The organism is Limnobacter sp. UBA7229 (assembly GCF_002473065.1).
GTDB classification, from domain to species: Bacteria; Pseudomonadota; Gammaproteobacteria; order Burkholderiales; family Burkholderiaceae_B; genus Limnobacter; species Limnobacter profundi.
In genome coordinates, this window is record NZ_DKTN01000020.1 from 57524 (window position 1) to 115194 (window position 57671).

The following is a 57671-nucleotide window of genomic DNA, read 5'->3' on the forward strand; positions in this document are numbered from 1 at the left end:
TTGCTCGGTACCTGCGTTTTTCACATGGTGTTTCAGGACTTTTCACGAACCCGCACGAAAAAAGGCTTGGACAGGCAAACAAAAATTGATCAAGACATCATGAAGTTCGCTTTTCGGGGGCGCCGGGTATTAAAAGACTTTCGACATGATCTACGTCAGCCCCTGAGCACTTTAGGTATTTTGGCCAGTGTGGGCAAAGCCATTTCAAAAGACCCGGAAGTCACAGCCAGATACCAACACATTCAAACAGCTCAGAAAGCATTAAAAAACATGCTGGAGGACTTCTTTGATCAATTGGCAAGTGCGATCAAATATCCGCAAGATGACAACTATGCCCCCATGATGCCAACCGCAGTTCACGACATTCTTGGCCCATTGATTGAAGAATACAGAATGCTGGCCGATGTGAAGGAACTTCAGATTCGTTATGTGCCCAGCGAAATCAAGGTCATGAGCAACAAGGAGGCCTTGGCCAAGATAATCCGCAACGGACTTGACAATGCGATCAAGTACACCAACAAAGGTGGAGTAGTGGTTGGTCTGCGCAGACGCAAGGGGCGGGTATGCATTCAAATTGCAGACACCGGATCTGGCGTTGAGAACAACAAAGTCGCTGCACACAACAAAGGCTGGGGGCACGGTTCCAGCATAGTCCGGGATTTGAGCGAACAGATACTCGCCAAAACCGAATGTCGAAACCGATACTACAACGGCAAATTGGCAGGCTCTGTCTTCGAAGTCATATTGCCGGAAGAAGCCGAAATCAGTCATCGCAGCAAGCGGCCAGCCTACAACCCTCAACTTGCATTTGAAGCGCAAGTCATGGCAATGAGCCACGATCATTTACTGGAAATTCAGCGTCGACTTCCGGTTCAGGGATTTGACAAAGTCGAGTTTAGTCTGAACGGCGCATATCGCGCCTACCTCAATGCTTTGCGCAAAGGCATGTCACCTGTTTACATTCTTTATGCCGGCGACTCAGCCCAAAAAACGCACGCAATTGAGCAATTGAAACTGTTGGGTTCTCTGCTTGATTTTGAACCCTGCTGCATTTTGATCTACAACGCAAGCCTGGAAAACAACCCGCAAGTCGAATTTGGTCGTGAAATGATTCGAATTCCCTTGATTCCTGGCCAAGCCGAGATCAGCCTCGGTGTGATTTCTGAATTATTTCCGGCCCGGGAAAAGGCCTCGGCCCTGTTCAATGTGCCGACCGAAAGTTCTCAAAACGAAGGCAAAACCTTGGGCAGCAAATCGTTACTGACCCACTAAACTGAGAAAACGAGTGGGGCTACCGAGCGCAGTGCAAGGCCCCCAGAATGGTAGACCGACTTGCACCAGTCACCGATGGGCAATTGCAAGGCGCAGCCTGCACATACTGCGCACCAAGCCAGGCAAAAGCAGCAGCCTCGACTGCCTGCGCAGGCAAACCGAGGTTTTCAATTGGCAAGAAATCCGCTGGTGCGCATTCGCAGCGCAACTGGTGAATGAAGGTGCTGTTTTTTGCACCGCCGCCGCACACGTACACCTGCTCAACCAACACGGGCAAACACGACTTCACTGCCCTTACTGCCAAGGCCAGCAGGGTTGCCATGATGTCTTCAGAAGAAAGATCGGTGGCGTCTGCAAGGCAAGTCTCAAACCATTGCGCGCTGAAATCATCACGGCCTGTGCTCTTGGGCCAAGGTTGGTGAAAGAAAGGATGCGTCCAAAAACGCTCCAGCAAGGCATAGTCCGGGCTGCCCATGGCAGCAATTTCACCATCACTGTCCATCGGCAAGCTGAAAGCGCGCTGAGCCCAAAGGTCCATTAAACAGTTGGCTGGTCCGCAGTCCCCACCGGTCAACGCCTGCCCTTGGCCATTCAATACAGTCAGGTTCGAAAAACCACCCAGATTCACCACGGCGGTTTGGTCATAAATGCCCTTGCCGTTTAACCACGCAAGGTGAAAAGCCGGAACGAGCGGGGCTCCCTGGCCACCTAGTGCAACATCTTTGGAACGCAAGTCATTCACCACATCAATCCCGGTTCTACAGGCCAGCAAGGCCCCGTCCAGCATTTGATAGGTGTACCCAAGATCGGGCCTGTGCCGGAGGGTTTGACCATGTGCACCCAACACGCGCACGTCACCAGGCTCTAGTCCCAGAAAGGACAACAGTTCATTGACTGTGCCGGCATACAGCTCGGTGAGATCTTTACGGGCTTGCAAGAAAATCGCGATTGGATCGGAACTGGAAGGAAAACGAGGCGGGATTTCTTGCAGCAGCAGGAGTGTTTCCCTCAAAGCCGGCGGAAACTCGGCGCTAAGCACGCCAAGGAACCGCATGTCCTGAGTTTTGGAATCAATTTGAACCGCAGCTACATCGACACCATCCGTGCTGGTGCCAGACATGGCGCCCAAGGCGATCATGGCTTACTGGGCACGTGCCAAACGTTGGGCAGTGGCCAGCTCCATGCGGCGGTCAAGCGCCAGCTGCACCCGCTTGAATTCACTGAATGCATTTCGATCCAGTGGTTCAGCCTGAGCCACAGTGATGCTCAGGGGGTTTTTGGGAACCCGGTTGACCCGGAATTCATAATGCAGGTGTGGTCCGGTTGCCCAGCCAGTAGCACCCACATACCCGATCACATCGCCCTGCTCTACTTTTTGGCCAACCTTAACGCCTTTGCCAAAACGTGAAAGGTGAGCGTAAGCCGTGCTATAACCGCTGTGATGCTGGATTTCTACAAAATTGCCATACCCGTTTTGCCAGCCCGAAAACTTCACGGTGCCACTGGCTGTAGCCATGATTGGAGTACCGGTGGGCGCCGCGTAATCGACTCCGTTGTGAGCTTTCCAGCGTTGCTGAATGGGGTGGAAACGACGCGGAGTAAAACCGGAGGAAATGCGGGAGAATGCGAGCGGCGAACGCAGGAAAGACTTTTTCAGACTGCGACCTTCCTCGTTGTAATAACCAGCATTGCGATTACCACTGGGTGCGAACCAATATGCTTTGTACGGCTTGTTGTTATTCACAAACTCTACTGCCAACACCCGACCAGAGCGCGCAGAACGCCCCTCAAGTGTCAGGTCTTCATAAACCACCTTGAACTCGTCACCTTTTTGCAGTTCACGGTGAAAATCAATGTCTGAACCAAAAATTTCAGTCAGTTGAATGGCCACTGAATCAGGCATTCCGGCCTTGTCAGCAGCAGCAAACAGAGACGACTCAATTCGCCCTGAGCGAAACACAATCTGCTTTTCAAAGTTGACAGATTCCAGCTTCGCGACAAATTGACCATTGCGTTTTTGAATCAGGATCGACTCTTGACTGTCCTCATCAATGCCGCTTTTGTAGCGCAGCCATTGGAGGTCACCATCTGCAGTTTGCTGAACAGTGAGCACGCGACCAGCACGCAAATTTACCAAATTACGTGCTGTTTTGTCTTGCCCGAGGAAAGTGGCCAAGCCTGCGGTATTCACGCCCATGCGCTCGAGTAAACCCACCAGGGTATCGCCACGGCGAATTCTTTCTTCGGCAACCAATGGATCGAAGGTGTAGACACCCTGATCAGCCAGATTTAGTTCAACAGCCTCTACAACCACATCGGGGTTGCCAAGAGCTGAATCAACCGGGGAATTTTGAACAGAGCCCGCGATTGCAACCACTGCACCAAGAACAGGGAATGAAAAAAACCCTACAATGACCCACTTTCTGTGATTGTGGGATTGGGGAAGCGCGGAGTCGGCATGTTGCCACCCCGACTGAATAAAGCGCTTGGTAAGAGAAAAGCCCTGTCCCCACGCGGCGATTGCTCGCTCTAATAAATTCTGAAGCATCATGTTTTAGTTTTAGAGGTGTGAAATTTCACGTGCCGATCGCCCACAATCAGCTTTATTTTCAAAAATACAACACTGAAGTTTGCCAGAGTGTAACAAAGGATTGCCAAATGAACCAGTCACCTGATAGAAGGCCCCCCAAAATTACGGAAATTACTGAGAATTTATCTGATTCCGTCCTGCACGCCCTTGAAGTGACCAAGCGTGGCTGTGAAGAACTGTTGATTGAATCGGAATGGATTCAAAAATTAGTCCACAGCGAGAAAACAGGCAAACCCCTGCGCATCAAATTGGGTTTGGACCCCACGGCACCCGACATTCATTTGGGTCACACAGTGGTGCTCAACAAGCTTCGTCAATTGCAAGATCTGGGCCATCAAGTCATCTTTTTGATTGGCGATTTCACGTCCATGATCGGCGATCCTTCGGGTCGCAACAGCACCCGCCCACCGTTAACCAAGGAACAGGTTCAGGAAAACGCAAAAACCTATCATGAGCAGGCTGTTAAAATCCTGGATCCGCAACGTACTGCAATCGAGTTCAACAGCAAATGGCTGATGCCCCTGGGTGCAGACGGCATGATCCGCCTGGCCAGCAGCTATACAGTGGCCCGCATGCTCGAGCGCGACGATTTCACCAAACGATATCAATCTGGCACGCCGATCGCCGTACATGAGTTTTTGTACCCACTGTTGCAGGGCTACGATTCGGTGGCATTGGAAAGCGATTTGGAGCTGGGTGGCACCGACCAGAAATTCAACTTGCTGATGGGTCGCGAGCTGCAAAAACAAAACGGCCAAAGTGCGCAGTGCATCTTGACCATGCCGCTGTTGGTAGGCACCGATGGCGTGGACAAAATGTCGAAGTCCAAGAACAACTACATCGGCGTAACCGAGACACCTTCCAATATGTTTGGCAAGGTGATGTCAATTTCAGATGAACTGATGTGGAACTGGTATACCCTGCTCAGCTTCAAATCACTGGCTGATATTGAAACCCTGAAACAGGCTTGCGCCAATGGCGAGAACCCGCGCAACACCAAGGTTGCACTGGCCCAAGAGTTGGTTGCGCGCTTCCACAGCACTCAGGCCGCCGTCGACGCACTGACCGAATTCGAAGCACGTTTCAAGCAGGGTGTACTGCCCGAGGACATGCCTGAAGTGAGCCTTAACTTGCCGGAGGGCGATTCGGACGCTGGTTTGGCCTGGATTCTGAAAGCTGCAAACCTCTGCGAAAGCAGCAGCGACGCCAACCGCAACATTCAGCAAGGCGGCGTAAAAATTGATGGCGAAAAAGTATCCGATAAGGCCTCACGCTTGGGCAAAGGCAGTTATGTGATTCAGGTGGGCAAACGCCGCTTCGCCAAGGTGCACCTGAATTGAACAGCCAAGCTCTTGATTTTGGTGCAATTGTCAGCAAAAAACCGGCAGGGTCGCGCTTCATACTGGTGCGCCATGGCGAAACCGACTGGAACAAGGAGAAGCGGTTTCAGGGTCACACCGACATTGCCCTGAATGCGCACGGACTCTTGCAGGCTCAATTGCTTCGCAAATACTTCGCCTCCCTGGAAACGCAGGGAGTGTCGCTTTACGATGAGTGCATCAGCAGCGACCTAATTCGGGCGCGCGCCACGGCAAATACCATTCACGGCGCCAGAACACCCGCCATGCAGTTGAATGCGGGTCTTCGGGAGCGTGATTACGGCCATCTGTCAGGCCTGACAGGCGATGAAATGCAAGCCAAGAGCCCAGAAGAATTCGCGGGCCTTAGAAACCGGGTGCCTGAAGCCCCCTTGCAAGGCGGGGAAAGCCTGTTTCAGTTTTACAGCCGCGTGGTGGGAACGTTCGAGCACATTGGCAGCGCCCACGCGGGCAAAACAATCTTGCTGGTGGCCCATGGTGGTGTACTCGATTGTATCTACAGGCACTGCACTGGCGAGCTACTGCAAAAGCAGCGCGAGTGGCAACTGCACAATTGCGCGCTCAATGTGATCGACATTGACCCGCAGGGAAACAAACATGTTGTTTTGTGGGCCTGGCTGGGGCACCTGAACAACGACAAACCCGGCCAAAACATGGACGAAGTCGATGGTCGAATCGCTTGAAATCATTTAGAATGTTGGGCTTGTCTTGAACCCAATCCTTTCCGGAAATCGTTATGTTTGAACGCCAAAAGGGCATCGCCCAAACCGACCCAGAATTGTGGACTGCCATGCAGCAGGAAACCACTCGCCAGGAAGACCACATTGAGTTGATCGCGTCTGAAAACTACGCCAGCCCAGCCGTGATGGAAGCCCAGGGTTCACAGCTGACCAACAAATACGCCGAAGGCTACCCCGGCAAGCGCTACTACGGCGGTTGCGAACACGTAGACGTGGTTGAAGACCTGGCCATTGAACGCCTGAAAAAACTGTTTGGCGCGGAAGCAGCCAACGTGCAGCCCAATTCTGGCTCGCAGGCCAACCAGGCCGTGTTTTTTGCCTTGCTGCAACCTGGCGACACCATCATGGGCTTGTCGCTGGCTGAAGGCGGTCACCTCACCCACGGCATGCCATTGAACATGTCGGGCAAGTGGTTCAACGTCGTTTCGTATGGACTGAACAAAGAAGAAGCCATTGATTACGATCAGGTTGAAGCTTTGGCCCGTGAACACAAACCAAAAATCATCATCGCCGGTGCATCCGCCTATGCCCTGCGCATCGACTTCGAGCGCTTTGCGAAAATTGCCAAGGAAGTAGGCGCCTACTTCATGGTGGACATGGCCCACTACGCCGGCCTGATTGCCGCAGGTGTATATCCCAACCCTGTTCCGCATGCGGATGTGTGCACATCGACCACACACAAATCGCTGCGCGGCCCACGCGGTGGCATCATTTTGATGAAAGAAGAACTGGCCAAGAAGATCAACAGCGCAATTTTCCCTGGTATTCAGGGTGGCCCCTTGATGCACGTGATTGCAGGCAAGGCCGTGGCTTTCCACGAAGCCCTGCAACCGTCATTCAAGGAATACCAGCAGCAAGTGGTGTTGAATGCCAAAGCCTTGGCGGAAACGCTGGTTGAGCGTGGCCTGCGCATCGTGTCTGGCCGCACTGAAAGCCACGTGATGCTGGTTGACCTGCGCGCCAAGGGCATTACAGGCAAGGCCGCAGAAGCAGCTTTGGGCAATGCACACATTACCGTGAACAAAAACGCGATTCCGAACGACCCGGAAAAGCCATTTGTTACCAGCGGTATTCGCTTGGGCAGCCCAGCCATGACCACACGTGGCTTCAAGGAAGAGCAGGCCCGCGCGGTAGGTCACTTGATTGCCGACGTCCTTGAAAACCCGGAAGACGAAGCCACACTAGCCACAGTCCGTGCCAAGGTCAAGGAATTGACCAGCCAATTCCCTGTTTACAAGTAAGCAAGGGGCCGCGGCGTTATGAAATGCCCCTTCTGTGGCAACGCCGACACCCAGGTAGTCGATTCGCGCACGTCTGAAGAAGGCGACGCGATTCGACGCCGCAGGCAGTGCAGCGGCTGCGGCAAACGCTTCACGACCTACGAGCGGGCCGAACTGTTTTTGCCCGCGATCGTCAAGAAAGACGGCTCACGCGTCGAATTTTCCAGAGACAAACTTCGCGGCAGTTTGATGCTTGCCTTGCGCAAACGCCCGGTTCGCGCCGAGGCCATTGATGACGCCATTTCAAGCATTGAAGAAAAACTGCTGGTGAGTGCTGCCCGAGAAGTGGACACGAAGTTTTTGGGTGAGTTGGTGATGCAACAACTCAAACAACTCGATACCGTGGCCTACATTCGTTTCGCATCGGTCTACAAAAGCTTTGAAGACTTGCAAAGTTTCTCGGAGGAAATTGCACACCTCACCGCACCGGCGGAGAACGCAACCCACGCCAGCAAACCCAAAACCCGTACCCCCGCCAAAAAAGGCGTCTAAAAGTAACTGTGAAGTCACTGAAGCCATGGCCACCTTTTCACCCACCGACGAATACTGGATGCGGCATGCGCTGAACCTGGCCTGGAAAGGCCAATACAGCACCACGCCGAACCCGCGCGTGGGTTGTGTGTTTGTGCGCGATGGCGTGGCGATTGCGGAGGGCTTTCATGCCAAGGCAGGTGAAGGCCATGCGGAAGTGCAAGCCATTGCCGACTCCAGGGCTCGCGGTGTCTCCCTGACAGGCAGCACCGCCTATGTAACCCTGGAACCCTGCGCCCACCATGGGCGCACCGGCCCCTGTGCGGAAGCGCTGGTGGCCACAGGCGTTCAACGGGTGGTGGCTGCGGTTCTTGACCCCAACCCGCTGGTGGCAGGCAAAGGCATGGCCATTTTGCAAGCAGCCGGCATTGAAACTTCGCACGGTGTACTTGTTGAAGAGGCGCGCTGGATTAACCGTGGTTTTTTCAGTCGCATGGAACGCCAACGCCCCTGGGTGCGCTTGAAAGTTGCCAGCAGCGCCGACGGTATCAGCGCGCTGAACAATGGGGCAAGCCAGTGGATCACCGGCGAGGCAGCCCGGCTGCATGGCCACCACCTGCGTGCGCAAGCCTGTGCGGTGCTCAGTGGCATTGGCACCGTAAAAGCCGATAACCCACAACTGAATGTGCGTGGTATTGACACCGAACGCCAACCGCTGAAAGTGATCGTGGACAGCAAGCTGGAAATTTCACCCGATGCTCGCCTGTTACAAACCGGGCGCGTGCTGATTGCGCACACTGAACCACAAACGCCAGCTTGGCTTCTTACACACCCCAACGCCGCAAATATTGAGGCTTTGAACGTGGCCCCAGTGGCGGCAGGTTTGCATGCAGGCAAAGTAAAAACGGATTTGCTGCGCCTGTTACAAGAACTGGCACAGCGAGGTATCAATGAATTGCACCTTGAGGCTGGTTTTGGGCTCAATGGTTCGTTTCTGCAAGCCGGTGTGGTGGATGAAATTGTGCAGTACATTGCCCCACGTTTTTTGGGACCAGGCCAGGGCCTGTTCCGCCTGCCCGAACTAGAAATCCTGCCCGCCTATGCAAGCTGGGCTATTCATTCATTTGAGCAAATTGGACAAGACCTGCGAATTACGTGGGTTCAAAATAACCAGGAGTAGTAGCCCCCATGTTCACCGGAATTATTGAATCAATCGGTCAAATCAAATCTGTAGACCCCCTTCAGAATTCTGCCTATGCTGGCGTACGCCTCGCAGTGCATGCCCCAACGCTTGATTTCTCTGACGTAAAACTGGGTGACAGCATCGCCATCCAAGGTGCCTGCATGACTGTGGTGGCCATGCAAGCCCAAACCTTTCACGTGGATGTATCGCAGGAAAGTTTGTCGAAAACCGTGGGCTTGAACAAACCCGGTGAAGTGAATCTCGAAAAAGCCATGCGTTTGTCGGATCGCGTTGGCGGCCACTTGGTGAGCGGACATGTTGACGGGCTAGGCAGCGTGACGGAATTCGAACCGGTGGGTGAAAGCTGGCACCTGCAAATTCGGGCACCGAAAACCCTGTCGCCTTTCTTTGCCTACAAGGGCTCGGTTACTGTGAATGGAGTCAGCCTGACAGTCAATAAGGTAGATGACCATGATTCAGGCGAATGCGACATTCACATCAACCTGATTCCACACACGGTGCAGATGACCACATTGAAACATTTGAAAGCAGGCAACCCGGTCAATCTGGAGATTGACCAGATCGCCAGGTACTGCGAGCGAATCGTAAAAACAATGAATTTGAATCAGGGCTGAGCCTGCACACTGCCAAACAATGCCTCGGCCTTGGATTTTGTATTGTCAGAATCAGCCCCAAGCGCAATACCCGTGAACATCACAGGGCCTTCCGGCAGTTCTTTGCCAAAGGCTTTGCGGGCATCGGCCTGCAAATCCCTTCGTTCCGAAATCAACTCCACGGCGCTAGCCGCATCACGCACAACAATATTTCTCACACGGTCGGTGTAGGGGTTGTCAAACACTTGGCCCACTTTTTCACCTGGCGAGCCCCACACATAACAAAGGGTGGCCGCGGGCAAACGCTCGCCCGAGACAGTGCGCGCCGCAGCCAATGCAAGGCGGGTGCCCAAACCCAGTTTTCCTTCATCAATTTGAATAAAGGCACACACCTTCGCACCCGCGTCGTCGCCAGCCTTGGTTTGCAAATTCGCCTTGGTGGGTTGAGTCAATATTTGCCACTGCCAGGTCAAAGTGTTCAAAACCGTGGGTTTGGCAAAGGCATACACCAGCGTGCCGTAAGCCATGTCAGCCTCGGCCTGCAACACAGTTTGATTGCCCTGCTTCAACAGCTTGAATTGGGTTTGCGCCGCAATGTCAGGGTGGTACTGCGCTTTCCATGGCGCAGGAATTCCGGCAGCAGGGTCTGCAGGCCATGGCTTTAGCACGCTGGCGCCCTGGGCCAGAGCACCACTTGATATACCTGCTACACCGAATAACAAAGCTGCTTTAAAAACACCCGTCATCAACACAAAACTGCGCATACGAAACCCTTCAACACCTTTTTAATCGATACTTGAGTAACGTACAGGCCAATCAACAGGTACACAACCCGATTCAATCGCCTGCCCCAAGTCAGCGGGCTCATCAATGTCCAGTTGCGGTGGTAACCACGCAGCCTGCAAACGCTTGTGCTGCAAGGCTGCACGGGTTTGCTCCGCCACACGGGCAGTGCCCCACTCTATCAGTTCAGAAAAAATTTCAGGAACAATGCGGTTGCAAGCCAAGGCCACGTACCCACCATCGTGTGCGGGTACAAAAGCCAGTCCCTGTTGCCGGGCAGTATCGATCAGTTCACGCAAATGCCGCACCGTAAATTCAACTGCGTCGGGCCCAAGAAGCACCACAAGTTCACTGCTGTTCAGGTGGGTTTCAACCGCAGTTTGCATTCGTACGCCCAAGTGCCCTTCTGGTTGAACGTAACATTGAATGGCCCTGCCCTTCAGCAAGGTGGCCCACTCTTCGGGAGTACCGCCATCGGTCCACAGCGCCACATTCACGCCCTGTAACTTGTCCAAGGTAGTCAACAACAAATATCGGGCAAACACCGCGCATTGCTCAGCACCCAGCATGGGGATCAACCTTGTTTTCACCCGCCCAGCATGTGGGTACTTGGCAAACACGGCCACAGTGACAGGCAACTTTTGCCGGGTGTCCGCATAAAGCCTTGCCAACGTATCTGCGGACACTCCGCGCCAATATAAAAACCGAAAGCGCCACATCAACACAATCGTTGCCCAAGCGCCGTTCACGTCCCATCGACGCCCCGACGTAAATACCGGGGAAGCAACTGCCACAAATTTTTGTGGTGCTACTCGCTTTAAGCGCTTGCACAGCTCAACGTCTTCCATCAGGGGCTGTTCTGGAAAACCTCCAACCTGATCGAATAACTTGCGACCAACAAACAAAGCCTGATCGCCTGTACCAATTTTAGTCAGCCTTGACCGATGATTCATGAACCAGGCCACCACAGGCAACCATGCACTTTTGCCATCAATACACACATTGAACCGGCCCCAAACGCTTGCATCCAACTTGAACAACAATGCCTGCCAAGCCGCCTTGGTCAACACTGTGTCTGCATGCAAAAAAAGCAGTACTTCCCCACGGGCTTTTTCTGCACCCGCGTTCATTTGTTGCGCCCGCCCCTTGTTGCCTTGAATGGCAAGCACTTGCGGATGTTCGGCCAAAGTTTGTAAAACTGGCCAACTCAGGTCAGTAGAGCCGCCGTCTACCATCAACAACTCGTCACCATGCCGAAGCAATTGAAGCAGCGCTTGAATTCGAAACAAAAAGGAATCATCACCAGGCGCCGGAACCTCGTTGTACACCGGCATGACAATAGAAATGGAGGGCATGAACAGACGCCGCTCTAAAAGAACAGGGAGGCCAGCCCCAGGAAAATGAAAAAGCCCATGCTGTCGGTGGTAAATGTGAGTAGCACCGAAGACCCCATGGCGGGATCCCGACCCATTTTCTCAAGGCCTAAAGGCACGAGCACGCCAATTAACGCAGCAACAAGCAAATTAAGCATCACCGCCAGGGTCATCAATAACCCTAGCATAACCGCATTCGGCGATCCGAAATACAAACCCCACGCGGCCAGGCCAGCCACGCTGCCCCACACCAAACCATTTAACCCGGCAATCGCCAGTTCTTTTTTCAACAACAGTTTGAAGTTGGCTGCAGTGACTTGGCCCAAGGCCAGGGAACGGATCATCAAGGTCATGGTTTGATTGCCGGAATTACCGGCAATGCCCGCCACAATTGGCATGAGTGTGGCCAAGGCGACCACTTTGGCAATTGTGCCCTCGAAAGTGTCGATGACACGGCTTGCAAAGAAAGCGGTACACAGGTTTAAACCCAACCACAGCCAACGGTTTTTCGCAGACTCCCACACCGAGGCGAACAAGTCTTCTTCTTCACGCAAACCCGCACTGGACAGCAAATCTGCTTCGCTTTCTTCGCGAATCACATCCACCACTTCGTTCACGGTGAGGCGACCAATCAACTTGCCAGATGGGTCGAGCACGGGAGCGGACACCAGATCATAACGCTCAAAAGCCTGCGCAGCCTCATAGGCATCATCCAGTGCCGACAACATCAGCACTTCGCGGCTCATGACCTCACTCACAAGGGTTTCTGGTTCATTGACCAACAAACGGTCCAAAGGCAAACTGCCCTTGAAATGATCCACACGATCCACCACAAACACTTGATCAGTTTGATCTGGCAGCTCGTCGAACCGGCGCAGGTAACGCAACACCACTTCCAGTGTCACATCGTCTCGAATGGTCACCATGTCGAAGTCCATGCGCGCACCCACGGTGTCTTCGGGGTAACTCATGGCGGCGCGCAGTTGCTCGCGCTCCTCTAGGCTCAAACTGCTGGCCAGCTTTTCCACCACATCGCGTGGCAAGTCAGGAGCCAATTCCGCAATTTCATCGGCATCAAGCGATTCCGTGGCAGCGAACAATTCTTCGCTGTCCATCGATTTAATCAGGCTTTCTCGAACCGCATCACTCAGCTCAAGAAGAATGTCACCGTCCCGATCGGAGCGCACCAAACCCCAAACCAGCATCCGCTCTTCTTGGGGCAGACTTTCAAGCACATAGGCTACGTCGGCCGGGTGAAGCAAATAAAGCTTGTTACCCAGCTCGGTCAGGTGCTGGCGGTGCACCAGTTCCTCAACCAAACTTTGCCGCTCGGGATTGACCGTGGTTTGCTGGTTGTGAACAACACTCTCGATCACTTTTTGTTTGCGCAACAAGGCCTGCACTTCGGCCAACGCCCGTTGCGCATCATCGAGATCGTGAGGCAGCTCAATGGCTGGCTCTTGATCGTGGTAATCGATGTTTTGTTCGCTCAAACCAATCGCCCTGAAAGTCAATTACAAAAACTGGAAAGCCACCACAGCCACCAGCGTAGGCCCGAGTGCAGCCAAAAACAACTTGCCCGCATTGATTGAGCCGTCGTTGAAATACTTTTGCAAAATGGCAAAACCAGCCGGGTTGGGCGCATTTGCAATCACGGTTAAACCACCCCCGGTTACAGCACCAGCCACCAAAGCATATTTGAACTGATCATCCACACCTTCAACCAGTGAGCCAAGGTAAGTCAAGGCTGCGTTGTCTGTAATTGCCGTCAACGCAGTGGCTCCGTAATACAACGCTGTGGGGCTCATGCCCTTCAAAGTGTCTTGTAACCACCAGGCCTGCATGCCACCCAATACCACCAAACCAGCCAGAAAGAATGCAACCATCAACCCTTCTTTCAAAATCAGCTTGTCTTGATAGCGGCTGTAAGCAGTTGTATATCCGAGGAAGAACAGGAACAAGCCCATGAACATCGCTGCATGGTGGGCAAACACCACAACACCCACCAGAAACAACAGGTGAGTAGCAATAACCCACACAGGCATGTCTTCTTTGGGACCGTTTTCGGCAGGCTTTTTCATGGCGGTCAGTTCTTTGGCGAACAAGAAGGTGAGTACCGTCGCATTCACAAACACAGCAATCGCGGCTTTCCAGCCGAACATGGTCAACATGTATTGCATGTCAAAGCCCCATTTGGCCGCCACCATCAACACAGGCGGTGCAGCAAAGGGCGTTAAGGTGCCACCAATTGAAATATTGACAAACAGCACACCGAGAGTGCCGTACATCAATTTGTTGCTGATACCTTGCGTGTAAAACCGGTCGCGCAGTAAAAAGGCCGCCAGTGTCATGGCTGCAGGCTCAGTGATGAACGAGCCCAACAACGGTACGATGGACAAAGTGGTAAAAAAGTAAGCCACTTGCCTGTCAATTGGAATGACAGAAGCCACCACGCGCACAATGCGACCAGCCAGCACCAGGATTGGCTTGCTGGCCGCAATCACCATAATCGCAAATACGAATAAAGGTTCGGTGTAATTGCGCGTGTCTACGTATTCAATTGCGCTGGTTTGACCAATGATGAAAAACATGAACACAACCAGCACCATGGCCCAAAAGCCAAACACGGCCTCCACTTCACCCAGCAAATGCCACAAGCCCGAATGATTTGGCTGCGAGTGCGCCAGGCGCTCAAAGTATTTGGTTGAAAAGGTGTGAATGACAGCAATCGCAAAAAGAATCGCGCCAATCAGTTCAATGGTGGTCGGGTTCATCTCACTTCCCTTTTTGTTTATTGTTTGTTTTTAGTTGGCAGAAAAAAACACCTTGTCGTGTGCATCAACCACTTTCGCCACAGGCACCCAGCCTCGCAAACTATTGATCAGCCACACTTCTTCAGCGCGTTGCAAGTCTTGCACATTCAGCGTGGTTTGCCGAATCGTATTTTCCCTTAAAAGGCGGGCACGCAACACCCCGGGCAACAAATAAGTACCGGCGCTTTCGCAAATTTGTGGTGTTAACCACTCGCCATCAATTTTCAACACCACATTGCAGCGGCAGGTTTCAGTCAACAAACCTTGCGAATTGAAAAGTAGAACATCAAAAGCACCATTCGCCTGATTCTGAAAATACTCATACTCAGGTCGGTACGTGGTTTTGTGAAGCACAAACTCGGGCTTGCCTTGCATGGCTGAATCGGCCAAACGAAGCAGCACGGGAGTCAAATCCTGTTCCAGTTCATGCAGTTCAATTCGCGTGTCCCCGCAAGCATCCAGCAAACAACGTGCACGGAAAACGCCATGAGTATGTTTGTGCGCCACTGCATCCAGGTTCAATCGAACCCGTTGCTCATCGAATAAAAAAGAAAACTGCTTGGCTGCGCCTTCCATTCTCTCCAGATGATCGTCCAGATGAATCCACTTCCCATTCTCCAGGCGCAAAGTTTCAAGCACCTGAAAGTCGCAAGTGGCCTCACGTAGAAAGGTAGTTTTTTGCCACCACTCTTTTTTCTCATCGCTTGCGGTGGAATACCAGGTGATACCGCTGCCCACACCGTACTCCAGTTCATCTGCCTGTTCTATGACAGTACGAATCGGTACGTTGAATTGAACCCCACCACCCGGGCTCAGCACACCAAGCGCCCCGCAATACAATTTTCGGGGCGCTTGTTCCCATTGCGCGATACGCAACATGGCCTGCGATTTGGGCGCACCCGTCACACTGCCACAAGGAAAAAGAGCCTCAAACAAATCCAGCAAAGTAGTACCCGGCAAAGTTCGCCCAGAAATACTGGAGGTCATTTGATCGACAGTGGGCAGATGCATGACATCGAACAGGGAGCGTACTTGAACTGACTTTGGCTGGCAGACCTTGGCCATGTCGTTTCGCAACAAGTCAACAATCATCACATTCTCGGCACGGTCTTTTTCACTGTCACTCAGTACATCCAGACCACCCAGCACAGGCCTTCGGGTCCCCTTCATGGGTGCGGTTTGCAGCTCATTGCCGTCCCACCGAAAAAACAGCTCGGGCGACAAACTGATTGCGTTGAACACGCTGCCGCGCAGAAAAAAACTTTGGGGTGCAGACTGGCTTGCGTAGAGATGCTGGAAAACAGCCCATGCATCCAGTCGCGGATTGGCTGCCTTAAGCCGTGTGGTCAGATTGATTTGATAGAACTCGCCCGCCTCAATGGCCTGCCTCACCTGCTTGTAGGTTTCTTGATAACGCTGAGCCGTTTGTTGATCCAGCCAAGGCATGAATTTGGACGCCGAGGGCAATTGCTGCAACTGCGATTTGCCCAGCACGCTCACCTGGTTCGGTTCAAAAGCATGAAACTCGAGCAATGGGAAATTGTGTGGCATGCAAACCGGCAAAGCTGCATCGAAAACCGGAGCAGCTTCATAGCTTAGGCCACCCACCACATACAAACCCTGTTTGGACCACTCGTGGGCCTGCTCAATCATGCCGCGTACTTCGTTTGCATCGAAGGTACTGAGCACCCGAACCGGTTTGCCGTGCGCGACACAAAGACCGTCGTCACCCTCGGCCTGGGTCATCCTGGCATGCCAAGCAGCAGAAACCAAAGGTGAATGCATGGGGGAAAACGCCTGAACTGCCTCGAAGCGCTAATTGTAACGCGGCTTGGCGCGGAACTCAGCGGCCTGACTGACCCAGATGGAAGAACTCGTACACTGCATCTTTCTTGGCAATCGTGTCGGCGATACCCATTCGAATCAACTCGCGGGTGTAATTGGCCTCAAACAGCAAATAACTGGCCAAAGACGAACCACTGGCCTCCGTGGCTCCCAATGCGGACAACAGGGTACGCACGGGTCGGGGCAGATCTTGCGTGTGACGTGCCGCAATTTCGTCAATCCGTTCTGAGGGTGAAATCACCAACAGCTCAATCGGTTTCAATGTGGTTTTCGTGGCCATCTCGGGAGGCAACAAGCCCAGGGTTTTGTTCACCCGGCTTAAACGCTCAATGTCGACCGACAAACTGTCCAGAAAAATGGAAGCCATGGCATGGCCCGCAATTTGAGCCAAACTGGGATATGCATTTTGAATTTCAACACGCTGGGTGTGGTCTTTGTCCGATTGACTGGAACCAATCACCATCACTCGGTTTGCACCCAAATGAATTGCTGGGCTAATTGGGGCCAGTTGGCGAATAGAACCATCGCCAAAGTGCTCCATTTGCCCTTCAATGTTCAGCTTCACCGCGGGAAAGACAAAAGGAATTGCTGCAGAGGCCAACAAGTGCTCGACTGTAATACGGTCAGGCAATGCCACCCTTTGCGTTCTGGCCCAGCTCTCGATCACTTTCTGGGTTTGAAAGAAGGTCACGCTACGGCCTGAACTGTAGCTGGAAGCAGTCACCGCCAAAGCGTGAATTGTGCCGTTCTCAAGCGCCTCGTCCAGTCTTCGGAAATGCAACAACTGATGAAGCAGGTATGACAGCGGAGAATTATCGAGCAAGCACTTGGGGCGCTTGCGCAGCATCCAACCAATTGAAAGCGCCGACAACCAACGCGCACCGGTGCGAATAATGCCCAGGGAATCAGAGCGGAATACTTGATCGGAACTGAAGTTCTCCCAAACCTTGAGCATGCGATCGGTGGACTGATAAAAATTGCGCCCCGCACAGGCCAGGGCCGCTGCATTGATTGCACCGGCTGAAGTGCCGCACAAAATTTTGAACGGAAAATCGAATTCGCGCTTGTTTTCTTGCTCAAACCACTTGGCTAGCTGATGCAGCACACCCACCTGATAGGCAGCCCGTGCGCCACCGCCTGACAATACCAGTCCGGTGATGTCATCGTGCTCTTCAGTGTGAAATGTGTCTTGATCGCTCATGAAACCATTGTGCGACACATTTCGAATAAGTTAAAACAAAAACAGGCGTGTCTTGCACGCCCATTTGTTGTTTTAAAACGCTACTTTAAAGCGAACTAACCCGCTCTGAATTTGCATCAAGAACAGCCAGTGCAGTCATGTTGACAATACGACGCACTGTGGCGGAAGCAGTCAAGATGTGAACCGGTTTGTCGGAGCCCAACAAAATTGGCCCCACGGCAATGCCGTTGCCAGCCGCCGACTTTAGCAGGTTGTATGAAATATTGGCTGCGTCAATATTTGGACACACGAGCAAATTGGCTTCACCAGTCAAGGTGGAACCCGAGAAAATGGTATTACGCACCTGCTCATCAATGGCGCAATCACCGTGCATTTCGCCATCAACTTCCAGCCAGGGTGCAATGTTGCGAAGAATTTGAAGCGCCTCACGCATCTTCACGGCGGAAGGCTGGTTGCTTGAACCGAAGTTGGAGTGCGACAACAATGCAGCTTTGGGCTGCACACCCAAGCGCAGCATTTCCTCGGCAGCCATCAAGGTGATTTCAGCAATTTGCTCGGCTGTGGGATCGTAATTCACATGGGTGTCTACCAAAAACACCTGGCGGTTGGTCAACATAAGGCCGTTCATGGCACCGTATGTGTTGCAGCCTGCGCGGCGACCCAGTACCTGGTCCACATAGTGCAAATGCAAGGAGTGGGTACCAAAGGTTCCGCAGATCATGCCGTCCGCATTGCCTTTGTGAATCATCATGGAGCCAATCAGAGTGTGGCGGCGACGCATTTCAATTTTCGCGTAGGCCTCTGTGACACCCTTGCGCTTGGTCAAGTCGTGGTACATGCGCCAGTAGTCTTTGTATCGCTCATCGTACTCAGGGTTGATCAACTCAAAATCAACACCGGGCTTAATGCGCAGGCCAAACCGCTCCAGGCGGCGTTCAATTACAGCAGGGCGACCAATCATGATTGGCTTGGCTATTGCTTCATCGACCACCACTTGCACCGCACGCATCACACGCTCATCTTCGCCTTCTGCAAATACAATGCGGGAGGTTTGCGGTGTTTCGGCCACACAACGTTTGGCCACCGCAAAAATTGGCTTCATGAACGTGCCAGAGTGATACACAAACTGCTGTAACTGATCCTTGTAAGCTTCCAAATCGGCGATTGGGCGCGTGGCCACTCCGCTTTCCATGGCTGCTTTGGCCACAGCGGGTGCAATGTGCACAATCAAGCGGGGATCGAAAGGCTTCGGAATCAGGTACTCGGGACCAAAACTCAGGTTTTGGGTGCGATAAGCGGAGGCGACTACATCTGATTGTTCTTTGCGAGCCAGTTCGGCGACAGCTCGAACTGCCGCGATTTCCATTTCTTTGGTAATGGTGGTTGCGCCCACATCGAGCGCTCCCCTGAAAATAAAGGGGAAGCACAGCACGTTGTTCACCTGGTTCGGGTAGTCGGTGCGACCCGTACACATAATGGCATCGTCGCGGACTTCCTTCACCTGCTCGGGCAAAATTTCCGGTGTGGGGTTGGCCAAGGCCAAAATCAGGGGTTTGGCCGCCATGGCACGCACCATGTCTTGCTTCAAGACGCCGCCCGCTGACAAACCCAAAAACACATCTGCGTCTTTGATCACGTCAGCCAACACACGCGCATCCGTTTGCTGTGCAAACAAATCTTTGTCAGGGTCCATGTTGGTGGTGCGGCCTTTGTAAACCACACCATCAATGTCGGTGACCCACACATTCTTGCGCGGAAGGCCCAACTCGACGAGCAACTCGAGGCAGGCCAGGGCCGCAGCACCTGCGCCAGACACCACAAACTTCACTTCATCCAGTTTTTTACCGATTACTTCAAGACCATTCAAAATGGCTGCGCCCACTACAATCGCAGTGCCGTGCTGGTCATCGTGAAATACAGGAATATTCATGCGCCCGCGCAAGGCACGCTCAACCTTGAAACAGTCTGGTGCCTTGATGTCTTCAAGGTTGATGCCGCCGAATGTGGGCTCCAGCGATGCAATGATCTCGATCAGCTTGTCGGGGTCGTTCTCGTTGATTTCAATGTCGAACACATCAATACCGGCAAACTTCTTGAACAGCACAGCCTTGCCTTCCATCACGGGTTTGGCAGCCAAGGGGCCGATGTTGCCCAAACCGAGCACTGCTGTACCGTTGGTAACCACACCCACCAGGTTTGCCTTGGCGGTGTAACGCACCGCATTGAGGGGGTCTGCCTCGATTTCTTCGCAGGCTGCTGCAACACCGGGAGAATAGGCCAATGCCAGGTCACGCTGGTTGACAAGGCTTTTTGTCGCCGAAATCTGCAATTTCCCAGGCTTTGGAAATTCATGATATTCAAGGGCGGCCTGCCTGAAGCGCTGATCCATTGGTTGAGCCATATAATCTTCTCTTTGAGGTGAACAACAGAACCGAAAATTATAGGCTCAGCCAGTGAAGCTGTCCCTAGGGGTTTCCACAAATCGCGCAACTTGTTGGCGCCACTCACTAACAATGGTGAAGAATTGAAGCAGTCCAGCCTTGGCAATCTCGTTCAACCCTTCCATGTCATGGAACTGGTCAAAGCAGCAGATGCCCTGCAGGCGCAGGGAAAGCCAGTGATTCATCTGTCGATCGGTGAACCCGATTTTCCGATGCCCGAGCCTGTGGAGCAGGCATTGATCCAAGCTGTTTCAGCACACAAAACCCGATACACAGCGGCGCTGGGCTTGCCAGAGTTGCGTGAAGCCATCAGCCTGTATTATCAAACGAATTTTCAGGTTCACGTGCCAGCCCACCAAATCGTGATCACCTCAGGTGCATCTGCCGCACTGATGTATGCCTGCCTGGCCCTGATCAACCCCACCGACAAGGTGCTGTTAACCGACCCTGGCTACCCCTGCAACAAAACTTTTGTGCAAATGGCGGGTGGTATTCCTGATTTTGTACAAACCCAGGAGGCACTGAACTTTCAGCCCAGTTGGGCTGATTTGTACAAACAATGGACGCCACACACAGCAGGTGTACTTTTGGCCTCGCCCAACAACCCCACCGGCACCCAACTTGGTGCTCGAACCATGCAGGAAATTGCTCAAGGCGTAAGCACTCAGGGTGGTTTTGTGATTGTTGACGAAATTTACCAGTCGCTGTGCTACGACCACCCCGCCCAAAGTGTGCTTCAAGTAACTGGAGCACCCAGCGAACAAATACCCGTGGTGGTCATCAACAGCTTCTCAAAATACTTTGGCATGACAGGCTTACGCCTTGGGTGGATGGTGGTACCTGACACCCTGCTACCAGCCATTGAACGGTTTGCCCAGAACCTGAGCATATGCCCCAACACACCCGCGCAATGGGCGGCGTTGGCCTGCTTTACGCCGGAAACGCTGGCCATTTGCGAAGAGAGGCGACAGGTATTCAAGGTTAGAAGAGACTTTGTGGTGACCGCACTTCCCAAAGCAGGCATCGAGTTACACTCGACACCTGACTCCGCATTTTATGTGTACGCCAAATCGCCTTATGACAGTGAGCGCTACTGCAGGGAATTGCTGGAACAGGCTTTGGTGTGTGCTGTCCCCGGCAAGGACTTTTCCGAATTCCGGGGAAGCGAAATGATGCGGTTCTCGTATGCCAATTCGATGGACAATCTGGAAACTGCCATCGAACGGATACGACTTTTCAACAATCGCCAGTTGCCCTAACGTTTAGCCTTCCGAACCAGCCACAGACACGGCAGATACTTTTTGGTTGTTTTCTCGAGAGGCAACCAAGCTGCCTTGTTGATACGCCGAATCAATTCGGGATTTCAGGGCCAACACTTTGCCGGGATAGCCACCATCATTACCGTGAATGGCTGCGCCAACATACCAGCGAAGACCCGCATGAACAGAACCAGTACGGCGGGTGTATTCGCGAATGATTTTCGCACCAACACGCATGTTCATTTCAGGATTCAGGGGTGACCAGTCGCCCGGCGACAAAGCCTCAAACTTGTCTTTGTGAATTTTGGGCATCACCTGCATCAAACCGCGCGCACCCACCGGACTTGCCGCAAATGGATTGTAAGAGGACTCGATACCCACAATCGCGAGGATCAGGGTGGGCTCTACTTTCTCTTCCTTGCCAACCTTGTAGGCCAAACGAACAATAGACTCCACTGCCTCGGGCGATACGCTGTAGCGCTTTGCCAAATACGACGTAATTTGACGTTGGCCTGCTGTCAGCGGTTTGCTCGAATCAATCGAATTGAACTTCACAGGCATCAGGTTTTTGGAACCCGACGGGGTGCCCGAAGCCTTGCTTGTGTTGTTAACCACCTCAGCACCACCGGCTGCAAGGCCAGTGCTGAGCAAGTCGATTTCAGTGGCGAAAATTGCCTGCACGGGGGCAGAGAAAAACACCTGACTGCGAAGTTCAGCGTTGGACAGCAGAATTGCCACTGCACCAGCTACCAGAACTGACGTTGCCACACCGAGACCTGTGACGGCATGTTTCAAAGATTGAAGTAAATTCTGAGACTGGACCTGCTGGCCATTCACGCTCAGAACGGTTTCGTACTGCTTCATGCAACCTCCTCTGCTACGCAAACGCAGGCTTAACCCTGCATTGTTTGACTCAGCGGTGCATCTGCCTCCATTTTGTCCGTGAGGCAGAACGTTCTGCTTTAACCAACGACCACAAGTACTGCATGGTTAAAGCACTCTTAAGATGAAGTTAGGCTGACTTGAGTTCCCTCAAGTTTCACCCTCCAACTGCGTTTGTGTGACTTAGGTGATACCTGTCACAAAGCTGACCGGATTCTAGGGTCAACCCGGGCAGGGGTCAATGCAAAATCTGGTAGAGTCTTTCTACTCAAAACAAGAACTTACCCCCATCGCTAGGCGTTATGCGCTTTTGGGGGGCTTGAAAAAGCCCTCTAGGTGTGGGTTGTAATTTCTTGTTAACTGTTCCTTTCGGACCACAAACAGGCAGTTTTTTTCACAATGCGATACAAGAACCTTCGAGACTTCATCGATTTACTCTACAAAGAAGGTGAACTTCAGCGAGTACCCGAATCGGTCAGTCCAATTCTGGAAATGACCCACCTTTGCGACAAAGTGCTGCGCGCCGAAGGCCCGGCTTTGTTGTTTGACGCGCCCGAAGGCTACAAACACCGTGTATTGGGCAACCTGTTTGGCACACCAAAACGTGTGGCCATGGGCATGGGTGCCAGCAACACCGAGGCGCTGCGGGACATTGGCCGCACTCTGGCCTACCTGAAAGAACCTGAACCACCCAAGGGAATGCGAGACGCACTGGACAAGTTGCCTTTGGTGAAACAGGTGCTGTCAATGGCCCCAAAAGTGGTCAGTAAAGCACCATGCCATGAAAACGTAGTAGAGGGCCCCGACGTTGACCTGAACCAGATACCCATTTGGACTTGCTGGCCCGATGATGCAGCCCCTTTACTCACTTGGGGTTTGGTGGTCACCAAAGGCCCAAATCGCAAACGCCAAAACCTGGGTATTTACCGTCAACAACAAATTGGCAAAAACCGGCTGATCATGCGCTGGCTGGCACACCGTGGCGGTGCGCTCGATTTCCGCGACCATGCCCTGAAGTATCCCGGTCAACCTTTTCCAATTTCAGTGGCACTGGGTGCCGACCCCGCGACTATTCTGGGTGCAGTGACGCCCGTTCCCGACACACTGTCTGAATACCAGTTCGCAGGTTTGCTGCGCGGCAGCCGCACTGAACTTGTGGCTTGTAAAGGCAATTCGCTTCAGGTGCCAGCCGAGGCCGAAATGGTGCTGGAAGGCCACATTTACCCCTATGAGCACCCCATCGCAGTGGCGGCCCGCAAAGGAAGAACCGATGGCGAAGTGCCCGAGATACGCGACGGCGTCACCGTGCTCAGAGAACCCCCGCCTGTGCCCGAATACCTCAAGGGTTGGGACTGCGCACTGGAAGGTCCCTATGGCGACCACACCGGCTACTACAACGAACAAGACTGGTTCCCCGTATTCACCGTGGACCGCATTACGCTGCGCAACGATGCCATTTACCACAGCACCTACACTGGAAAACCACCCGATGAGCCTGCCGTATTGGGTGTGGCACTGAACGAAGTGTTTGTGCCAATACTACAAAAGCAGTTCCCGGAAATTGTGGACTTTTACCTGCCTCCCGAGGGCTGCAGCTACCGCATGGCGGTCATCTCGATGAAAAAGGCGTATGCCGGGCATGCCAAGCGAGTCATGATGGGCGCCTGGAGCTTTTTGCGCCAATTCATGTACACCAAGTTTATCGTGGTCGTGGACGATGACGTGAACGCGCGCGACTGGAAGGAGGTGATTTGGGCGATCACCACCCGGATGGACCCAGTGCGGGATACCGTGTTGATACAAAACACGTCAATTGACTACCTGGACTTTGCAAGCCCTGTGAGTGGCTTGGGCGGCAAAATGGGACTGGATGCCACCAACAAGTGGCCAGGTGAAACCAACCGTGAATGGGGCCGCAGCATTCAGCCCGACCCCAAGCTGGATGAGCGTGTGCGAGAACTTATGAGTCGCTTGGGTCTGTAGAAGGCTCGGTCGCCGAACGAGAAGCCCAAGGGCTTCTCGTTTGAAACCAGAACACACCTGCTGCAAGAGCCACAGCGCCCAAACCTGCGCGCAAGGCCACTTGGGAAATGGGCTTTCGAAAACGCAACAGCGCTGTGGAGGCCAACATGCCAAGCAGGGGATACTTTTTTAAGCCCTCTTGCCAAAATTGACCACCCAAGCTTGCCACTGGACCCAGTGCGCGCATGTTGCGCTGCCCTAGCCAGCCACCAAACTGCCTGAACACATTGACCCAGGCAAATTCGTTTTTCAAGGTATCCACCTGCCCGCCAAACTCCATGCGCTCTAGCTGGGCTTTCATCATCAATAATTCTTTGCGTGCTTCCAGTGCATCAAACTTTTTGCTCATGACTGCTCCCGGGGCTCGCTGCCCAAACTGTCAAGTACTGCTTGCTTGTCGCGCCCCAGCTCCGCCAATGTTGCCTCAAACAAGGGGGGCTGCGAGGCCAGAGTGTCTTTTAACTGGACATAAAAATACACACCCAGAACCACATAGAAGGCTGCGCACCCGGCGATTGCGAGAAAGCGGTGTGTGTCCCACGCCAAGGCAATGACCAGGATGCAAACAAACAAAGACGCAAATGCAGCTGCCAATGCTGTAAGCAATGACCAAACCACCGTACGCACGGTAGTTTGACGAACCTGAGCCAACTCGACACCCGCCAACTCGAGGCGTGTTTGGGTCATGCCCAGTAAACTGGCCACAACCCGTTTCAGTGCTGCCCTTGCATTTGGATTTAGCACAGCCAACCTTTAACGACGGTTAACAATCAAACCTAATACGAACCCCACCGCTGCCGCAATACCCACTGCTTTCCACGGGTGATCATGCACATAGTCATCCGTGGCGCGCGCTGCGGCCTTGCCTTTCTCAAGTACAGCCGATTGGGCGTCTTGCATCACCTCTTTTGCGCGACGCAAACTGACCAGCGCCTTTTCACGCAATTCGACTGCGCGCTCGCCTGAAGATGACGCTGCGGCTTTCAACAGATCTTCGGCATCGCTCAACACAATTTTCATGTCACTAAAGAGTTTGTCTTTGCTGTTGTCCATATATCGGCCTCGTGCTGGTGAATGAAAGTAATGAATCAGTCTAACAAAGGAAAACCCAGATTGGGAAAGGCTTGCAGGCAAGCGCATCATTTTTGGCTTGAATCATTCGGCTCTGTATAAAAACTCAAGTAAGCTTTCCATGGGCCCCCAACTGTCATAGGCCCGCGGGCTTTTCACCAAAACACCTACTGCCCACAACTGCCCTTCCCGGTCTCGCAGGTAACCCCCCAAAGAACGTACACCGTTAAGGCTTCCTGTTTTCAGGTAGGCGAATCCATCCACATTGTTCACGCGTCGATGCAGTGTGCCGTCTGCACCGGCGCGCGGAAAACTGGCCAGAAAATCAGGAAAATCGGATCGAGCCGCCATATTTCGCAAAAACTCGGCCAAGCCTTTGGCATCAATCCGTGTGTTTCGGGACAAACCCGAGCCATTCTCAAAAAACCAGTCATTTGATGAAATGCCCTGCAACTTCAACCAATCCTTGAGCTGGGCATTGAAAGCCTCGGGCGTGCCTGCCACCGCCAATTCAAGGTGGCGAGCCATCACATTGCTGGACCATTTGTTGATCTGCTTAATCAGGTCGCTCAGTGGTTTCCCATAATGCGTGTACAAAGCAATGGTGTTGGCTGGTGTTACCCCTTTGATCACTTGACCACCTTGTGGACCGGCAAACTTGCCACCCAACTGCAACCAGATTTCCTTCACCCAGGATTCCCACACCCAATCCTGCGCGGGCACCCGAATGGGCAAGCGCGACTGACCGCAACGACGCGGGTAATTGCCCTTCACTGTCACCACCACATTGCGCCCGGCCTTTGAAAAATCCACTGACATGCCGTTCTTCCAGGCACCACAACCGCCACTGGTCAAATTGATTTCCGAGACAAATGCCCAATCTTTGGGAGCTTCCTCAGGCACAACCACGACCGTGTTTTCATTGATTTTCAGGTCGATCGACATGGCACCAAAATTCAGCAACAAGGCATCGGGTTGCGCATGGTAGGCCCGGTGAGGCGCGTCATCAAATGCATCTTCCTCTGCAAGGCCAAGGCTGGGCATTTGCTCGGTAAATGCTGAGTCATCCAAAACAACCGGGCCGTTGATTACATCCACACCTTTGGTTCGAAGTTGTCGAAGCGAAGCCCACAGGTCAGCACTCAAAAATGCAGGATCTCCACTGCCCTTGATGTACAAGGGACCGTTCAACACACCATCCACCGGCTCGGCGTCAGCATGAAAACCGGTTTTGAAACGATAAGTGGATTCCAGCTTTTGCAAAGCCAGCGCAGTGGTAAATACCTTGGCCACTGAAGCCGGGTTGACCAGTTGACTGGAACCATGCGCGTAAGCTTGCGGCTTTCGGTGGACGAAAGGTGAAATGGGCAATGCGTATGCTGTGAAATCGTCTGATGCAATGCCTTTTTTGACAAAGGCCTGAGTCACGCTGGAAGGAAAAGTCCGAACCTGAGGATCAACTGCGTTAGACCATGCGGCTTGTGGCCAAGCCAAGCTGAAAAGGACGAGTACACCACCTAGTTTACGAACTGACACGCGTGAAATCCTGAAGTGCAATTGTGAACTTTCAGGATATCACTCGTGCCACCTTGTGGCAGGCAGCCACTGTCCTCAGGTGTGTTTCTTCGGGTCCTTTTTACGCTCCCATGGCCTCGACGGCGAATCTGCCGCAGGCGCCTCTTGGGTGGGAGCCTCTTCCGCACTTACCGCAGGGGCAGCCACGGTGGCATCGGCCTTGCCCACAGGCGCGGGCGGAGCCACAGCAGAGTCTGTTGCAGCCGGATCTTCAACACCTTTGGGCAACCAGCGTTGCCGTCCCTGCGCCAGCGGCACTGCCTCTTCAGGCCTACCCACCGGCGCAGAACCAGGATCAGTCGGTGTGGCCTGCGGATCAGGCGAACCAAGTGAAGTCTTTTCCTGCTTGAAAGCCGAATTCCGAATCTCGGGTTTCACGACCTCGATTTCGTTGGCCAACATGTAGTCGTTCATATCGCGCCACCCCTCAAACACACCGGATTGGTGTGTATTTGGGTTCAAGGTAAAACAATCTTCCAGTGCGCGGCCAGAATGCCTGCACGCCGCACCCACCGCCTTGCTGTCTTCCATCGACAATTTGCCTGTCAGGCCCGGGATCTGCGACAGATCGCATGAACTCAGCATGGTTGCAGCACCTGCCACCATCAATATCTTCAGTTTTCTCATAATCCAGTCCTGATTGACTACCTCTACAGGTGATAACGTCCGGATCCCGGAAAAATTGATAGACATTTGCGGGGATGTTGGTGTTTTTCTTCTAATTGTGGTTTTACCCACAATATTTTCTTGTGCATTGCACCCAAACCCAGTAGACTTCGCTCCAGATTGCAAATCAACGGGTCGTTTTACGATTCTCACCATTGGACCGCGTTGGGTTGCCTTTGTTGGCACAAGCTTTAGAAGCTGTGCTTTGCCCATCGCCGCCAGTTCTCTTGCGACCATCCGGAACAACCTAGTTCCAAGCCGCGTCGTCTTATTTCTGTTCGTCGATGAATTTTTCAGTCCACATCGAATTGGAACTTTTATCATGTCTATGTCATTTGATGACATGGGTCTTGCCGCGCCTTTGCTGCAAGCCCTGAATGCTTTGAACATTACTGCCCCTACCCCCGTACAAGCTGAAGTGGTACCACTCGGCAAAGAAGGCGGAGACCTGATGGTTTCCAGCCAAACCGGTAGCGGCAAAACTTTCGGTTTCCTGTTGCCCGTTATGCATCGCATGATGACCGGCGAACAAAGCCCCATGGAAATGCTGGCTGGCCCAGAATGCCTGGTGCTGTGCCCCACCCGTGAATTGGCCCAACAGGTTAGCCAAGACGCCATCAACCTGGTGAAATTCACCAAGGGTGTTCGTGTCGCAACCGTTGTTGGCGGCATGCCCTACGGCAAACAAATGGCCAGCCTGCGTGGTGCCCGCATTGTTGTGGGCACACCCGGCCGCTTGCTCGATTTGGCCCAGCAAGGCAAATTGAACCTGAGCACCGTGACCACCCTGATCGTTGACGAGGCCGACCGCATGCTCGACCTGGGCTTCTCCGAAGACCTGGAAGCCATCGACCAGCTGTGCGGCAACCGCATTCAAACACTGATGTTCTCCGCCACCTTTGCCAAGCGCATTATCGGTTTGGCTGAAAACATCATGAACAACCCCAAGCGCATTGAAATGGCGGCTCAGAATGAAGCCAACACCGACATCGCTCAAAAACTGATGTGGGCCGACAACCGTGGCCACAAGCGCAAGCTGCTGAACCACTGGCTGGAGCACCCAGACATGGTCCAAGCTGTTGTATTTACAAGCACACAAATTGATGCTGAAAACCTGGCCCGCGATTTGGCTGACGAAGGCGTTCGAGCCTGCGCCCTGCACGGTGGCATGCCACAAGTAGTGCGTAACCGCCGTTTGGCCAGCGTTCGCAAAGGCGACATCAAGGTATTGGTTGCAACCGATGTTGCTGCCCGCGGCCTGGATGTGCCTGCAATTTCTCACGTGATCAACTACGGCATGCCCATGAAGTCGGAAGACTACGTGCACCGCATTGGCCGTACCGGCCGTGCTGGCCGCAGTGGTGTTGCGGTTACCTTGGCTGAAGCCTGCGACATCATCAGCGTTCGCGGCATCGAGCGTTTCATCAATTCCCGCATTCCTGAAGAACAAGTGGAAGGCCTGGAGCCACGTGGCAACTTCACACAAGCACCCCGTGGTGGCGGCAAGCCTGGCGGTGGCCGTGGTCGCTCCGGTGGCGGCGGTTACGCTGGCAACGGCGGCGGTCGTTCCGAAGGCCGCAGCTTTGGCGGTGGCGAACGCAAATCGTATGGTGACAAGCCATCATTTGGTGACCGCAAGCCCTTTGAAGCCCGTGAAGAGCGTAGCTTTGGCGAACGCAAATCGTATGGCGACAAGCCAGCTTTCGGCGAGCGCAAATCGTATGGCGACAGGCCAGCATTTGGCGAGCGTAAATCGTTCGGCGACAAGCCCGCATTTGGTGAGCGCAAGTCGTTCGGTGACCGCAAACCCTACGAAGCCCGCGAAGAGCGCAGCTTTGGCGACCGCAAGCCGTTTGTTCAAGGTGAAGAGCGCAGCTTCGGCGATCGCAAGCCTTTTGGTGAACGCAAATCGTTTGGTGACAAGCCTTCATTCGGCGATCGCAAACCCTTCGGTGAGCGCAAGTCGTTTGGCGACAAGCCTTCCTTTGGAGACCGCAAGCCTTCGGGCTTTTCAGGCAACTCCGATGCGCCCAAGAAGTGGAACCGTGACGCAGAGCGCCCAAGCTTCCCACGCTCTGAAGAGCGTGCTCGCCCAGCCTTCCGCGCCGAAGGTACAGCTGCTCCCTCAGGCCCCAAGCGCGAACATGCCTCTGGTGCCCGCAAGGAAAACGCGGCACGCAATATGGGTGACCGTGGTGGTTTCAGCCGCCGCCGCGCTGGCTAAAAAAGCAGCGTAAAAGCAGCACGGGGGAAACCCCGAGAAAAACCCTCAGCCGAAAGCCTGAGGGTTTTTTGTTTTTATGCGACAATTTAAGGCTTGTTGACCAACCAAGCAGGAAACCTCCCACCGTGCGGCCAAATTCCAAAAGCAAGTGGCTGGCGCAAAGCGCTCGACTTTCACGTTTCATGGCAGACCGAGGCATGATTGTCTCCGTCATCTACGCCTTTTCCCTGCTGGTGGGCTTTCTTGCAGTGGGTTTCGCATGGATGTCTGACTTTGCAGGCGAGTGGAACAAAGAACTGTTTGCCGAGCACATGTGGGTCGCGCTGCTCTTGCCTCCCATTGTGTTTCCAATTGCTTTGTGGCTGGTCAACACCATTTTCTGGGGCGCTGGCGGCAGTGGCATTCCACAGGCCATCAAGGTAACCAAACACCCCAAACCACGTTTGATGGAGAGGCTTCTGGGCCCACGTGCATTTCTGGGCAAACTGTTGATTACCCCATTCGTGATTGCAGCGGGCGCAGCCGCCGGGCGCGAGGGCCCTACGGTTCAAATTGGCGCAGCACTGATGGCCTATGCAGGTCGTTTTCCCAACATCGCCAAGTTATTTGATACGCGCTCCTTGATCATTGCAGGCGGTGCGGCCGGGGTTGCTGCAGCCTTCAACACCCCCTTGGGCGGCTTGATGTTTGCCTTTGAGGAATTGGGGCGCCGCAAAACAATGCGGCATACATCTGCCCTGCTGATGGCGATTGTGCTGGCCGGCTTGGTCGCACTGATTCTTCAAGGTAACTACTCGTATTTTGGCTATTCCAACGCCACCATTGATTGGGGGCAGGAATGGCTGATTATCTTTACTCTGGCAATTCTCACCGGAATAGTGGGCGGTCTTTACGGGCGAAGCATGTTGATTCTGGTGTCAAGCACCAGCTTTCTGGGTGGTTTGCGCAGTCGTTTTCCTTACCGGTTTGCAGCAGGGTGTGGGGTCGTGCTGTCCTTGATGGCTCTGGTGTTTGGTGCCGAGGTATTCGGCGCGGGGTACGAAGAAACAAAAGCTGCACTTCAGGACAGTGAAGAACTTTCACCCATGTTCTGGCTCACGAAAATGGTGGCAACCGTGGTGTCGTTTGCCAGCGGCATACCGGGCGGCGTATTTTCACCCACCTTGTCCATTGGCGCTGGTTTTGGTCACTTTTTTGCCGGGCTAACCAACAGCGAGACTGCCCCACTGATGCTGCTGGCCATGGTCGGTGTTTTGTCCGCAGTCACGCACTGCCCGATTACCGCTTTTGTGATTGTGCTGGAAATGGTCGACAACCATGATTTGGTCATGCCGCTGATTTTCGTATCGGCCATCTCCACGCAGGTTAGCAAACGCATTTTGCCCGCGTCCATTTATCACCTGCTTGCCAATCAAATCAAAGTGAGCTTTGCTCAGACAGAACCAACGCCAGCACCCGAGTCTGCGTCGGAAGCAAAGCCTGCTGAAACCTCTGGCCTTGACGACAAGAAATGAGCAAACGCTCAACCACCAAGTGCGGCGCGGGAAAAATTGTTGGATTGTCGGCGCTTGCCGTGCTGTGTTCGATCAAACCAGCAAATGCAATTGACAGCGTGGTTCAAAGGTTAAGTAACCCGGAAATGCACTGTGGCTACCAACCCACGTTCGACTTGTTTAACGGTGTGGTCAACGCACTTTCAGAGTCTCAAAGTACCGCAGCTGCGCTGACTCTTCGCAGAGAAGACCGGCGACTTGAATTGCTGATCCATTTCAAGCCGGGACAAACTGAAATTCCGCCGAACTGTCTACCCAAGCTCGAGGCCTTGAATAACGCCACCAAGGCAGGAAGATCTGGCCCGATCCTGATTCGATCCAGTACACAAACCGGGGGCAGTGCTGAACTTGATCTTGCTGTGGCCAGCCAAAGGCTGGATGCAGTTCAACACTATTTCAGGGACAACCGCCTGGCCCGCAAAGCTTTTGTGCTGGAACTGCACCCTGACACGTCGAGCCCGCTGTTTGGTGATGCAGTTCGCCTACCCAATATGGTGGAAATTTATTCCAGCCCCGCCAACTGATCAAAGCCAAGGCGGTCGCTGAGGCGGCTCAGCAGAGTGGCCAACTCCGCAGCTGAGCGCACCTTGAGTTTGTCAAACACATTGGCACGGTGCACTTCAACTGTGCGCATGGAAATGTCCAATTCAGAGGCGATTACCTTGTTCAGCTTGCCCTTGGCCACCAGAAACATCACCTCTCTTTCGCGAGGCGACAGGCGGTCAATTCGCTCGGACCATTGTTTCAATACTTCCAGATTGACCAGGAACTCACCTGATTTTTGAAGTGCCTGTTTAACCCGCTCAATCAAACGTTGATCGGTGGTGGGCTTCTCATAAAAATCGAATGCACCATTTTTAACAGCTTCAACAGCAGTAGAAATATCGCCATGCCCGGTGAGAAAAATGACAGGCAAACGATCAAGGCTGTAGCCGCTGCGTTTCAACCACTCAAACACCTCAAGACCCGACATATCGGGCATGCGCAAGTCGAGTAACAGGCAAAGCTCGGCTTCACTGCCAATGTATTCATCAAGCCTGGACTTGAAGCTTTCAAAGTTCGCAAACCCTTGCATCGGAAGATCCACGGTTTCGAACATCCACTTCATGCCCTCACGCAAATCGTCATCATCATCGAGCAGCAACACCTGCACTTTTTTAGTTGGCTCCAACTGACTGCTCCCCTTCCATGGATTCTTTGACTGCCATTGGCAAGTCCATTGTAAAACACGTGCCACCGGTGGGCACAGCCTCGGCTTTCAAGCGACCGCCATGAGATTCGGCTACAGAGCGGCACAGGCTTAGCCCCAGCCCCAACCCGTCGGGTTTTGTCGACACCAAGGCCTCAAACATTTTCTCGGTATTGTTCAAGCTCAAGCCGGGGCCATCATCGCGCACTGAAAACTCAAAGGAATTCTCCAACTGACGCGCACGTATCCACACATTGCGAATTCGTTGCGAGGCCGTGAACGCCTCGGATGCATTTTTAACCAGATTCACCAAAGCCTGCTCCACCATGATTCGATCGATGTACAACACGAAATCGGGTGTGCCAATGTCAAAGTGCAAACGCACCTGGTGAAGCATGGCGGTGGAATTGACCATGAACTGAATGGAATCGATCAAATCGGCCACACGAACATTCTCGCGCGTGGGCTTGCGTTTGCGCACCAGGTTTTGAACAGACCCAACTACACGGCCGGCGCGCTGCGCCTGATCGCGCAACTTTTCAAACAACTGGCCATACATTTCAAGGCTGGCACCACGCTGGCTTAAATTCATGCCCGCCTGCGCATACGACACCATGGTTGCCAGCGGCTGGTTCAATTCATGTGCAATGTTGGAAGCCACTTCACCCACCAAGGCAAATCGAGAAGCAGCTTGCAATTTTTCGCGTTGTTCGGCAATCAGTGATTCCGAACGTTTACGATCGGTGATGTCGATGACCGAACTCATCCAACCAGTGTGAGCACCCCGGCCGTCTTTCAGTGGTGCTTCCACGATCAGCACATCAATGAACTTGCCATTCTTGTGCTGGTAAATGGTTTCGAACCCTTCCGGTGGGGCATTGCCTGAAATGACATCAGCCACCAACCTTTTGTATTCCTCAGTGCTTTTGCTGGGCCAATATGGCAAGGGCTGGGGAATGCCGATCAATTCTTCAGGTTTATAACCCACCATATTGCAAAATGCCGGGTTCACATAACGAATAAAACCCTGTAAGTCCCACACCCGCAAACCCACGGCCATGGAGTCTTGCATGGATTGGCGAAACAACTTTTCTTCTTCCAGGCGCGCTTCAATTTCCAGACGACGGCGGGAGTCTCGCCACAACATGATGAAACTCAGCAACAGCAACAAGAGCAAAAACGCCAATGCGCCGGTAATGCCATAGTTAAACAATCGGGGGCCTTCTTGAATGCTGTTGACCCTGAGTTGAAATTGCAGCCCGCCAAGTTCCAGTGAAGTGGTGTGCATGTACACGCCAGCGCCCGGACTGGCTTTGACCAGGCGCGACAATATTGCGCCGCTGGCGTCGAGTAGTTCAACCTGGTTGTCTTGTGCAAACCACCACGGCAACTCTTTTTCCAGCATCAGGTCAAGGTCGATCAAACCCGCGGTAACAGCCTCTCCACGCGGGGCCACACTGACGTTGGCCACGTAGTGCCGCCCTTGAAACAAAAAAGGTCCAACCAGGCCGTCCAGACGGGACTCGTAACGCTGATTGACCGGCGCTGAAATCAAATTACGAACCGCTTCCAAATCGTATTCGTCAAAATTGTTTTCCAGGTTCACGATCGGGGTCAGTTCCGGTCCACGAAACACGGCGACCAATTCGCCAGAGCTGCGGCTCAACTGATTCAGGCTTGCAGCCAACCGTGCCGACGGATAGATGAGCGAATCGTTCGTCAGCGCTTGCAAGGAATTGATCAAGCCACCCACTTGAAACTGAATGTTCTGGCGAGCCCACAGCGCATCAGCAATCAGTTTTGCCTGGTTTTGATCCCGTTCATCTTGCTGGGCGTAGTAAACTGCGGCCACCAGCAAAGCCATCAAAAGTGAAAATACAAGCACAGGCATGCCAAACCTCATGGCTTGGCGGCGCTTGATCTTCTTTAAATTGGGCTCATAAGGGGCGAACACTTGCATGGCTGGATAGTGCCACGAAATGACGAAAAGATTTCAGAGCATGTGGAAACCCACAATGGTGAGGACGGTCCTACTCTGGAATTTTCAATGAATACTTACAAACTAGCCGCAATATGAAATATCTGTCAGCACTTGGAATTTTGCTTGGGCTTCACGGCGTTGCATTGGCACCCGCCAGTGCAGCACCGCCCATCCTGATCAAGTTCAGCCATGTTGTCGATGAAAACACCCCAAAGGGGATCGCTGCGCTGGAATTCAAAAAGCTGGTGGAAGAACGCACCCGTGGGCGGGTGAAAGTGGAGGTTTATCCGAACTCTTCGCTGTACAAAGACAGGGAAGAACTTGAAGCGCTTCAATTGGGAGCCGTTCAAATGCTTGCACCCTCGCTGGCCAAGTTCGGCCAACTGGGCATGCGCGATTTCGAGGTGTTCGACCTTCCCTACATTTTCCCGAATCGTCAGGTTCTAAAAACTGTCACTCAAGGTGAAATTGGCAAGCAGCTGCTGGCGCAACTTGAAGATCGCGGAATATTGGGACTGGCCTACTGGGACAATGGTTTCAAGGTGATGAGCGCCAACACACCGCTTCGACTACCCGAAGACCTGAAAGGCAAACGCATGCGAATACAGCCTTCACGGGTGCTCGAAGCCCAAATGGAGGCGCTGGGAGCCACGCCAATTCCACTGGCGTTCTCGGATGTACACACTGCACTGGAGACCGGTTTGGTCGATGGCACTGAAAATCCGCCCTCCAACCTGTACTCCAAAAAAATGCACGAAGTTCAGAAATACGTGGCGGTAACCAATCACGGTTATCTGGGCTATGCGGTAATCGTTAACCGCAAGTTCTGGAACAGCTTGCCCGCAGACATTCGCGTCACGCTTGAAAAAAGCATTGTCGACGCAACCCGCAAAAACGACGACGAAGCGGAGAAACTGAATGCGCAAGCCTTGGCCAAGGTGAAAGAATCCAAAAACACCAAAGTGGCGATATTGAACAATGCTGAAATCGAACTGTGGCGCAAGGCGCTTGAGCCAGTGCACCGTCGCATGGAAAGCCGTATTAGCAAAGAATTGATCAGCAGCATACGCAAAGCCGCTGCTGATCAGGCTACAGTAAGCAGGTAATCAGGCCTCTACGCCGCCCAGCTTTTGGCGTGCAACTTCCAGAAACTGCTCGGGTTCGGGTCGAACACGGTAATTTGACGTTTGGTCTGAGTACACAATTCGCCCATGTTTGTTGATGATCAACACTGTGGGTAACACAGTGTCTTCCCCATGCCCCATCCACTTCAGGCCAAATGGCACGCCGTTTTCATGCACCAGCTTTAACTTCTTGCTGGCCTTGAAATCAGTGTCTACAAAAAACCTCATCGGCACCTTGAATCGCTCGGCGAGTTCTTTGGTTTTGGTCTCCGGCTGCGGGCTGATGAGCGCCACTTTCACACCCAGGCGGTCAAGGTCAATGTAACGTGCCGCCACTTCGCCAATTTGTGTCATGCACAACGGGCACCAATTGCCCCTGTAAAACATCAGCAACCATGCTGATCCTTTGAATTGCTCGCTGGAAAAAGACTCACCATCCAGGGTATTCAGTTCGAATACCGGAAGTTTCTCACCCTCATTCAACAGGGCATTGTTGCGTTCACCCAGATTGGAATACCAAAAGATGTAGGCGATACTGCCAAAAAAGATCAAATTGCCGAGGATCAAGGGCAAGGGGTCCGCCTCCATGCCCGGATCGGTCAACACCAAGGCAATGCCGGTAAGGTTGGCCGCCATCAGCAAGTGGAGATTGCGTGATGTTCGGGCGCGCCTGCGCATGAACATCCACACAAACAGGTAAAAATTGGGCAAAGCCAACACAAACACCCCTATCCAGCCAGGGCCAAGCGGGCTGTGCCAACTCAGGGTAGCCACGTGCAACAGACTCAGGTTGATCAAGACTAAAAACAGGACAATGAAAACCGACTTTGCTTTGTTCATTCTGTGGGGCGTTGTATTAAATCGACCCCTAGTGTAAACAAAAGTGACTGACACCCTGCTTGCAGGCAACTTTTTTTCATCCCGCCCCTTGAAATACCTCCCCCCCACCCCTATCATTAGCACTCGATGACGGCGAGTGCTAACAAGGCATCCGTCAGTTTCTCTAAGCAATTCTTTTTAAAAGACAAATTTAGGAGTGGTATCCATGAACATTCGTCCGTTGCATGATCGCGTGATCGTGAAGCGTCTCGACAGCGAGCGCACAACAGCCTCTGGCATCGTGATCCCAGAAGCCGCCGCCGAGAAGCCCGATCAAGGTGAAGTGATTGCAGTTGGCCCAGGCAAGCGCGATGACAGCGGCAAGCTGATCGCCATGGATGTGAAGGTTGGCCAGCGCGTGTTGTTCGGCAAATATGCCGGCCAAGCCATCAAAGTGGATGGCAAGGAAGTGCTGGTGATGCGTGAAGAGGACATCATGGGCGTTATTGAAGCTTAAGTACAAAGCTTGATGACTAAGCCTAATTACACAGAATTCAAGAGGAAGATTAATCATGGCAGCTAAAGAAGTATTTTTCGGCGACGACGCACGCAGCCGCATGGTGCGTGGCGTAAACATTCTGGCCAACGCAGTGAAAGTTACCTTGGGCCCACGTGGCCGCAATGTGGTGCTCGAGCGTTCATTCGGCTCCCCCACCATCACCAAGGACGGCGTTTCCGTGGCCAAAGAAATCGAACTGAAAGACAAGTTCGAAAACATGGGCGCACAAATGGTCAAAGAAGTTGCTTCTCGCACTTCTGACAACGCAGGCGATGGCACAACAACCGCCACGGTTCTGGCCCAAGCCATTGTGAAAGAAGGCATGAAGTTTGTGACCGCGGGCATGAACCCAATGGACTTGAAGCGTGGCATTGACAAGGCCGTAAGCGCCGCAATCGTTGAACTGCGTGCATTGAGCAAGCCCTGCGCAACCACCAAGGCGATTGCACAAGTGGGCTCCATTTCCGCCAACAGCGACGAATCCATCGGCAACATCATTGCTGAAGCCATGGAAAAAGTAGGCAAGGAAGGCGTAATTACCGTTGAAGACGGCAAGAGCCTGGACAACGAACTGGATGTTGTTGAAGGCATGCAGTTTGACCGCGGTTACCTGAGCCCCTACTTCATCAACAACCAGGAAAAGCAGGTTGTTGCTCTAGACAACCCCTTCGTGCTGTTGCACGACAAGAAAATCAGCAACATCCGTGACCTGCTGCCCACACTGGAACAAGTGGCCAAGGCGGGCCGCCCATTGTTGATTATTGCTGAAGACATCGAAGGCGAAGCCCTGGCGACTTTGGTTGTAAACAACATTCGCGGCATTTTGAAAACTTGCGCAGTGAAGGCCCCTGGCTTCGGCGACCGCCGCAAAGCCATGCTGGAAGACATCGCCATTTTGACCGGCGGCGTTGTAATCGCTGAAGAAACCGGCATGAGCCTGGAAACTGTAACCCTGGAACACCTGGGTCAGGCCAAGCGCATTGAAGTGGGCAAAGAGAACACCACCATCATCGACGGTGCTGGCGACGGTGCAAACATCGAAGCCCGTGTAAAGCAGATTCGCGGCCAGATCGAAGAGTCATCTTCCGACTACGACCGTGAAAAGCTGCAAGAACGCGTGGCCAAGTTGGCTGGCGGCGTTGCAGTAATCAAGGTTGGTGCTGCAACCGAAGTTGAAATGAAGGAAAAGAAAGCCCGCGTAGAAGACGCCCTGCACGCAACACGCGCTGCTGTGGAAGAAGGCATTGTGCCTGGCGGCGGCGTAGCCCTGCTGCGTGCACGCGCCAAGATTGAAGGCTTGAAGGGCTTGAACCCCGACCAGGACGCAGGTATCAAGATTGTACTGCGCGCCATGGAAGAGCCACTGCGCATGATCGTGACCAACGCGGGTGAGGAATCATCTGTTGTGGCCAACAACGTGATGGGCGGCGAAGGCAACTACGGCTACAACGCGGCCACAGGCGAGTACGGCGACATGGTTGACATGGGTGTTTTGGATCCAACCAAGGTAACCCGCACAGCCTTGCAAAACGCAGCGTCTATTGCTTCATTGATGCTGACCACCGATTGCATGGTTGCTGACGCGGCCGATGACAAGCCTTCAGCACCTGACATGGGTGGCATGGGCGGAATGGGTGGTATGGGCGGCATGGGCATGTAATTGCCTTGGCTCCCAAGCTTCACTGCTTGTGATCAAACCGCTGGCCTGGTACAAACCACGCCAGCGGTTTTTTTATCAGCTTATCTTGAACTTCCCGCACTGCGCATTCAGCTGAGAAAACGCCTCTGTCAATTCCACCAAAGACTTTCTAATTTCACCCACGCAATTCGCGTTTTCCTCCGACATCGCCGCATACTTCTCAATCTGGGTCGACAACAAAGTCGCAGCCGAACGTTGCTCAGACAAGGAACTGGTCACTTCGGAAGCCATCACTTTCACATCACCTGCGCGACTCCTTATCGTGCCCATCAAATCCCTGGTCTGATTCATGCGGCCCAAACTTGAGGACACCTTGCAAGCCCAACCAGTCATCTCGGTCACTACGTTTTGAGTACCTTTTTGAATGGCCCCCACCATTTGCTCAATTTCAGAAGTTGATTGAGTAGTTCGCTCGGCCAACCGCCTTACTTCATCTGCAACCACCGCAAATCCCCGCCCCTGCTCACCTGCACGTGCAGCCTCAATGGCGGCATTCAAGGCCAGTAAATTGGTTTGACCTGCAATTTCCTCGATCACTGAAATGATTTGACTGATTTGGTCAGACTGGCTGCCCAATTCATGAACAGTTTGACTTAGCTGCGTGGCACCCTGTGCAGTTTTCTCGACATCCTCAGAAGTGCTCTCCACCAAACTCAAACCAGACTCTGATTCAGCGCTTGAATCCTCCGCCGCCAACTTGGTTTGCTCGGCGACATCGAACAACTGGGAAATATTTGCGGACATTTCCTCAATACCTGCAGCCATTTCCGCACTGGAATTGGATTGGGAGACAGCGGACTCATCGACCACGCCCAACTGTTGACGAATACTGTCCAGGCTTCGCTCAGCAGCGCGGGTCCTCTCCCGAATATCGCGTACCAAATCAAGCAACGCCAATCGCATGGTCTCGAACACGGCCGTCACGCTGCCAGGCTTTGACTGAAGGTTCGACATCTCGGCACACTGCAAATCGCCTGAAGCAATTTTGCTGGCTTGCGTGGCTAAAAAGCCAGGCTCAGCGCCCAAACTCTGCCGAACTGAACGTGCATACACCATGAGACTTGTGCATAAAAAAGTCAGGGTCAAGGCCATGCTTGCGTACAAAGTCCAAAGCAGGCGCCCTGTTTCGGCATGAATTTCCTGTGTCAGTTTGTTGATGGCAGCGGTTTGAGTTTGCAAGCCCAACTCTTCAATCGACGAACCTGCCTTGACCACCGGGCGGTCCATGCCATTCACCGATTTATCCAACTCACGGTATTGAAACGGAAACGCCGGATCGTATTTGGCCAAAGCCGTTGCATAGGCAGCGGATGCTGCTTTGAAATCGTTCTGCCACGCCTGAATTGCTCTGATACGGGCGGAATCGGAGGCAACCGCCTGGTTTTTTAACAGATCGGCCGTGGTTTGCTCAAATTGTTGAACATACTTGGAGAATTCCTTTTTGTACTTGTCTGCCGCACCTTCACCCTCGCCCCGCAACAGCACATTTTTAAACGAAGAGGCCATTTTCGTAGTGTGGTGATTGGCCTGGGCAATCAAGCGGCTCACCTCGTTCTCCTGAACAATTTTTGCGGTGCCCACTGTTTCCAGTTCGGTCAGGCGATTCATTTGAATAGTGACCCAAAACAGCGATGCGGCAACAATCAAGGCGATAACCGCACAAATGCCCAAGGCTTTTTGAGTCAGGGTAAATTGATGTTTCATGGTGTTGTTGATGTGGTTTTGACAGCCACCAGCATGTGCCTATCGGCAAGTACAATCGCCCCCTGAATTGGCGACGAACCCCAACAGGTGGTTAGCCCGTTTTATTCAACCCTGAGTCAAATTCTTACTTGACCTTACAAGTCCACAACCCTATAATTTGCGGTTACCTAATTAACCAGCAAGTGATTTGGCTTTGTCGGTTGGCACTCACACCAATGAGACCAATTAACCGCCAGGTTGGCTGCAACGGAGAAACTCATGAAAGAAGGCATTCACCCCAACTATCGCGAAGTGTTGTTCATGGACATGTCCAACGGCTTCAAATTCATTTGCCGCTCTACCGCGCCTAGCCGCGAGACCGGAGAACACGAAGGCAAGGAATACCCTTTGATCAAGCTGGACGTGAGCTCTGAATCTCACCCCTTCTACACCGGCGCACAAAACACAATCGTGGACACCGCTGGTCGCGTTGAGAAGTTCCGTCGTCGTTTCGATCGCTTCAAGAAGTAATTTTTCGCGCAAGTGATCATAAAAAGGCAGCTCAGGCAAACTGGCTGCCTTTTGTTTTTACGGACACAATAAGAACATGGTCATTACCGCAGCCAACAACACTCGTTTGTCGCGCAGGCTATTGTGGGGCTTGATACTGCTCTACATTTTGCCGGGCCTTTTTGCGCGCACACCCTGGAAACCTGACGACGCCGCGGGCTTTGGCCAAAGCTTTACCTTTTCCCAACTGCCTTTTTCAGAATGGGCGATGTCGCTGATTGGCGACCGCATGTATGTCGAAGGCGGTCTGCTGTCGGCCTGGCTTGCAGGCTTGTTCGGAAAACTGGCACTTGCTGTCGACCTGCCCCACAACTGGCTCGATGACGCCATGCGCTTGGGCAATGTATTTTGGATGATTTTGGCCGGCTGGGCCATTTGGAACACCACCTACCGATTGGCCAAGCGGGTTGAGCTTCAACCCGAAGACCCACTTGGCACTGCACCTACCCGGGTCGATTACGCCCGTGCTGTGGCAGATGCCTCGGTACTTTGCTTTTTGGGTACTTTGGGCCTTCTTGTTCGCTCCCACATGCAGGTGCCTGAAATTGCCGAACTGGCTGGCATTTCAATCATGCTGCTGGGTGCAGTGCGCTCGCTTGACCGGCCAATTGGCGCGGGCTGGATGCTGGGCGCGGGTATTGCCATCGCCTTTTTTGCACGTGGCTGGGCACATTGCTTGCCCTTTTTGCTCTTGTTGCTGGTCAGCTCGATGACACACAGCTCATTGCGCTTTGGTCTGCTTCGTCGCATGACCCGGGCTGCTGCCGTGTTCGCCATTCCTTTTGCCATCTGGTTTTTCTGGCTTATGAGCCAAAAAAACGGGGAATTGTGGTGGAACGCCTGGAATGAATGGAATGTACGCCGCTTTCTGATACTTGACCCAACCCAGTCTTTTGACCTGGTCAAACTGGTAATCACCCTGAAAACCCTGACCTGGTTTTTGTGGCCAATTTTACCCATGGCGTGCTGGACCATTTGGCGTTACCGCAAGGCTTTGACTGAACCCTCCATCCGCATTCCTTTGGCAGGCGGCGCCGCCGGTGTGGTTGTACTGCTGATTACAAACCCGGCCGATGAGGCCAACTATTTCCCATTGCTGGCACCACTTTCAGTGCTTGCTGCAATCGGGCTTTCCACCATGAAGCGCGGCCTGATCAGCCTGATTGACTGGTTTGCAGTGCTTTGGTTTACATTCGCGGCCGTGTTGGTGTGGCTGGGCTGGACTGCAGCCACATTTGGTTTCCCCGCAAAAATAGCAGCCAACTTCGAGAAATTGTCTCCTGGCTATGTGCCCGATGTCATCGGCCTTGAACTTGCCTTGGCGTTTCTGGCCAGCATCGCCTGGATCCGCCTGATCGTATGGCGAACAGCCTCAGGAAGCCGTGCTCTCTGGCGTCCCATGGTGCTGACCACCGGTGGCGTTATTTTGCTGTGGTTGCTGATGATGACCCTGTGGATCCCAAGAATTGATTATGCAAAAAGCTTCAAGGCCTTGGGCGATGCAATTACCCAATCGGTGCTGAATCATCAGGCAGCTGCCAACAGGGAATGCGTTGCAGACTACAACCTGGGCTACGCGCAGCGGGCTACCCTTCAATACCACGCCAAGGTTGACTTCATTCGCAAAGGGCAATTCAAGGAAGCCTCGGAATGTGAGTACCTATTGCTACAAGACGACACCCGGCAAAGCCTTAAGATCAAGGTTGATTTTGAATCCAAGGCATCTGAGCGGTGGGAATTGATCTGGACCGGCAACCGAAACTCGGACCGACATGAATTCTTCTTCCTGTATGCACGGACCCAGCAGGTAGAACAGCAGACAGAAAACAGCAGTCGTTAAAGGTGTCGCATGGCCAGTAGTATTGTTTTATTCGCCCAGAACCGGCCGCGCAGGGCACTGCTGAATCAGGCTTTGCCAATTCTGCTGGGGCAACTGGCGGTTATGGGCAACGGCCTGGTTGATACATTGATGGCCGGGCAGGCTGGCCCCGATGTGCTGGCGGCCATGGCTGTTGGGTCATCCATTTATATCAGCCTGTACGTGGGCTTGATGGGGGTCATTATTGGCCTGACTCCCATTTGCTCTGCCCACTTTGGCGCTGGCGACCACCGCAAAGTTGGAGAAGACGCCGTGCAAGGCGTTTGGTTGGCCCTGACCATGAGCTGCATTGGCATGGCCATTCTGCTGAACCCGGACCCTATTTTTCAACTGACCAATACCCCTGCTCACATTGCCAGCGACACCCGTGGCTACCTGCTTGGCATTGCCTGGGGTTTGCCAGCAGCCTTGGTGTTTCGTGTGTTTTATGCGTTGAATCAGTCCATTTCACGCCCACAAATTGTGGTGGCCCTGCAAGTGCTGATGCTGCTGCTGAAAATTCCCTTGAACATTTGGTTCATGAACGGCGGGTGGGGCTTGCCTGCCTTGGGAGCGGCTGGTTTTGGTTGGGCCACAGCAGCAACCATGTGGCTGGTGCTCGGTATTTCGGCCCTCATTTGGTTATTCGACAAACATTACAGCGAATTCAAATCCATTCGCAGCCTGAAACCTGACTGGCATCGTCTTGGGCAAATCCTTCGGCTCGGGCTTCCGATTGGTGGCTCATACCTGATTGAAGTCAGCTCGTTCACCGTCATTGCGCTGCTGGTGTCGCGTTTCGATGTGTACCAGTTGGGCGGGCACCAAATTGTGTCCAATATGGCGGCCATGGCGTACATGGTGTGCCTGTCCCTGGGCAATGCCACAACGGTGTTGGCCTCGCAGCAAATTGGCGCTGGGTTTAACAGATACGCAAGCGTGATCGTAAAGCGCGGCATTGAAACCGCCATGCTGGTTGCCGCCTGCGTTTGTCTGGGTTTGTATGTATTCGACCTGGAATTGATTTCGTTCTACACCAAAGACGCAAAAACCATCGAGGTCGCCTTGGGCTTGATGCCTTGGGTAATTGCCTACCATTTTATTGATGCCGTACAAACTCTGTGCTCGTTTTCGCTTCGGGCCTACCGTGTGTCGGCACGCCCCATGCTGATTTATTTGGTGAGCCTGTGGTTTGTGGGCATTGGCGGGGGCATGTGGCTTGGTGTGTGGCAAGAAAACCCACTGAAATCAAAAGGCTTCTGGATGGCGAGCGCAGGTGGGCTGCTATTGGCTGGAACCTGCCTGGCCTTGCTGCTGGCCCATGTAATGCGCCAGCGCAATGCTTTGGAACTTACTTTGCCAACTAAGCCGCAGGCGCTGTCGGGGACTGAGGGCTCTCCTGGCTCGCCTTCGCCTCTGGCGCCACAATGAAATGCTCGCGGTAAAAACGAAGCTCGTCGATTGACTCGTGAATATCAGCCAAAGCGGTGTGCTTGGTTTTCTTCACAAATTTTCGGGCTATGGTTGGGTTCCAGCGTTTGCACAATTCCTTTAGTGTGCTCACATCGAGATTCCGATAATGAAAATATGCTTCCAGTTTGGGCATGTACTTGGCCATGAATCGGCGGTCCTGGCAAATGCTGTTGCCACACATGGGGCTTTTACCCGGGCCGATGTATTTCGCCAAAAATTCAATTAGCAACGCCTCCGCCTGGGCTTCATCAATCGGGGATTCCTTTACGCGCGCAGTCAGGCCACTCTTGCCATGGGTGCTGGTGTTCCAAGCATCCATCCCGGCCAGAATTTCATCGCTTTGGTGAATGGCGAGCACAGGCCCTTCTTCCAGCACATTCAATTCGCTGTCCGTCACAACAACCGCCACTTCGATGATTTTGTCGTTAAATGGGTCCAGACCTGTCATTTCCATATCAACCCACACCAGGCGATTGTCGTCGCGGGGAATCTTGGTTTCAACAGGGGTGGAACTTGGCGTGGCTTGTGACATAATTTGGATGAGCTTTGAGGTTGAATCTAAAGAGAGCTGTATTGTCTCACAGGCATTGAAGCGCAAATTAATCAAGGGTGGTAGCGAGAAATGGTTTTTACTGAAGTCTTTGTTCTGGCAGTAGTGTTGAGTGTGGCGCTTCGCCTTTATCTGGCAAGTCGCCAGGTGCGGCACATTGCCTTGAACCGCGCGCAAGTGCCTGCGGAGTTCAGGGAGCAAATCAGCCTGCAAGACCATCAAAAGGCGGCAGACTATTCAATCGCAAAAACCCGCCTGGGCATGATCAACGTGCTGATTGAAGCCACTATCCTGATGGGGTTTACCTTGCTGGGCGGCCTTCAATGGATTCAAAATTTCACAAGTACCGCCGCCGAGGGTATTTTGGCGGGTTTGCTGCTGATCGCCGTGGTGGGCTTCATCGGAAGCGTGCTTGATTTGCCATTGTCCTACTACAAACAATTCGTGCTTGAAGAGCGCTTCGGTTTCAATCGAATGAAAAAAGGCCTGTTCATTGGCGACTGGCTGAAAGGCTTGCTGGTGGGCGCTTTGATTGGCGGCCCACTGGTGTTCGCGGTTCTTTACCTGATGCGTGAAGCCGGCCAGCAATGGTGGGTTTATGCCTGGGCATTGTGGTTTGGCTTCAGCCTGTTGTTGATGTGGCTGTTCCCCACGGTGATTGCACCCATTTTCAACAAGTTCACCCCACTGGAAGACGGTGCCACGCGCCAGCGTATTCTGAATTTGCTACAACGCTGTGGCTTTGATTCCAATGGCTTGTTTGTTATGGATGGCAGCAAACGCTCAAGCCACGGCAATGCCTACTTCAGCGGCATGGGCAAGGCCAAGCGAATCGTGTTTTTCGACACCCTGCTTTCGCGCTTGAATGACGATCAAATTGAAGCGGTGTTGGCCCATGAACTGGGGCACTTCAAGAAAAAGCACATCGTGAAGCACCTGGCTTTTTCAGGCATCGGCAGTCTTGTCATGTTTTATGTGCTTGGCCTTCTGGCCAACACACCGTGGTTCTATAGCGAGCTGGGAGTAAACCCTGACCTGGCCAATGGTGCACAAGCCATGGCTTTGGTGTTGTTCATGATGGTACTACCCTATTTCACATTCCCGATTCGCCCGGTGATGTCTTGGCTCAGCCGCAAACATGAATTTGAGGCAGATGCATATGCTGCACAGCAAAGCGCCCCCCAGCACCTCGTGAGCGCTTTGGTGAAGTTGTATCAGGACAACGCATCCACGCTCACGCCTGACCCATTGCATTCCGCCTTTTACGACAGCCACCCGCCAGCGTCCATTCGAATCAGTCGTTTGAACAGCTTGCAAGGCGCCCAATGAGCACCATGAACACGCCGCACCCTGCTCGCCCACTGGCAGACTGGCTGCATGTACGCTGCCAACACTTGGGTGAGGGCCATGCATGGAGTGCTGACGAGATCGAAGCGCAGTTGGACGAGTTTGAATACTGGTCTGTTGAGTTTGATGCCAAGGGAGAACATGCTTTGACACTTTGGCGGCAATATGCATTTGCCAACTTCGAAGGCGTGAAGCTTGCGGTGCATGCCATTACTCATTTGGCCGACGATGAGGACCACCACCCGGAAGTCACGTTTAGCTACAACCGGGTCAAAGTGCGCTGGAACACTCACAGCGCAAACGGAATTACCAACAACGACTGGGCTTGTGCGGCCAAACTTGATGATGCGCTGAAACACATTGGCTAACTCATCTCTCAACAAGGTACGCCCCACTTACAAGGGCAAACAAACCGGCAACCACGGAAAAAACTCAGGCAATCCTGATTTGCTGAATGCATTGGTGGTGGCCAGCTACGGGCGCCATTTTTTGGCACGCGACGACAGCGGAACCATTTGGCAGGTTTATGGCAAAGGCAAACGCCGGGACGTGGCGGTGGGCGATGAAATCGTCATTTTGCCCAGCGGCGACATGCAAGCCTGGGTGGAAGACATTCAGCCACGCAAGAACCTGGTGTACCGATCAGACGCACTGAAAAGCAAGATGTTCGCGGCGAACCTGGATGGTGTGCTGCTGATGCTGGCCATCAGCCCACCTTACTCGCCAGAGCTTTTGGGACGCACACTGACTGCCTGCAAACATGCGGAAGTACCACTCACCATTCTGTTCAACAAGGTAGACATTCTGGAAGGCGATTCCGAGACGCTGGAAGCGGTTGAACAGGAGTTGTTTGAAATCACCTTGGGTGAAGTGCCAACACACTACATCAGCGTGACCGAACGGCCTGCCGAAACCGAGACGCTGTTGCGCCCCTTGCTGGAAAAAAAACGCACCTTGATTTTAGGGCAATCGGGCATGGGTAAATCAACCTTAATCAACCTGTTAATACCTGGTGCATTGGCGGCAACCAATGAAATTTCAATGGCCTTGAATGCTGGCAAACACACCACCACCCACACCCAAATGCATTTTGGAGAAGAAGGTTTGGAGTTGATTGATTCGCCCGGATTTCAGGCATTTGGTTTGCACCACCTGAGTGAATCGGATTTGCTGAATGCCTTCACTGATATTCGCGATGAAGGCAACAAATGCCGGTTTGCCAACTGCCAACACAAACGTGAACCCGATTGTGCTGTGAAAAACGGACTGGAAGACGGTACCTTGAGCCCAGCTCGGTATGCGCTATACCAAATGTTGAAAGCTGAATTGCAAGAGGCCAGCCAAAGCTACTGACGCATTAGAGCATGCTGCTGGGCAACCAACCCAGAATGGCAAACACCAGCGTTGCTATTAACCACACTACAGCGCACTTGAACACAAGCTGACGAAACTGCTGCAATGCCTGCACCTGGTTTTCTTCACTCAACAATTGCCCTTCGGATGCGGCTTTGGATGAAGGGTCAAATGCCGCGCCACCTACCAGTCCTACTGCCGTAAAAAACACGGCTGTGAGCGGCGCCCTATTGGAGAAACGGCTGTGATTTTTTGCGGTTCGCCAAGCCAGGGCGGCATCGTCTAGCTGGGCGACCAAACCCACAGTCAATGCCAACAGACGGGCTGGCAACCATTCCATGGCAAACAGGATAAAGCGCGGGCTGATCGCCGCCTTCAGTTTGTTGCTTTCCCAAGCCTCTTGCATGGTGGGGCGCTCATGCGCAAAAGCCTGAGCCTGCCACACATCGCGCTCCCGGATCACACTCCAGTGCGCCATCATGTACACCACCAAACCCATGGGCCCAGGCAATGCCAGAAACCAGAAAAACAAGCTGAAGTACTGGCGCAAAGCACGCTCAGTGCCGTGGTAGATGGCATGGAAAACCAATTCGCCCGGACGATGAACAACGGGCTCGCTGCCATCGTATTCTTTCATCCAGGTGAGCAGCAATTCACGGGCGCGGAAAAAGTCGCCTTGGTTCAAAAACAACTGAGCATTGGTAAACACCACGGCAAAGTGCCGAAAACGCAAACCATACAACAGCAAAAACACACTGAGAAAACCGGCGGCAAGCGGAGAAACAGTCCAAAGCACCTGGTACAAAAAGTACACACCCAATACCCAGATCAGCAGTGGCACTAGCCATTGCAAATGCGCGTAGCGCGGTGCCCCAAGTGCTTCCAGATTAATTTCAAGTTCCTGGTTAAAACGATCTACCCAGTCACGCGCACGGGTGAACAAACCATCGGGCAAGAAGGTTTCGCACACCACAGCAATGAGCAGGGCCAAATAGGACAATGTGTTACGCCTTCGCGCTCAAGAAATGGTAAAGGTTACGAAGCATGGCCGCTGTGGCACCCCAGATGAAATAGTTTTTTCCGCTCTCGGGTGAGTTATAGGGCATGGCGTAGAAAGTACGCTCGCCCATGGGTGTGTGCAAGCTGCGTTGTTGGTGGTTTTCAACATTCATGAGAAATGAAAGCGGTACTTCGAACACTTCTTCCACTTCAAAGGCATCGGGATGCAGCGTAAACCCAGGTCGCACCAGCGCCACCACAGGTGTCACCATGAAGTTGGTGGCTGTCTGGTACACCGGCATGGTACCCAGTACCTCGATGAATTCCCGTGCCAGTCCCGTTTCTTCAGCAGTTTCCCGCAGGGCTGTTTCGATCGGACCACCATCTTCAGGTTCGCAGCGACCACCCGGAAAGCTGATTTGCCCAGCATGGTCATTCAGGTGGGCGGTGCGCAGAGTGAGCAACACATAAAGGTCATCTTGCCGCTGAACCAAGGGCACCAGCACGGCGGCATCGGCGGGGTCGCGGTCTTTGAAAAAACGTTCTTCAAGCGGCTCGGGCTGCCACGGCAAATCGGCCATGGCAAAGCGGGCGCGCAACAATTCGGCAGACCACATGGGTAAAACGCTCCAGATTAAACAGCCAGGCCGAACAGCATTAATTCAGCAAACTGCTTGCGAAGGGGTGGCGTGAATTCCATCACGTTCAAGGCCATTTGTCGGCCCGCACCCAGCAAAGGATTGTGATTGGAAAAACCTTTCACCATCCAGTCTGTCATTTTAACAACCACCTGCCGATCAGCCACTCTCGACTTCTCAAATTCGTTCAGTGCCAGGGTCAAGCGATGTTCTTGTGCAACAGTTGCCGGGTCAACACTGCGGCAAAGCTGCACGGCATCCCGCAAACCCAGGTTCAGGCCTTGCCCAGCCACAGGGTGCAAAATTTGGGCAGCGTTACCAATGGCCACACGGCGCCCCTGCACCAGTTTGTCGCGCCAGTTCATGCCCAAGGGGAAACTTTTTCTGGGGCCAATGTGTTTGATGGACACACGGCGCCCGAACTGTTGTCGAAGTTCAGCAGAAAATTCGTCATCACTGCAAGCCAATCGCTTTTGAACCTGAGCAAGCGGGGCGCACCACACCAATGAGTATTGCTGCTGGTCGGTTGAAATGGGCAACAGTGCCAAAGGCCCTTCCGAGGTGAAACGCTCAAAAGCCAGTGTATTACCGCCTTCCAGTAAACCAGGTTCCACCTGCAAGGTGACTTCGCTCACCAAGGCCCATTGGTCGTAATCCACCACTTGGTCACGCTCGCCAGCCTCGCCATACAACCCCCCCTCGGCATCCACCCGCAGGTTCACGGTGTATTCGGTACCGTCCTCGAGCTCAAGCACTTCGAGAGAGTCAACTGCGCTACGGTGCGCATACTTCACATTGGCAGGGCGGAAAATTTTTACCCCTCTGCGTTCCAGCGAAGTCGACAAGCAATTCACCAGGTCGCCATAACGAACCGTCCAACCCAAGGCCCGCAAACCCAGTTCATCTGCCTTCATTCGTACCTGGCCAAAACGGGATTGCTCTGACACATGAATATGGTGAATCGGTGTGGCATCGGCTGGGAACCCCAGGCAGGCCAGGCGCAAACGCGTGGCATCGGACAACGCCAGAATACGCGGATCTCGGGCGGAGGCTTCCAAAGGCTTGGCATCAAAAATGGCAATGCGATTGGCGCAGTCACCCCATGTGTTGGCGAGCCAGCCTGCAAAAGCAAGGCCCACAGGGCCAGCCCCAACAATGGCCACATCAAAATCGGTGTGCGAGGTCATGGATTGGTCAGGCTGCCTTGCTGCTTGTTTTTTTGTGGGCTTTCATCGTTGCATGAATTTCAGCCACGGTTTTGGGCGCATCGGCAGTGTAAATATCGCAACCTTTCTGGGTTACCAAAGCATCGTCTTCTATGCGAATACCGATGTTCTCAAACTGCTTGGGCACCCCTTTGCCCGGGCGAATGTAAAGGCCAGGCTCAATGGTGAGCACCATGCCGGCTTCCAGCTTGCGGCTGGTGTGGGGTGCCACACCGTCTTCAGGTTTGGCAGCCGGGTCGCGGTAGCTGCCACAATCGTGCACATCCATGCCCAACCAGTGACTGGTGCGATGCATGTAAAAGCGTTTGTACGCGCCACTTTCAAGCGCCTCGTTCAGGCTCATTTTCAGCAGCTTCAAATCGATCAAACCCTGCGCCAATACTTTCACCGCGGCATCGTGCGGGTCATTGAAACGCGCACCAGGCTTGGTGGCCTCAATCGCTGCGTACTGTGCATTCAACACCACTTCATACACAGCCTGTTGGGCCTTGCTGAACTGTCCGTTCACCGGAAAGGTACGGGTGATATCGGATGCGTAGCAATCCAGCTCGCAACCTGCATCAATCAACAACAAGTCACCGTCGCGCATTTTGGCGTCGTTGGCCCGGTAATGCAGCACACAGGCATTTGCACCCGAGGCCACAATTGAACCGTAAGCGGGTGCTTCTGAACCGTTCTTGCGGAACTGATACAACAACTCTGCTTCCACTTCAAACTCAAACTTTCCCGGCTGGCATACCTGCATGGCCGCAATGTGCGCGTGTGCCGAAATAGTGGCCGCGCGGCGCATGATGTCAATCTCGGTTTTGTCTTTGATCAAGCGCATTTCATCCAGTGAGTGGCTTAAATCAAGCACCGCATGTGGGGCTGAAATTCCCATGCGGGCTTTGCCACGCAAGGTTTTCAACACATCGGCCACAGCCGCCTCCAGGCTTTCGTCTTCACCCAATCGCAAAAACACCGCAGGCTGATTGGCCAGTGTGTCAATCAAATGCTCTTCAAGGTCTTCAATGCTGTAGGCCTCGTGCATGCCGAAGGCCGATTGCGCTGCTTTGGGGCCAAATCGAAAACCCTCCCAAATTTCGCGCTCTTCGTTTTTATCCCTGCAAAACAGCACGGCTCGGGAATCGCCACTGGGTGGCACCACCAAGGCCAAACACGCCTCGGGTTCGGGAAAGCCGGTGAGGTAATAAAAATAACTGTCGGAACGGAAGGCATAATCGGCATCGCGATTTCGCATCACTTCCATGCCGGATTGCACCAGCGCAACACCACCGCCCATCTTCTTCAAACGGCGTGCCAGTTGCTCTCGGCGCTTGGCGTAAATGAGGGGATTGTGGGTAGGGTACCTGCTCATGCTAATGCTTCCTTGCTGAATTCAATCGTTGGTTGAGTTCTTCAAGCCGTTCTGGTGTTCCAATGTCCATCCAGAAGCCGTTGAATAACTCACCTTGTACTTTGCCTGCTGCCATGGCTTGGCGCAACAGGGGAGCGAGTTTTGCGACCTCGTCAACCTTGAGCTTGCTGAATAAACTCGGGTGATACACACCAATCCCGGAAAATGTGAATGCGGTCTCGCCCGGTTCAGGCTGTTTGACTGTGCTGCCCAGCCATGCGAAATCACCTGCCCGGTGGTGCGGCGGATTGGGCACCATCACCAAGTGAGCCAACTGGCCCTGCGGCCATTCACTGGCAATTTGTAACGCCCGAGCCAAGGGCCAGTCGCAAGCCACATCACCATTGATCACCAGAAACGGTTCATTGCCAAGATGGTGCAAGGCTTTGCGAATACCGCCTGCGGTTTCAAGCGCGGTGGCCTCGGCTGAATAACTTAGCTGCACCCCAAAAGCCGAACCATCGCCAAAGTGGCTTTCAATTTGGTGGCCCAAATGGGCGTGGTTGATCACAATGCGGGAAATACCCACCGCCGCCAAGGCCTCTATGTGCCATTGCAACAAAGGTTTGCCGCCCGCAGGCAACAAGGGTTTGGGACAATGGTCGGTCAAGGGGCGCATGCGTTCGCCACGCCCTGCTGCCAATATCATCGCCTTCATTTAAAACGTGTATCCCACTTTCACTGCCTTGTTTTCAAGGCGATCCAGCAACAACAACAGGGGCTTGAAGGCGATATATCGGCCTGCCACCAGGCGCACATAACGCAACACCATCGGCAGGTCATTCAGGTATTGGGCCTTGCCGTCGCGGTAGTTCAGGCGTGCAAAAATACCCAGAATTTTCAAATGGCGCTGCAAACCCATGAAATCGAACTGGCGATAAAACTCGCCAGGGTCTTCGCAAATCGGCAAACCAGCCTTGCGGGCAGCCTCCCAGTAACGCACGGTCCAGTCCAGGGTTTGTGCTTCGGGCCATTCAATGTAAGCGTCGCGTAAAATGCTCACCAAATCGTAACTCAGAGGGCCTTTCACAGCGTCCTGAAAATCCAGAATACCGAATTGGGGCGCTGCCCCCGCCTGGCTAATCAACATCAAATTGCGGCTGTGGTAGTCTCGGTGGACAAACACTTGGGGTTCAGACAAAGCACTTTGAATCAGCATGCCTTTGATGCTCTCAAGCCAGTTGCGTTCCTGATCGGTCAGCTCGGCACCGTAGTGCCTGCCCACATACCATTCATCGAACAAATTCATTTCCTGCAATAATTTGTCGGCACCGTAAGCGGGTATGCCTTCGGTGCGTGTATTGGCTTGCAACTGCACCAGGTCATGCAGTGCCTGCATGTAAAAGGCGTCTTTCTGTTCAGCTTGAGTGTTCAGCCCCTGCAACATGGTCGTATTGCCGAAATCCTCCAGCAGCAAAAAACCTTCTTCCGGATTTTGCGCCAATACCTGGGGTGCTCTGGCCCCCCCCTCTCGCAGCAAACCCGCCACATGCACAAATGGGCGAACATCTTCTTTGTCAGGTGGGGCGTCCATCACAATCAGGGTTCGCACGTTATTGGCCTCGCCAACCCGAAAATACCGGCGAAAGCTGGCATCGCTGGAAGCAGCCTGCAAGGTTTGCAGGTCAAACTCGAACTCATTCAGGCCTGTCAGCCATTTTTTCAACATTTCTTGACGCAAGGCGCTCATCAAACCGTCCAATCTCTTTAATTTGTAGTTAGTTGCCTATAATAGTAGGATCCTATGGCGCTTGATCGATCCGTCACCTATTTGAGTACATACCCAGCTTGAAGAAAAGCAAAAAATCACCGCAAGTGCACTCAGTGCCCACACGCCCCACAGCCATCGCATTTGCTTTGTTCTGTCTGGGCGCACCCGCGCTTGCCCAAACCACAGGCGCCACACCACCCAAGGCCGAGTCCCCCACCCGCCTGAAGATTGACGGTGGACTGCTGGGTGTGCGCAACCCGATACCTGAGGACGAGGCCACTTACATTTCTGCCGACCGCCTTTACGGCAACAGCGCCGAGGAAACCTTTCTGGAAGGCAATGTTGAAGTTCGGCGCAACAAGCTGAAATTATTTAGCGACTCAATCAATTATTCGCCCATTACTGACCGTGCTACGGCCAAGGGCAACCTGGTGATTGAGCAGGAAGGCATGATACTGAAAGCCCCCGAGGGCTCTGTAAAGCTGGGCACCGGCGAAAGCGAAATGACCAAACCCACCTTCGAGCTGAAGGAAATCAACGGCAAGGGTCGGGCCGACAAAATGCAGTACGACGGTATTTCAACGCTGACGCTTGAAAACCCGAACTACACGGTATGCGATGTGCCAAACCCTGGTGCCGCGGATCAAGGTGATTGGTATATCACTGCCGATTCGCTGGAAATTGACCAGGCTGCTGAAGTGGGTCGTGCCCGTGGCGCGAAGGTGGTATTTCAGGACGTGCCCATATTGGGCGCACCTTACTTTTCGTTCCCCACCACCGACAGGCGCAAAAGCGGATTTCTGCCACCCTCGTTTGGCACTGTGTCCAACAGCGGACTTGAAGTGACAGTCCCGTACTACCTGAATATTGCTCCAGACAAAGACATGACCCTGTACCCGAAAATCATCTCGGGCCGGGGTTTCCAATTGGGTACACAAACCCGTTACCTGACGCCAAGCAACGAAGGCGAACTTAAATACGATTACCTGCCGGATGACGAGAAAACAGGCACAGACCGCACTGCTTTGTCCTTGCTGCACAAATACGAAAAAGGTCCTTTGTATGCAGGCATAAATTTCAACCAGGTGTCGGATGACAATTACTTTGTTGACTTCTCCCGGACTCAGGCAGTGGCCTCTCAACGTGTTTTGGTTCAAGAAGGCTTCGTCTCGTACCGTCAGAAAAACTGGAGCGCCAACGTGCGCACCGTGGCTCATCAAACATTGCAGTTATTCAACGATGTGATCGCTGAGCCATATGACCGTTTGCCAGAGGCCACACTTGAATTAAGCCCAACCCGAATTGGCCAGGCCAATGCCTTTGTGTCAGTGAGCGGGCAGTACACCGACTTTGCAAGGCCCTCCTCCGCACCCGCACGGGTTGAAGGCTCACGCGGTGTAACGCGCGCCAGGGTTTTCATGCCCATACAACGGTCCGAATTCTCATTCACGCCCGCGGTCTCGGTGCAAGCCACCAACTACGATTTGCAGGGCCAAACACCCGGGTCACCCGCAGCACCAGGCAGCGTCATTCCAACGGTTTCGCTGGACAGCACGGTTTACTTCGACCGCAAAACAAGCTTTTTCGGTCGCAATGTGAATCAAACCCTGGAACCACGAATTTTTTATCTGTACACGCCATTCAAGGACCAATCCGATCAGCCTATTTTCGACACCTCGGTGACGGATCAAAGTCTGACGCGGATTTTCGCCGAGAACAGGTATTCGGGGCTTGACCGGGTGGGCGATGCGAACCAGCTGACACTGGCCGTGACCAGTCGCTTCTACGACGAGGCCACCAGCGAAGAGTTGTTCAGCGTCACTGGCGGGCAACGTCTGAACCTGAGCACGCCACGTGTTATTTTGCAAGGTTTCGAGGCGCCAACCACCAGCGATTCTGACTTCTTTGCCAATGCGCGCGGCCGTATCAGCCAGTCAGTATTCCTGGACGCCACAACGCAACTGAATGCAGAAAGCGGACGCCATGAACGCGGCAATGTCACTGTCAGCTATGCGCCGTCGCTGGGCAAACAACTGAATTTGGGGTATCGCTACACCCGCGCACAAATTGACCAGTTCGACATTTCAGGCCAATGGCCCATCTCTGACCGCTGGAGTGGCGTGGGTCGTTTAAACTATTCAATGCTGGACAATCGTTTGATTGAAGGTGTGGCAGGCCTTGAGTATGGCGAGGGTTGCTGGGCAGTGCGTGTGATTGCACAAAGATTTGCGACTGCACCACAGCTGGAGACCACATCGCTGTTTGTTCAACTTGAACTCAATGGATTGGGTCGTTTGGGGTCCAACCCGGCCGACCTGTTGTCCAGAAAGGTGCCAGGGTACACGCCTTTCTCTTCCGCACAATCGATCCAATGAGCACCCATTAAGTACCCACTAAGTACTCACTAAGCACCCAATAAGTTATGAACATGAAGCACATTCAACACTGGTTATTCGCGATCTCCGCCTTGGCGGCCATGAGCCATGCGCAGGCACAGGGTATCAAGGCACCAACGTCCAATCTGCCGGCCGGCAAGCTGAGTTCAGAACTCGGGGCCAGCAATGGTTCAGGCGCAGCAACAATCGACGGCATTGTTGCCGTGGTGAACACCGACATCATTACCCGCAGCGAATTGAACCGACAAGTGGCCCTGATTGAACGCCAGATGAGTCGCCGCGGCGCGCCCCTTCCCGATCGGATCGAATTGCGCAAACAGGTGCTTGATCGCATGGTGATGGACCGCGCTCAACTTCAGAAAGCCGAAGAGGTGGGTATTCGGATTGAGGAAGCCCAAATTGAAGCCGCCATGGCCCGTGTGGCCGACCAGAACGGTTTGTCTCTCGAAGACTTTCTGGCACGCCTTCAGGAGGAAGGCGTTTCACCCGCCCGCTTCCGCGAAGAAGTCCGCAGCGAAATCACCTTGGGTCGCCTGCGCGAGCGTGAAGTGGAAGCCCGCATTCAGGTGTCGGATGCAGAAATTCAAAATTACCTGGCTGCCCGCACCAAAGGGGGCGCTGCAGCCAATCAACCCGAGGTGAATTGGGTACAGTTGCTGGTCAAAGCCCCGAGTGACGCCAGTGGTGCAACGCTGAACCAGGCGAGAACCAAAGTTGAGACCATTGAAAAAGCCCTGAAAGACGGGAAAACGGTGGAAGCCATTGTGCAAGCCAATCCCGAGCTGGCCATTGACGGGACTGGGCAAATGGGTTGGTCCGGTTTTGATGCTGTGCCTACCTTGTTCACTGAATTTCTGTCCAAGGCGCAATTGAATGCCGTGCAAACCATTCGCAGCCCCAATGGCTTTCACGTGTTGAAAGTGCTTGAGCGTCGCGAAAGCGGTGCAGCGCTGGACAATACACCTGTGACGCAAACCCGGGCCCGACACATCCTGATTCGCCCAGGCCCCGACATTACCGAAGCAGAGGCAAAACGCCGACTGAATTTTGCACTGGAACAGCTGCAAGGTGGCGCTGCTACGTTCGATGCTTTGGCAAAGCGTTATTCGCAAGATGGCTCTGCCGCGAAAGGCGGCGATTTGGGCTGGCTGTACCCAGGCGACACCGTACCGGAATTTGAACGCGAGATGAACCAGCTTGGGATTGGGGGGGTAAGCCCGGTATTCCAAAGCCGTTTTGGTTTCCACATTATTCAGGTGGTAGAACGTCGCCAGCAGGCGGCCTCTGAAGAACGCCAGCGCCAGGCCGCACGCCAGGCAATCCGTGCCAGTAAATCAGAGGAAAGCTATCAGGAATGGTTGCGCCAACTGCGCGACGCCACCTTCATCGAAATTCGCCTTTAATTACCAAGGAATGAGCAAGGCCAACAACCTACCTATCCTTGTCACCAGCGGTGAACCTGCCGGGATAGGGCCAGAACTGTGCGCCTTGCTGGCCGAAACTAGCCAAGCCAAACGTTTAAACCGTTCGCTGGTCATTCTTGGCGATGCCGATCTGCTTGAGACACGCGCAAAAAACGCGGGCATTGAACCCAAATGGCAACGCATCAATTCGCTGCGGGAAATTACAGCCAGCGATGATGAAGCGCCTGGTTATTTTCTGCTTGATCACCCCCTTTCAGCGCCCTGCATCACCGGCAAACCCAACCCGGCCAATGCACCCTATGTGCTGGGCCTGTTGAACCTGGCTTGCGATGCTTGCCAGAATGGCACCGCTGCGGCCATGGTGACCGCTCCCATTCAGAAATCCGCAATCAGCCCGCACTGGCCGGGTTTTATGGGGCACACCGAGTACCTGGCGCAA

At 53.4% G+C, this 57671-nt stretch carries 50 protein-coding genes (2 of these 50 running past the window's edge); 24 read left to right on the forward strand and 26 right to left on the reverse strand.

Features of this window, described 5'->3' with window-relative positions; all coding sequences use genetic code 11:
* A protein-coding gene (locus B4C79_RS11095; RefSeq protein WP_291739663.1) for a sensor histidine kinase crosses the window boundary here: on the forward strand, positions 1 to 1272 show its 3' portion. 537 nt of this gene lie to the left of the window's left edge; only the last 1272 of its 1809 coding nucleotides appear in the window; its start codon lies off the left edge, out of view; its stop codon occupies positions 1270 to 1272.
* 19 nt (positions 1273 to 1291) lie between these two features.
* On the opposite strand, the gene B4C79_RS11100 is transcribed toward B4C79_RS11095, so the two are convergent.
* Positions 1292 to 2410, reverse strand: coding sequence for an anhydro-N-acetylmuramic acid kinase (locus B4C79_RS11100; RefSeq protein WP_291739661.1), 1119 nt, complete (start codon positions 2408 to 2410; stop codon positions 1292 to 1294).
* 3 nt (positions 2411 to 2413) lie between these two features.
* On the reverse strand, positions 2414 to 3649 hold the full coding sequence (locus tag B4C79_RS11105; RefSeq protein WP_171100283.1) for a peptidoglycan DD-metalloendopeptidase family protein: 1236 nt from the start codon (positions 3647 to 3649) through the stop codon (positions 2414 to 2416).
* 281 nt (positions 3650 to 3930) lie between these two features.
* On the opposite strand from B4C79_RS11105, the gene tyrS reads away from it, so the two are divergent.
* Genes tyrS through B4C79_RS11135 form a run of 6 tightly spaced genes read left to right on the forward strand, consistent with a single transcriptional unit; the run spans position 3931 to position 9550 of the window.
* Positions 3931 to 5202, forward strand: a complete 1272-nt coding sequence (tyrS, locus tag B4C79_RS11110) for a tyrosine--tRNA ligase (RefSeq protein ID WP_171100285.1) — start codon at positions 3931 to 3933, stop codon at positions 5200 to 5202.
* Positions 5199 to 5924, forward strand: coding sequence for a histidine phosphatase family protein (locus tag B4C79_RS11115; protein ID WP_291739656.1), 726 nt, complete (start codon positions 5199 to 5201; stop codon positions 5922 to 5924). The genes tyrS and B4C79_RS11115 overlap by 4 nt, the downstream gene beginning before the upstream one ends.
* Positions 5925 to 5977: 53 nt before the next feature.
* Complete coding sequence (glyA, locus tag B4C79_RS11120; RefSeq protein WP_171100289.1) at positions 5978 to 7222, forward strand: serine hydroxymethyltransferase; 1245 nt, start codon at positions 5978 to 5980, stop codon at positions 7220 to 7222.
* Positions 7223 to 7240: 18 nt separating this feature from the next.
* On the forward strand, positions 7241 to 7753 hold the full coding sequence (gene nrdR / locus B4C79_RS11125) for a transcriptional regulator NrdR (RefSeq protein WP_291743423.1): 513 nt from the start codon (positions 7241 to 7243) through the stop codon (positions 7751 to 7753).
* A gap of 25 nt (positions 7754 to 7778) precedes the next feature.
* Positions 7779 to 8912 carry a bifunctional diaminohydroxyphosphoribosylaminopyrimidine deaminase/5-amino-6-(5-phosphoribosylamino)uracil reductase RibD gene (gene ribD / locus B4C79_RS11130; protein WP_291743420.1) on the forward strand — a complete coding sequence of 378 codons (1134 nt, stop codon included), beginning with the start codon at positions 7779 to 7781 and terminating at the stop codon, positions 8910 to 8912.
* A gap of 8 nt (positions 8913 to 8920) precedes the next feature.
* Complete coding sequence (locus tag B4C79_RS11135; protein WP_291743418.1) at positions 8921 to 9550, forward strand: riboflavin synthase; 630 nt, start codon at positions 8921 to 8923, stop codon at positions 9548 to 9550.
* Here the strand turns inward: B4C79_RS11135 and B4C79_RS11140 are convergent.
* The 7 genes from B4C79_RS11140 to B4C79_RS11170 form a co-directional block, all read right to left on the reverse strand.
* Positions 9541 to 10293: a DUF3047 domain-containing protein gene (locus tag B4C79_RS11140; RefSeq protein ID WP_291743416.1), complete on the reverse strand. Its 753-nt coding sequence runs from the start codon at positions 10291 to 10293 to the stop codon at positions 9541 to 9543. The two genes, B4C79_RS11135 and B4C79_RS11140, sit on opposite strands and share 10 nt — an antisense overlap.
* A gap of 21 nt (positions 10294 to 10314) precedes the next feature.
* The gene (locus tag B4C79_RS11145; RefSeq protein ID WP_291743413.1) at positions 10315 to 11667 is read right to left on the reverse strand and encodes a TIGR04283 family arsenosugar biosynthesis glycosyltransferase; all 1353 of its coding nucleotides are present in this window, start codon (positions 11665 to 11667) and stop codon (positions 10315 to 10317) included.
* Between the two features lie 14 nt (positions 11668 to 11681).
* Complete coding sequence (mgtE, locus tag B4C79_RS11150) at positions 11682 to 13178, reverse strand: magnesium transporter (protein ID WP_275271444.1); 1497 nt, start codon at positions 13176 to 13178, stop codon at positions 11682 to 11684.
* A 21-nt stretch (positions 13179 to 13199) separates the two neighbouring features.
* Positions 13200 to 14459, reverse strand: a complete 1260-nt coding sequence (locus tag B4C79_RS11155; protein ID WP_171100301.1) for a putative Na+/H+ antiporter — start codon at positions 14457 to 14459, stop codon at positions 13200 to 13202.
* Between the two features lie 30 nt (positions 14460 to 14489).
* Positions 14490 to 16283, reverse strand: coding sequence for a chorismate-binding protein (locus B4C79_RS11160; RefSeq protein ID WP_171100303.1), 1794 nt, complete (start codon positions 16281 to 16283; stop codon positions 14490 to 14492).
* Positions 16284 to 16341: 58 nt separating this feature from the next.
* Positions 16342 to 17544 carry a patatin-like phospholipase family protein gene (locus B4C79_RS11165; RefSeq protein ID WP_291742781.1) on the reverse strand — a complete coding sequence of 401 codons (1203 nt, stop codon included), beginning with the start codon at positions 17542 to 17544 and terminating at the stop codon, positions 16342 to 16344.
* 85 nt (positions 17545 to 17629) lie between these two features.
* The gene (locus tag B4C79_RS11170; RefSeq protein WP_105027105.1) at positions 17630 to 19945 is read right to left on the reverse strand and encodes an NADP-dependent malic enzyme; all 2316 of its coding nucleotides are present in this window, start codon (positions 19943 to 19945) and stop codon (positions 17630 to 17632) included.
* Positions 19946 to 20068: 123 nt separating this feature from the next.
* Between B4C79_RS11170 and B4C79_RS11175 the strand changes: the two genes are divergently transcribed.
* Positions 20069 to 21244: an aminotransferase class I/II-fold pyridoxal phosphate-dependent enzyme gene (locus B4C79_RS11175; RefSeq protein ID WP_291740232.1), complete on the forward strand. Its 1176-nt coding sequence runs from the start codon at positions 20069 to 20071 to the stop codon at positions 21242 to 21244.
* 3 nt (positions 21245 to 21247) lie between these two features.
* On the opposite strand, the gene B4C79_RS11180 is transcribed toward B4C79_RS11175, so the two are convergent.
* Entirely contained in the window at positions 21248 to 22108 is an 861-nt protein-coding gene (locus B4C79_RS11180) for a lytic transglycosylase domain-containing protein (protein WP_171100307.1), read from the reverse strand.
* A gap of 417 nt (positions 22109 to 22525) precedes the next feature.
* Here B4C79_RS11180 and B4C79_RS11185 point away from each other — a divergent pair, with 417 nt between their 5' ends.
* A complete protein-coding gene (locus B4C79_RS11185; RefSeq protein ID WP_291762615.1) occupies positions 22526 to 24109 on the forward strand; it encodes a UbiD family decarboxylase in 1584 nt (527 codons plus the stop codon).
* Here B4C79_RS11185 and B4C79_RS11190 read toward each other — a convergent pair.
* The 5 genes from B4C79_RS11190 to B4C79_RS11210 all read right to left on the reverse strand — a co-directional run bounded on the left by B4C79_RS11190 (position 24087) and on the right by B4C79_RS11210 (position 27421).
* Positions 24087 to 24497 carry a hypothetical protein gene (locus B4C79_RS11190; protein ID WP_291740227.1) on the reverse strand — a complete coding sequence of 137 codons (411 nt, stop codon included), beginning with the start codon at positions 24495 to 24497 and terminating at the stop codon, positions 24087 to 24089. The genes B4C79_RS11185 and B4C79_RS11190 overlap by 23 nt on opposite strands.
* Complete coding sequence (locus tag B4C79_RS11195) at positions 24494 to 24892, reverse strand: phage holin family protein (protein ID WP_291740225.1); 399 nt, start codon at positions 24890 to 24892, stop codon at positions 24494 to 24496. Before B4C79_RS11195 ends, B4C79_RS11190 begins: the two co-directional genes overlap by 4 nt.
* A 9-nt stretch (positions 24893 to 24901) precedes the next feature.
* On the reverse strand, positions 24902 to 25201 hold the full coding sequence (locus tag B4C79_RS11200) for a DUF883 family protein (RefSeq protein WP_105027111.1): 300 nt from the start codon (positions 25199 to 25201) through the stop codon (positions 24902 to 24904).
* A 102-nt stretch (positions 25202 to 25303) separates the two neighbouring features.
* Positions 25304 to 26755, reverse strand: coding sequence for a D-alanyl-D-alanine carboxypeptidase/D-alanyl-D-alanine endopeptidase (gene dacB / locus B4C79_RS11205; RefSeq protein ID WP_291740223.1), 1452 nt, complete (start codon positions 26753 to 26755; stop codon positions 25304 to 25306).
* A 75-nt stretch (positions 26756 to 26830) separates the two neighbouring features.
* On the reverse strand, positions 26831 to 27421 hold the full coding sequence (locus B4C79_RS11210; protein ID WP_291740221.1) for a hypothetical protein: 591 nt from the start codon (positions 27419 to 27421) through the stop codon (positions 26831 to 26833).
* A 361-nt stretch (positions 27422 to 27782) separates the two neighbouring features.
* Here B4C79_RS11210 and B4C79_RS11215 point away from each other — a divergent pair, with 361 nt between their 5' ends.
* The 3 genes from B4C79_RS11215 to B4C79_RS11225 all read left to right on the forward strand — a co-directional run bounded on the left by B4C79_RS11215 (position 27783) and on the right by B4C79_RS11225 (position 31761).
* Complete coding sequence (locus B4C79_RS11215; protein ID WP_171100315.1) at positions 27783 to 29684, forward strand: DEAD/DEAH box helicase; 1902 nt, start codon at positions 27783 to 27785, stop codon at positions 29682 to 29684.
* Positions 29685 to 29809: 125 nt separating this feature from the next.
* A complete protein-coding gene (locus B4C79_RS11220) occupies positions 29810 to 31198 on the forward strand; it encodes a chloride channel protein (RefSeq protein ID WP_291752304.1) in 1389 nt (462 codons plus the stop codon).
* Positions 31195 to 31761 carry a hypothetical protein gene (locus B4C79_RS11225; RefSeq protein WP_291741948.1) on the forward strand — a complete coding sequence of 189 codons (567 nt, stop codon included), beginning with the start codon at positions 31195 to 31197 and terminating at the stop codon, positions 31759 to 31761. Before B4C79_RS11220 ends, B4C79_RS11225 begins: the two co-directional genes overlap by 4 nt.
* On the opposite strand, the gene B4C79_RS11230 is transcribed toward B4C79_RS11225, so the two are convergent.
* Together B4C79_RS11230 and B4C79_RS11235 are read right to left on the reverse strand one after the other, a co-directional pair.
* Positions 31740 to 32408 (reverse strand): response regulator transcription factor, encoded by a 669-nt coding sequence (locus B4C79_RS11230; RefSeq protein ID WP_240965796.1) that lies wholly within the window; start codon positions 32406 to 32408, stop codon positions 31740 to 31742. The genes B4C79_RS11225 and B4C79_RS11230 overlap by 22 nt on opposite strands.
* A complete protein-coding gene (locus B4C79_RS11235) occupies positions 32395 to 34386 on the reverse strand; it encodes a two-component system sensor histidine kinase NtrB (RefSeq protein ID WP_171100321.1) in 1992 nt (663 codons plus the stop codon). Before B4C79_RS11235 ends, B4C79_RS11230 begins: the two co-directional genes overlap by 14 nt.
* Positions 34387 to 34499: 113 nt before the next feature.
* On the opposite strand from B4C79_RS11235, the gene B4C79_RS11240 reads away from it, so the two are divergent.
* Complete coding sequence (locus B4C79_RS11240) at positions 34500 to 35513, forward strand: TRAP transporter substrate-binding protein (protein WP_291741942.1); 1014 nt, start codon at positions 34500 to 34502, stop codon at positions 35511 to 35513.
* Here the strand turns inward: B4C79_RS11240 and B4C79_RS11245 are convergent, their stop codons facing one another.
* Positions 35514 to 36371, reverse strand: a complete 858-nt coding sequence (locus B4C79_RS11245) for a peroxiredoxin family protein (RefSeq protein ID WP_291741941.1) — start codon at positions 36369 to 36371, stop codon at positions 35514 to 35516.
* A gap of 205 nt (positions 36372 to 36576) precedes the next feature.
* On the opposite strand from B4C79_RS11245, the gene B4C79_RS11250 reads away from it, so the two are divergent.
* Both B4C79_RS11250 and groL read left to right on the forward strand, forming a co-directional pair.
* Entirely contained in the window at positions 36577 to 36867 is a 291-nt protein-coding gene (locus B4C79_RS11250) for a co-chaperone GroES (protein ID WP_171100326.1), read from the forward strand.
* Positions 36868 to 36922: 55 nt separating this feature from the next.
* Positions 36923 to 38569, forward strand: coding sequence for a chaperonin GroEL (groL, locus tag B4C79_RS11255; RefSeq protein ID WP_008252098.1), 1647 nt, complete (start codon positions 36923 to 36925; stop codon positions 38567 to 38569).
* 75 nt (positions 38570 to 38644) lie between these two features.
* Here the strand turns inward: groL and B4C79_RS11260 are convergent, their stop codons facing one another.
* A complete protein-coding gene (locus tag B4C79_RS11260; RefSeq protein ID WP_240965798.1) occupies positions 38645 to 40312 on the reverse strand; it encodes a methyl-accepting chemotaxis protein in 1668 nt (555 codons plus the stop codon).
* A gap of 258 nt (positions 40313 to 40570) precedes the next feature.
* Here B4C79_RS11260 and B4C79_RS11265 point away from each other — a divergent pair, with 258 nt between their 5' ends.
* The 3 genes from B4C79_RS11265 to B4C79_RS11275 all read left to right on the forward strand — a co-directional run bounded on the left by B4C79_RS11265 (position 40571) and on the right by B4C79_RS11275 (position 44150).
* On the forward strand, positions 40571 to 40822 hold the full coding sequence (locus B4C79_RS11265; protein WP_105027123.1) for a type B 50S ribosomal protein L31: 252 nt from the start codon (positions 40571 to 40573) through the stop codon (positions 40820 to 40822).
* Between the two features lie 76 nt (positions 40823 to 40898).
* Entirely contained in the window at positions 40899 to 42701 is a 1803-nt protein-coding gene (locus tag B4C79_RS11270) for an ArnT family glycosyltransferase (protein ID WP_171100328.1), read from the forward strand.
* A gap of 9 nt (positions 42702 to 42710) precedes the next feature.
* Positions 42711 to 44150 carry an MATE family efflux transporter gene (locus B4C79_RS11275; RefSeq protein WP_291741924.1) on the forward strand — a complete coding sequence of 480 codons (1440 nt, stop codon included), beginning with the start codon at positions 42711 to 42713 and terminating at the stop codon, positions 44148 to 44150.
* Here B4C79_RS11275 and orn read toward each other — a convergent pair.
* Positions 44083 to 44724, reverse strand: coding sequence for an oligoribonuclease (gene orn / locus B4C79_RS11280; RefSeq protein WP_171100332.1), 642 nt, complete (start codon positions 44722 to 44724; stop codon positions 44083 to 44085). The genes B4C79_RS11275 and orn overlap by 68 nt on opposite strands.
* Before the next feature lie 90 nt (positions 44725 to 44814).
* Between orn and B4C79_RS11285 the strand changes: the two genes are divergently transcribed.
* From B4C79_RS11285 to rsgA, 3 genes are read left to right on the forward strand one after another with little or no spacing between them, the layout of a single operon-like run.
* Positions 44815 to 46071, forward strand: a complete 1257-nt coding sequence (locus tag B4C79_RS11285; RefSeq protein WP_291741920.1) for a M48 family metallopeptidase — start codon at positions 44815 to 44817, stop codon at positions 46069 to 46071.
* Positions 46068 to 46457, forward strand: coding sequence for a 4a-hydroxytetrahydrobiopterin dehydratase (locus B4C79_RS11290; protein WP_105027128.1), 390 nt, complete (start codon positions 46068 to 46070; stop codon positions 46455 to 46457). The genes B4C79_RS11285 and B4C79_RS11290 overlap by 4 nt, the downstream gene beginning before the upstream one ends.
* Positions 46450 to 47442: a ribosome small subunit-dependent GTPase A gene (gene rsgA / locus B4C79_RS11295; protein ID WP_291741917.1), complete on the forward strand. Its 993-nt coding sequence runs from the start codon at positions 46450 to 46452 to the stop codon at positions 47440 to 47442. Before B4C79_RS11290 ends, rsgA begins: the two co-directional genes overlap by 8 nt.
* Before the next feature lie 4 nt (positions 47443 to 47446).
* Here the strand turns inward: rsgA and B4C79_RS11300 are convergent, their stop codons facing one another.
* From B4C79_RS11300 to B4C79_RS11325, 6 genes are read right to left on the reverse strand one after another with little or no spacing between them, the layout of a single operon-like run.
* Positions 47447 to 48442, reverse strand: a complete 996-nt coding sequence (locus tag B4C79_RS11300) for a hypothetical protein (RefSeq protein WP_291741914.1) — start codon at positions 48440 to 48442, stop codon at positions 47447 to 47449.
* Positions 48443 to 48446: 4 nt separating this feature from the next.
* On the reverse strand, positions 48447 to 49058 hold the full coding sequence (locus tag B4C79_RS11305; RefSeq protein ID WP_414673969.1) for a CoA pyrophosphatase: 612 nt from the start codon (positions 49056 to 49058) through the stop codon (positions 48447 to 48449).
* Positions 49059 to 49075: 17 nt separating this feature from the next.
* Entirely contained in the window at positions 49076 to 50266 is a 1191-nt protein-coding gene (locus tag B4C79_RS11310; protein ID WP_291739211.1) for an FAD-dependent monooxygenase, read from the reverse strand.
* Positions 50267 to 50273: 7 nt separating this feature from the next.
* The gene (locus B4C79_RS11315; RefSeq protein WP_171100339.1) at positions 50274 to 51662 is read right to left on the reverse strand and encodes an aminopeptidase P N-terminal domain-containing protein; all 1389 of its coding nucleotides are present in this window, start codon (positions 51660 to 51662) and stop codon (positions 50274 to 50276) included.
* Position 51663: 1 nt separating this feature from the next.
* A complete protein-coding gene (murU, locus tag B4C79_RS11320; protein WP_291739212.1) occupies positions 51664 to 52359 on the reverse strand; it encodes an N-acetylmuramate alpha-1-phosphate uridylyltransferase MurU in 696 nt (231 codons plus the stop codon).
* On the reverse strand, positions 52360 to 53391 hold the full coding sequence (locus B4C79_RS11325; RefSeq protein ID WP_291752307.1) for an aminoglycoside phosphotransferase family protein: 1032 nt from the start codon (positions 53389 to 53391) through the stop codon (positions 52360 to 52362).
* Positions 53392 to 53525: 134 nt separating this feature from the next.
* Here B4C79_RS11325 and B4C79_RS11330 point away from each other — a divergent pair, with 134 nt between their 5' ends.
* The 3 genes in view from B4C79_RS11330 to pdxA are tightly spaced (at most 53 nt apart) and all read left to right on the forward strand, a layout consistent with a single transcriptional unit that may run on beyond the window.
* Complete coding sequence (locus tag B4C79_RS11330) at positions 53526 to 55787, forward strand: LPS-assembly protein LptD (RefSeq protein ID WP_291762619.1); 2262 nt, start codon at positions 53526 to 53528, stop codon at positions 55785 to 55787.
* Between the two features lie 53 nt (positions 55788 to 55840).
* Positions 55841 to 57211: a peptidylprolyl isomerase gene (locus tag B4C79_RS11335; RefSeq protein ID WP_291740342.1), complete on the forward strand. Its 1371-nt coding sequence runs from the start codon at positions 55841 to 55843 to the stop codon at positions 57209 to 57211.
* 10 nt (positions 57212 to 57221) lie between these two features.
* Positions 57222 to 57671, forward strand: the 5' end (the start) of a protein-coding gene (pdxA, locus tag B4C79_RS11340) for a 4-hydroxythreonine-4-phosphate dehydrogenase PdxA (RefSeq protein ID WP_171100350.1). 573 nt of this gene lie beyond the right edge of the window; the window shows 450 of its 1023 coding nt (coding positions 1-450); it begins with the start codon at positions 57222 to 57224; its stop codon lies off the right edge, out of view.

Bases quoted from the DNA above. Each gene is read 5' to 3' on its own strand.
- B4C79_RS11100 (WP_291739661.1), bottom strand. From the start codon at position 2,410: ATGATCGCCTTGGGCGCCATGTCTGGCACCAGCACGGATGGTGTCGAT.
- tyrS (WP_171100285.1), top strand. From the start codon at position 3,931: ATGAACCAGTCACCTGATAGAAGGCCCCCCAAAATTACGGAAATTACT.
- glyA (WP_171100289.1), top strand. From the start codon at position 5,978: ATGTTTGAACGCCAAAAGGGCATCGCCCAAACCGACCCAGAATTGTGG.
- nrdR (WP_291743423.1), top strand. From the start codon at position 7,241: ATGAAATGCCCCTTCTGTGGCAACGCCGACACCCAGGTAGTCGATTCG.
- ribD (WP_291743420.1), top strand. From the start codon at position 7,779: ATGGCCACCTTTTCACCCACCGACGAATACTGGATGCGGCATGCGCTG.
- B4C79_RS11135 (WP_291743418.1), top strand. From the start codon at position 8,921: ATGTTCACCGGAATTATTGAATCAATCGGTCAAATCAAATCTGTAGAC.
- B4C79_RS11140 (WP_291743416.1), bottom strand. From the start codon at position 10,293: ATGCGCAGTTTTGTGTTGATGACGGGTGTTTTTAAAGCAGCTTTGTTA.
- B4C79_RS11145 (WP_291743413.1), bottom strand. From the start codon at position 11,667: ATGCCCTCCATTTCTATTGTCATGCCGGTGTACAACGAGGTTCCGGCG.
- B4C79_RS11155 (WP_171100301.1), bottom strand. From the start codon at position 14,459: ATGAACCCGACCACCATTGAACTGATTGGCGCGATTCTTTTTGCGATT.
- B4C79_RS11160 (WP_171100303.1), bottom strand. From the start codon at position 16,283: ATGCATTCACCTTTGGTTTCTGCTGCTTGGCATGCCAGGATGACCCAG.
- B4C79_RS11165 (WP_291742781.1), bottom strand. From the start codon at position 17,544: ATGAGCGATCAAGACACATTTCACACTGAAGAGCACGATGACATCACC.
- B4C79_RS11170 (WP_105027105.1), bottom strand. From the start codon at position 19,945: ATGGCTCAACCAATGGATCAGCGCTTCAGGCAGGCCGCCCTTGAATAT.
- B4C79_RS11180 (WP_171100307.1), bottom strand. From the start codon at position 22,108: ATGAAGCAGTACGAAACCGTTCTGAGCGTGAATGGCCAGCAGGTCCAG.
- B4C79_RS11185 (WP_291762615.1), top strand. From the start codon at position 22,526: ATGCGATACAAGAACCTTCGAGACTTCATCGATTTACTCTACAAAGAA.
- B4C79_RS11190 (WP_291740227.1), bottom strand. From the start codon at position 24,497: ATGAGCAAAAAGTTTGATGCACTGGAAGCACGCAAAGAATTATTGATG.
- B4C79_RS11200 (WP_105027111.1), bottom strand. From the start codon at position 25,201: ATGGACAACAGCAAAGACAAACTCTTTAGTGACATGAAAATTGTGTTG.
- B4C79_RS11210 (WP_291740221.1), bottom strand. From the start codon at position 27,421: ATGAGAAAACTGAAGATATTGATGGTGGCAGGTGCTGCAACCATGCTG.
- B4C79_RS11215 (WP_171100315.1), top strand. From the start codon at position 27,783: ATGTCTATGTCATTTGATGACATGGGTCTTGCCGCGCCTTTGCTGCAA.
- B4C79_RS11225 (WP_291741948.1), top strand. From the start codon at position 31,195: ATGAGCAAACGCTCAACCACCAAGTGCGGCGCGGGAAAAATTGTTGGA.
- B4C79_RS11235 (WP_171100321.1), bottom strand. From the start codon at position 34,386: ATGCAAGTGTTCGCCCCTTATGAGCCCAATTTAAAGAAGATCAAGCGC.
- B4C79_RS11240 (WP_291741942.1), top strand. From the start codon at position 34,500: ATGAAATATCTGTCAGCACTTGGAATTTTGCTTGGGCTTCACGGCGTT.
- B4C79_RS11245 (WP_291741941.1), bottom strand. From the start codon at position 36,371: ATGAACAAAGCAAAGTCGGTTTTCATTGTCCTGTTTTTAGTCTTGATC.
- B4C79_RS11250 (WP_171100326.1), top strand. From the start codon at position 36,577: ATGAACATTCGTCCGTTGCATGATCGCGTGATCGTGAAGCGTCTCGAC.
- groL (WP_008252098.1), top strand. From the start codon at position 36,923: ATGGCAGCTAAAGAAGTATTTTTCGGCGACGACGCACGCAGCCGCATG.
- B4C79_RS11260 (WP_240965798.1), bottom strand. From the start codon at position 40,312: ATGAAACATCAATTTACCCTGACTCAAAAAGCCTTGGGCATTTGTGCG.
- B4C79_RS11265 (WP_105027123.1), top strand. From the start codon at position 40,571: ATGAAAGAAGGCATTCACCCCAACTATCGCGAAGTGTTGTTCATGGAC.
- B4C79_RS11270 (WP_171100328.1), top strand. From the start codon at position 40,899: ATGGTCATTACCGCAGCCAACAACACTCGTTTGTCGCGCAGGCTATTG.
- B4C79_RS11275 (WP_291741924.1), top strand. From the start codon at position 42,711: ATGGCCAGTAGTATTGTTTTATTCGCCCAGAACCGGCCGCGCAGGGCA.
- orn (WP_171100332.1), bottom strand. From the start codon at position 44,724: ATGTCACAAGCCACGCCAAGTTCCACCCCTGTTGAAACCAAGATTCCC.
- B4C79_RS11285 (WP_291741920.1), top strand. From the start codon at position 44,815: ATGGTTTTTACTGAAGTCTTTGTTCTGGCAGTAGTGTTGAGTGTGGCG.
- B4C79_RS11290 (WP_105027128.1), top strand. From the start codon at position 46,068: ATGAGCACCATGAACACGCCGCACCCTGCTCGCCCACTGGCAGACTGG.
- B4C79_RS11305 (WP_414673969.1), bottom strand. From the start codon at position 49,058: ATGTGGTCTGCCGAATTGTTGCGCGCCCGCTTTGCCATGGCCGATTTG.
- B4C79_RS11310 (WP_291739211.1), bottom strand. From the start codon at position 50,266: ATGACCTCGCACACCGATTTTGATGTGGCCATTGTTGGGGCTGGCCCT.
- B4C79_RS11315 (WP_171100339.1), bottom strand. From the start codon at position 51,662: ATGAGCAGGTACCCTACCCACAATCCCCTCATTTACGCCAAGCGCCGA.
- murU (WP_291739212.1), bottom strand. From the start codon at position 52,359: ATGAAGGCGATGATATTGGCAGCAGGGCGTGGCGAACGCATGCGCCCC.
- B4C79_RS11325 (WP_291752307.1), bottom strand. From the start codon at position 53,391: ATGAGCGCCTTGCGTCAAGAAATGTTGAAAAAATGGCTGACAGGCCTG.
- B4C79_RS11335 (WP_291740342.1), top strand. From the start codon at position 55,841: ATGAAGCACATTCAACACTGGTTATTCGCGATCTCCGCCTTGGCGGCC.